At 50.0% G+C, this 57671-nt stretch carries 55 protein-coding genes, 1 tRNA gene, 1 pseudogene and 1 CRISPR repeat array (1 of these 58 running past the window's edge); of the genes and pseudogenes, 39 read left to right on the forward strand and 18 right to left on the reverse strand.

Translation table 11 applies throughout. The annotated features are described in order from the left end of the window. Positions 1-265: 265 nt before the first annotated feature. From O0S10_RS02265 to O0S10_RS02280, 4 genes are all read left to right on the forward strand, one after another. Positions 266-1303 carry a type IV pilin N-terminal domain-containing protein gene (locus tag O0S10_RS02265; protein WP_268924276.1) on the forward strand — a complete coding sequence of 346 codons (1038 nt, stop codon included), beginning with the start codon at positions 266-268 and terminating at the stop codon, positions 1301-1303. 885 nt (positions 1304-2188) lie between these two features. Continuing rightward, positions 2189-2767: a 5-formyltetrahydrofolate cyclo-ligase gene (locus tag O0S10_RS02270; protein WP_268924277.1), complete on the forward strand. Its 579-nt coding sequence runs from the start codon at positions 2189-2191 to the stop codon at positions 2765-2767. A gap of 116 nt (positions 2768-2883) precedes the next feature. Beyond that, a complete protein-coding gene (locus O0S10_RS02275) occupies positions 2884-5331 on the forward strand; it encodes a CDC48 family AAA ATPase (RefSeq protein ID WP_268924278.1) in 2448 nt (815 codons plus the stop codon). A 43-nt stretch (positions 5332-5374) separates the two neighbouring features. Further along, positions 5375-5788: a hypothetical protein gene (locus O0S10_RS02280; protein ID WP_268924279.1), complete on the forward strand. Its 414-nt coding sequence runs from the start codon at positions 5375-5377 to the stop codon at positions 5786-5788. Positions 5789-5802: 14 nt separating this feature from the next. Here the strand turns inward: O0S10_RS02280 and O0S10_RS02285 are convergent, their stop codons facing one another. After that, positions 5803-7206 (reverse strand): ATP-binding protein, encoded by a 1404-nt coding sequence (locus O0S10_RS02285; protein ID WP_268924280.1) that lies wholly within the window; start codon positions 7204-7206, stop codon positions 5803-5805. Positions 7207-7677: 471 nt separating this feature from the next. Next, positions 7678-8025, reverse strand: a complete 348-nt coding sequence (locus O0S10_RS02290; RefSeq protein WP_268924281.1) for a ribbon-helix-helix protein, CopG family — start codon at positions 8023-8025, stop codon at positions 7678-7680. Between the two features lie 115 nt (positions 8026-8140). On the opposite strand from O0S10_RS02290, the gene O0S10_RS02295 reads away from it, so the two are divergent. Beyond that, positions 8141-9196, forward strand: a complete 1056-nt coding sequence (locus O0S10_RS02295) for a hypothetical protein (RefSeq protein ID WP_268924282.1) — start codon at positions 8141-8143, stop codon at positions 9194-9196. After that, positions 9177-10631, forward strand: coding sequence for an MBOAT family O-acyltransferase (locus tag O0S10_RS02300; protein ID WP_268924283.1), 1455 nt, complete (start codon positions 9177-9179; stop codon positions 10629-10631). The genes O0S10_RS02295 and O0S10_RS02300 overlap by 20 nt, the downstream gene beginning before the upstream one ends. 30 nt (positions 10632-10661) lie before the next feature. Here the strand turns inward: O0S10_RS02300 and O0S10_RS02305 are convergent, their stop codons facing one another. Then, positions 10662-11081 carry a hypothetical protein gene (locus O0S10_RS02305; protein WP_268924284.1) on the reverse strand — a complete coding sequence of 140 codons (420 nt, stop codon included), beginning with the start codon at positions 11079-11081 and terminating at the stop codon, positions 10662-10664. Next, positions 11035-11328 (reverse strand): AAA family ATPase, encoded by a 294-nt coding sequence (locus O0S10_RS02310; RefSeq protein WP_268924285.1) that lies wholly within the window; start codon positions 11326-11328, stop codon positions 11035-11037. The genes O0S10_RS02305 and O0S10_RS02310 overlap by 47 nt, the downstream gene beginning before the upstream one ends. A gap of 453 nt (positions 11329-11781) precedes the next feature. On the opposite strand from O0S10_RS02310, the gene O0S10_RS02315 reads away from it, so the two are divergent. Beyond that, on the forward strand, positions 11782-12876 hold the full coding sequence (locus O0S10_RS02315) for a glycosyltransferase (RefSeq protein WP_268924286.1): 1095 nt from the start codon (positions 11782-11784) through the stop codon (positions 12874-12876). A 223-nt stretch (positions 12877-13099) separates the two neighbouring features. Here the strand turns inward: O0S10_RS02315 and O0S10_RS02320 are convergent, their stop codons facing one another. Beyond that, a complete protein-coding gene (locus tag O0S10_RS02320) occupies positions 13100-14488 on the reverse strand; it encodes a chloride channel protein (protein ID WP_268924287.1) in 1389 nt (462 codons plus the stop codon). A gap of 70 nt (positions 14489-14558) precedes the next feature. Continuing rightward, the gene (locus tag O0S10_RS02325) at positions 14559-16175 is read right to left on the reverse strand and encodes a dicarboxylate/amino acid:cation symporter (protein ID WP_268924288.1); all 1617 of its coding nucleotides are present in this window, start codon (positions 16173-16175) and stop codon (positions 14559-14561) included. A gap of 193 nt (positions 16176-16368) precedes the next feature. On the opposite strand from O0S10_RS02325, the gene O0S10_RS02330 reads away from it, so the two are divergent. From O0S10_RS02330 to O0S10_RS02340, 3 genes are all read left to right on the forward strand, one after another. Beyond that, complete coding sequence (locus O0S10_RS02330) at positions 16369-16806, forward strand: HsdM family class I SAM-dependent methyltransferase (protein WP_268924403.1); 438 nt, start codon at positions 16369-16371, stop codon at positions 16804-16806. 327 nt (positions 16807-17133) lie between these two features. Continuing rightward, positions 17134-18351 carry an ImmA/IrrE family metallo-endopeptidase gene (locus O0S10_RS02335; RefSeq protein WP_268924289.1) on the forward strand — a complete coding sequence of 406 codons (1218 nt, stop codon included), beginning with the start codon at positions 17134-17136 and terminating at the stop codon, positions 18349-18351. Then, positions 18348-18923 carry a DUF4411 family protein gene (locus O0S10_RS02340; RefSeq protein WP_268924290.1) on the forward strand — a complete coding sequence of 192 codons (576 nt, stop codon included), beginning with the start codon at positions 18348-18350 and terminating at the stop codon, positions 18921-18923. Before O0S10_RS02335 ends, O0S10_RS02340 begins: the two co-directional genes overlap by 4 nt. A 66-nt stretch (positions 18924-18989) precedes the next feature. On the opposite strand, the gene O0S10_RS02345 is transcribed toward O0S10_RS02340, so the two are convergent. Then, positions 18990-19397, reverse strand: a complete 408-nt coding sequence (locus O0S10_RS02345; RefSeq protein ID WP_268924291.1) for a hypothetical protein — start codon at positions 19395-19397, stop codon at positions 18990-18992. On the opposite strand from O0S10_RS02345, the gene O0S10_RS10550 reads away from it, so the two are divergent. The 10 genes and pseudogenes from O0S10_RS10550 to O0S10_RS02385 all read left to right on the forward strand — a co-directional run bounded on the left by O0S10_RS10550 (position 19353) and on the right by O0S10_RS02385 (position 27022). Continuing rightward, positions 19353-19454, forward strand: coding sequence for a hypothetical protein (locus O0S10_RS10550; RefSeq protein WP_425438305.1), 102 nt, complete (start codon positions 19353-19355; stop codon positions 19452-19454). The genes O0S10_RS02345 and O0S10_RS10550 overlap by 45 nt on opposite strands. Next, positions 19442-19639: pseudogene (locus tag O0S10_RS10555) on the forward strand (DEAD/DEAH box helicase family protein); the annotation flags it as partial. The gene O0S10_RS10550 and the pseudogene O0S10_RS10555, both read left to right, overlap by 13 nt. Next, entirely contained in the window at positions 19636-20457 is an 822-nt protein-coding gene (locus O0S10_RS02350; protein ID WP_268924292.1) for a DEAD/DEAH box helicase family protein, read from the forward strand. The pseudogene O0S10_RS10555 and the gene O0S10_RS02350, both read left to right, overlap by 4 nt. A gap of 46 nt (positions 20458-20503) precedes the next feature. Further along, positions 20504-21271 (forward strand): nickel pincer cofactor biosynthesis protein LarB, encoded by a 768-nt coding sequence (larB, locus tag O0S10_RS02355; RefSeq protein WP_268924293.1) that lies wholly within the window; start codon positions 20504-20506, stop codon positions 21269-21271. Further along, entirely contained in the window at positions 21268-21774 is a 507-nt protein-coding gene (locus tag O0S10_RS02360) for a nicotinamide-nucleotide adenylyltransferase (RefSeq protein WP_268924294.1), read from the forward strand. Before larB ends, O0S10_RS02360 begins: the two co-directional genes overlap by 4 nt. A gap of 83 nt (positions 21775-21857) precedes the next feature. Continuing rightward, positions 21858-23273, forward strand: a complete 1416-nt coding sequence (locus O0S10_RS02365) for an MFS transporter (protein ID WP_268924295.1) — start codon at positions 21858-21860, stop codon at positions 23271-23273. Beyond that, positions 23270-24415, forward strand: a complete 1146-nt coding sequence (locus O0S10_RS02370; RefSeq protein ID WP_268924296.1) for a DUF362 domain-containing protein — start codon at positions 23270-23272, stop codon at positions 24413-24415. Before O0S10_RS02365 ends, O0S10_RS02370 begins: the two co-directional genes overlap by 4 nt. A 368-nt stretch (positions 24416-24783) precedes the next feature. Then, positions 24784-26202 carry an MFS transporter gene (locus O0S10_RS02375; RefSeq protein WP_268924298.1) on the forward strand — a complete coding sequence of 473 codons (1419 nt, stop codon included), beginning with the start codon at positions 24784-24786 and terminating at the stop codon, positions 26200-26202. Next, positions 26199-26321, forward strand: a complete 123-nt coding sequence (locus O0S10_RS02380; RefSeq protein WP_268924299.1) for a hypothetical protein — start codon at positions 26199-26201, stop codon at positions 26319-26321. The genes O0S10_RS02375 and O0S10_RS02380 overlap by 4 nt, the downstream gene beginning before the upstream one ends. Positions 26322-26365: 44 nt before the next feature. Continuing rightward, complete coding sequence (locus O0S10_RS02385) at positions 26366-27022, forward strand: YczE/YyaS/YitT family protein (protein ID WP_268924300.1); 657 nt, start codon at positions 26366-26368, stop codon at positions 27020-27022. A gap of 8 nt (positions 27023-27030) precedes the next feature. Here O0S10_RS02385 and O0S10_RS02390 read toward each other — a convergent pair whose 3' ends face one another. From O0S10_RS02390 to O0S10_RS02400, 3 genes are read right to left on the reverse strand one after another with little or no spacing between them, the layout of a single operon-like run. Then, positions 27031-27738, reverse strand: a complete 708-nt coding sequence (locus O0S10_RS02390; RefSeq protein ID WP_268924301.1) for a glycosyltransferase family 2 protein — start codon at positions 27736-27738, stop codon at positions 27031-27033. Then, a complete protein-coding gene (locus O0S10_RS02395; RefSeq protein WP_268924302.1) occupies positions 27735-29057 on the reverse strand; it encodes a protoporphyrinogen/coproporphyrinogen oxidase in 1323 nt (440 codons plus the stop codon). Before O0S10_RS02395 ends, O0S10_RS02390 begins: the two co-directional genes overlap by 4 nt. 37 nt (positions 29058-29094) lie before the next feature. Beyond that, the gene (locus O0S10_RS02400; protein ID WP_268924303.1) at positions 29095-29499 is read right to left on the reverse strand and encodes an arsenate reductase/protein-tyrosine-phosphatase family protein; all 405 of its coding nucleotides are present in this window, start codon (positions 29497-29499) and stop codon (positions 29095-29097) included. A 118-nt stretch (positions 29500-29617) separates the two neighbouring features. Between O0S10_RS02400 and O0S10_RS02405 the strand changes: the two genes are divergently transcribed. After that, on the forward strand, positions 29618-30025 hold the full coding sequence (locus tag O0S10_RS02405) for a nuclear transport factor 2 family protein (protein ID WP_268924304.1): 408 nt from the start codon (positions 29618-29620) through the stop codon (positions 30023-30025). Between the two features lie 58 nt (positions 30026-30083). Here the strand turns inward: O0S10_RS02405 and O0S10_RS02410 are convergent, their stop codons facing one another. After that, positions 30084-30482, reverse strand: a complete 399-nt coding sequence (locus O0S10_RS02410) for a winged helix-turn-helix domain-containing protein (RefSeq protein ID WP_268924305.1) — start codon at positions 30480-30482, stop codon at positions 30084-30086. A 333-nt stretch (positions 30483-30815) separates the two neighbouring features. On the opposite strand from O0S10_RS02410, the gene O0S10_RS02415 reads away from it, so the two are divergent. From O0S10_RS02415 to O0S10_RS02440, 6 genes are all read left to right on the forward strand, one after another. Beyond that, positions 30816-31433 carry a nitroreductase family protein gene (locus O0S10_RS02415; protein WP_268924306.1) on the forward strand — a complete coding sequence of 206 codons (618 nt, stop codon included), beginning with the start codon at positions 30816-30818 and terminating at the stop codon, positions 31431-31433. Positions 31434-31449: 16 nt separating this feature from the next. Continuing rightward, positions 31450-32376: a DUF1848 domain-containing protein gene (locus tag O0S10_RS02420; RefSeq protein ID WP_268924307.1), complete on the forward strand. Its 927-nt coding sequence runs from the start codon at positions 31450-31452 to the stop codon at positions 32374-32376. Continuing rightward, positions 32369-33283: a radical SAM mobile pair protein B gene (locus O0S10_RS02425; protein ID WP_268924308.1), complete on the forward strand. Its 915-nt coding sequence runs from the start codon at positions 32369-32371 to the stop codon at positions 33281-33283. Before O0S10_RS02420 ends, O0S10_RS02425 begins: the two co-directional genes overlap by 8 nt. Further along, on the forward strand, positions 33261-34091 hold the full coding sequence (gene mutM, locus O0S10_RS02430; protein WP_268924309.1) for a bifunctional DNA-formamidopyrimidine glycosylase/DNA-(apurinic or apyrimidinic site) lyase: 831 nt from the start codon (positions 33261-33263) through the stop codon (positions 34089-34091). Before O0S10_RS02425 ends, mutM begins: the two co-directional genes overlap by 23 nt. A 21-nt stretch (positions 34092-34112) precedes the next feature. Next, positions 34113-34655, forward strand: coding sequence for an AMP-binding protein (locus O0S10_RS02435; RefSeq protein WP_268924310.1), 543 nt, complete (start codon positions 34113-34115; stop codon positions 34653-34655). A gap of 174 nt (positions 34656-34829) precedes the next feature. After that, positions 34830-35234, forward strand: coding sequence for a hypothetical protein (locus tag O0S10_RS02440; RefSeq protein WP_268924311.1), 405 nt, complete (start codon positions 34830-34832; stop codon positions 35232-35234). A gap of 380 nt (positions 35235-35614) precedes the next feature. Here O0S10_RS02440 and O0S10_RS02445 read toward each other — a convergent pair whose 3' ends face one another. The 4 genes from O0S10_RS02445 to O0S10_RS02460 are packed head-to-tail and all read right to left on the reverse strand — an operon-like array spanning position 35615 to position 37899. Beyond that, on the reverse strand, positions 35615-36151 hold the full coding sequence (locus O0S10_RS02445; RefSeq protein ID WP_268924312.1) for a flavodoxin family protein: 537 nt from the start codon (positions 36149-36151) through the stop codon (positions 35615-35617). A gap of 10 nt (positions 36152-36161) precedes the next feature. After that, positions 36162-36665: a cyclophilin-like fold protein gene (locus O0S10_RS02450; protein ID WP_268924313.1), complete on the reverse strand. Its 504-nt coding sequence runs from the start codon at positions 36663-36665 to the stop codon at positions 36162-36164. A gap of 11 nt (positions 36666-36676) precedes the next feature. After that, the gene (locus tag O0S10_RS02455; RefSeq protein WP_268924314.1) at positions 36677-37213 is read right to left on the reverse strand and encodes a flavodoxin family protein; all 537 of its coding nucleotides are present in this window, start codon (positions 37211-37213) and stop codon (positions 36677-36679) included. Positions 37214-37233: 20 nt separating this feature from the next. Then, positions 37234-37899: a flavodoxin gene (locus O0S10_RS02460; RefSeq protein ID WP_268924315.1), complete on the reverse strand. Its 666-nt coding sequence runs from the start codon at positions 37897-37899 to the stop codon at positions 37234-37236. Positions 37900-38169: 270 nt separating this feature from the next. Between O0S10_RS02460 and O0S10_RS02465 the strand changes: the two genes are divergently transcribed. Next, the gene (locus tag O0S10_RS02465; RefSeq protein ID WP_268924316.1) at positions 38170-38514 is read left to right on the forward strand and encodes a winged helix-turn-helix transcriptional regulator; all 345 of its coding nucleotides are present in this window, start codon (positions 38170-38172) and stop codon (positions 38512-38514) included. A gap of 2 nt (positions 38515-38516) precedes the next feature. Here the strand turns inward: O0S10_RS02465 and O0S10_RS02470 are convergent, their stop codons facing one another. Next, positions 38517-39668, reverse strand: coding sequence for an aldo/keto reductase (locus O0S10_RS02470; RefSeq protein ID WP_268924317.1), 1152 nt, complete (start codon positions 39666-39668; stop codon positions 38517-38519). Between the two features lie 318 nt (positions 39669-39986). Here O0S10_RS02470 and O0S10_RS02475 point away from each other — a divergent pair. The 9 genes from O0S10_RS02475 (at position 39987) to cas2 (ending at position 51137) form a co-directional block, all read left to right on the forward strand. Next, positions 39987-40058, forward strand: a tRNA-Gly gene (locus tag O0S10_RS02475). 18 nt (positions 40059-40076) lie between these two features. Further along, positions 40077-40526 carry a hydrogenase maturation protease gene (locus tag O0S10_RS02480; protein WP_268924318.1) on the forward strand — a complete coding sequence of 150 codons (450 nt, stop codon included), beginning with the start codon at positions 40077-40079 and terminating at the stop codon, positions 40524-40526. A 172-nt stretch (positions 40527-40698) separates the two neighbouring features. Then, a CRISPR array of direct repeats spans positions 40699-43194; the repeat unit is 32 nt; unit sequence ATTTCAATCCACGTACCTCTGCGAGGTACGAC. A 342-nt stretch (positions 43195-43536) separates the two neighbouring features. Further along, positions 43537-45777: a CRISPR-associated helicase Cas3' gene (gene cas3, locus O0S10_RS02485; RefSeq protein ID WP_268924319.1), complete on the forward strand. Its 2241-nt coding sequence runs from the start codon at positions 43537-43539 to the stop codon at positions 45775-45777. 116 nt (positions 45778-45893) lie between these two features. Continuing rightward, positions 45894-46562: a type I-C CRISPR-associated protein Cas5c gene (gene cas5c, locus O0S10_RS02490; protein ID WP_268924320.1), complete on the forward strand. Its 669-nt coding sequence runs from the start codon at positions 45894-45896 to the stop codon at positions 46560-46562. Then, on the forward strand, positions 46559-48289 hold the full coding sequence (gene cas8c / locus O0S10_RS02495; RefSeq protein WP_268924321.1) for a type I-C CRISPR-associated protein Cas8c/Csd1: 1731 nt from the start codon (positions 46559-46561) through the stop codon (positions 48287-48289). The genes cas5c and cas8c overlap by 4 nt, the downstream gene beginning before the upstream one ends. Positions 48290-48296: 7 nt before the next feature. Beyond that, on the forward strand, positions 48297-49160 hold the full coding sequence (cas7c, locus tag O0S10_RS02500; protein ID WP_268924322.1) for a type I-C CRISPR-associated protein Cas7/Csd2: 864 nt from the start codon (positions 48297-48299) through the stop codon (positions 49158-49160). A 1-nt stretch (position 49161) separates the two neighbouring features. Next, positions 49162-49815, forward strand: a complete 654-nt coding sequence (cas4, locus tag O0S10_RS02505) for a CRISPR-associated protein Cas4 (RefSeq protein ID WP_268924323.1) — start codon at positions 49162-49164, stop codon at positions 49813-49815. Continuing rightward, positions 49812-50843, forward strand: a complete 1032-nt coding sequence (gene cas1c, locus O0S10_RS02510) for a type I-C CRISPR-associated endonuclease Cas1c (RefSeq protein WP_268924324.1) — start codon at positions 49812-49814, stop codon at positions 50841-50843. The genes cas4 and cas1c overlap by 4 nt, the downstream gene beginning before the upstream one ends. A gap of 3 nt (positions 50844-50846) precedes the next feature. Further along, positions 50847-51137, forward strand: coding sequence for a CRISPR-associated endonuclease Cas2 (gene cas2, locus O0S10_RS02515; RefSeq protein WP_268924325.1), 291 nt, complete (start codon positions 50847-50849; stop codon positions 51135-51137). A 404-nt stretch (positions 51138-51541) separates the two neighbouring features. Here cas2 and uvrC read toward each other — a convergent pair whose 3' ends face one another. Next, positions 51542-53119, reverse strand: a complete 1578-nt coding sequence (gene uvrC, locus O0S10_RS02520) for an excinuclease ABC subunit UvrC (RefSeq protein WP_268924326.1) — start codon at positions 53117-53119, stop codon at positions 51542-51544. A 345-nt stretch (positions 53120-53464) separates the two neighbouring features. Here uvrC and O0S10_RS02525 point away from each other — a divergent pair, with 345 nt between their 5' ends. Together O0S10_RS02525 and O0S10_RS02530 are read left to right on the forward strand one after the other, a co-directional pair. Beyond that, a complete protein-coding gene (locus O0S10_RS02525) occupies positions 53465-55732 on the forward strand; it encodes an Orn/Lys/Arg family decarboxylase (protein WP_268924327.1) in 2268 nt (755 codons plus the stop codon). A gap of 6 nt (positions 55733-55738) precedes the next feature. Continuing rightward, positions 55739-57244, forward strand: a complete 1506-nt coding sequence (locus O0S10_RS02530; RefSeq protein ID WP_268924328.1) for an amino acid permease — start codon at positions 55739-55741, stop codon at positions 57242-57244. A gap of 98 nt (positions 57245-57342) precedes the next feature. On the opposite strand, the gene pyrH is transcribed toward O0S10_RS02530, so the two are convergent. Next, positions 57343-57671, reverse strand: partial view of a UMP kinase gene (gene pyrH, locus O0S10_RS02535; protein ID WP_268924329.1) — the end only. 376 nt of this gene lie beyond the right edge of the window; 329 of the gene's 705 nt are visible here — the last part of the coding sequence; its start codon lies off the right edge, out of view; its stop codon occupies positions 57343-57345.

The raw sequence follows: 57671 nt of genomic DNA on the forward strand, positions 1-57671 counted from the left end.
ACAAAACCATGCGCCGAAGACCTCCGAAAACATCGCCGCAGGTGGGTAGCCTGCATAAAACCACACGTCGAAGATACCAGAAAATAAAGACAGGGCACACTTGATCAGATTTCACAGGCAAGTCTGGAATCTTGTGTCAAATCTGTTACAGCCATATGTATTTATGTCATGAAATGAATCCTACTTAAAGAGGATTCAATCGTCAGTTTTTCTTCACTGCTTTTGCGGTAAAGTGTTCGATTGGATTTTTGGAGGATATGTTCTGATGGAGTATTGTCTGTGGCTGCGTGGTACGTCCGGCACGAAGAATGGATTGAGGATACAGAACGCGGCGATCAAAAGCCGGAAGACGGCAGTGCCCGCGGGTGATGACGGGGTTGCGCCGGTCATTGCCGTTGCGGTGCTGATTGGTATGGTTGTGGTGGCGGGGGCCATCATCGGCTTTGCCATGTTTGCGGCGATGGAGGATGCGGCGGGGACGCTGCCGGATGTGCGGTTTCAGGCGTCGGCAGACGGGGTGAGCCTGTATCATGCGGGCGGGGATGCGCTGCCGCTGAAGAGTCTGGTGTTTTATAATACAGAGACGAAAGAGAATGTATCTGTACAGCTGACAAAGTGCGGTAGTGCTGATTCGGCAACTCCTAAAGAGTGGGATGTGTGGGAGACAGGGGATAAGATTCGGTTTGGTGAGGAGGGGGTGCTCGGCGTTCTGTCGATTGTCTGTATGGACAGCCGGAACCGCCCGGCCCTGCTGTGGATGGGATCACGTGCGATGGCGCTGCCGGTCGGGGATATGGTGCCGGATGTGTGGGGGGAGACGAGCGACGGGGGAGAGACAGAGACAATACCCCTTCCTAAATTTCCGGGAGAGGATACAGGAGATATTATCAAATACATTCATACTAATAGCGAGCAACAAGGAGTTCACTTGGGTGACTTACAACTTATCGAAAATGATAAATTCATCGTGAAGCCCGTATATACGATTCCGTCAAGTGATAGCGCTCAGATTAAAGCATCCATTAAACCTCAGAAAACTAATCAGGGTCATGGTAATGATGAGGGACATCCATATACGACCATCAACGTAACCATTTACGCGCTTAAGGATGGAAAATATATCAGGATAGCGTCTTTTATAGCGACGGATTCTCAGGGTTCAGATGCTGTAGTCGTAAACGTACCGCTTGAAAAAATGAGACAAGGAACTATCTGCTATGTAACAATCGAACGAGGAAAGAATGCTACATATATTGATAATCGCCAAACGATTGTAGTGGAAATAAAAAGAAATGATGGATAAGTGGTGCATGGGTTTTTTCGGACAAAAAAACATCACACAAATTTATTTAATGAAGAGCAGGAAAACATCACGACCGAATCCAGAACAATAACGCTCGATAAAAATACGCTGCAAAAACTGATATTCGTGAAGGACGCGGATACACTGTACGTGAAGTTCGCCGGATTATTGACGCAATGGATGAGTGAATCTGCATTTGTATGCAATTTTTTCTCCCCTGAGTCTGGGTATTTTCCTCATAAAATCTAAACGTGTTCATAAAGTGTGACTGGCTTCATCTTTTGGAATAGATTTCTCTGGGCTCTTCGGTATGTGGCTTTACTTGGAATAACCACGGAAAACACTGAACAGACGGAATTCCACTGAAAAAAACACGGAATACCGCTGCGTCGCGGCTTACGGAATACACGGAAAGAATCTGTGTATTAATTGAGTGGAGATACCCGCACCTTTACTTTTTCCGTGATATTTTCTTCATTTTTCCTCATAAAATCTAAACGTGTTCATAATGTGTGACTGGCTTCATCTTTTGGAATAGATTTCTCTGGGCTTCGGTATGTGGCTTTACTTGGAATAACCACTGAATACACGGAAGGAAGAAAATATCACGGAATACCGCCGCTCGCAGCTTACGGAATCTCACGGAAAGAATCTGTACATTGGGATATGATCAGAGATACAGACTTCCTTAATCTTTCAGTGTTTTCCGTAAGCGAAGCGGTATTCCGTGTTTTTTTCAGTGGAATTCCGTCTGTTCAGTGTTTTCCGTGGTTCCCTCAAACAAAACCAAAGTCAAAATCACTCTGCACCCTCTCAAACCGAGACCTCCCCCCTTTTTTCATCCCCACCCGAATCTTTATCCCTCTCCACGTAAACTATTCATCTATGCCCGACAAAGCCGAGATACGGAACCGGCTCAAATCCGTTCGCGACGCTTTGACCCTCGAAGAGCGCCGCGAAAAAAGCTACCATATCACCATACACCTCAAAAAATTTCTCCAGCCCTACCAGACGGTCTTCGCCTACGTTGCCAAAGACCCCGAAGTCGAATCGCTCGTCATCATTAACTGCCTCCTGGAAGAAGGAAAAACCGTCATCGTTCCCATCATCCAGACCGACACAAAAACACTCCGGCTCTCCTACCTGAAAAATATCGCCGATCTCGAACCCGGAACCTTCCATGTCCCTGAACCGCTCACCACAGAAATTCCTGCAGACGCCAAAGAGATCGAAATAGCATTAATGCCCCTCGTCGGATTCGATCGGAGCGGCAACCGGCTCGGATACGGCGCAGGATACTACGACCGGTTCTTCGAAACCTATCCGGACATTCCCCGCATCGGTCTTGCCTACGCATGCCAGGAAGCTCCCGCGATTCCTGCCGATCCCTTCGACCGGAAAATGGACTGGGTTGTCACCGAAAACGGATGTATCACCTGCAATCCTGCGCGCCCCATACTTTGACGTATTGTGGTTCTATAAATCTCTTTTTAGTCGCCGCAATTTTTTGCCCGCACAAATATTTTAAATACTACATAATGCTTACGTAGAGTAAACAAGAAATTACAGGTGATATATTCATGACAGATCCAATAACTCTTCCATTAATTGTACAGGAGGCAGACAGCAGCGATGTCGGGCGCGGATACGCAAGAATCAACAACGACGTCATGGCAAAACTCGGCGTTGACTCCGGCGACTTCGTCAAGATCACCGGAAAACGTACCGGCGTTGCAAAAGTCATGCGTTCCTCCGTCTCCGGCTCGGGCGGCATCGCCATAGACGGTGACACCCGCCGTGCGGCGGGTGCCGGTATCGGCGACACCGTCATGGTTGAAAAAACCGAACCGCAGACCGCATCCAAAATCACCATCCAGCCCGCAGCCCAGAGCATCAAACTCGACAGCCGCCAGCTGGAACAGTTCATCGTACAGCAGTACGCCGGAAAACCGATCGCCAAAGGCCAGATCATCCAGATTCCGCTCGCAACCCAGACGAGAAACGAAGACCCCTTCTTCTCCGGATGGGGAGGCTTCTCCAGCTACAGCACCGAATACTACGCATTCGTCATCTCCGACGTAACCCCGGGCGACATTGCCATTATCGGATCGCAGACCTCCGTCCACTACAAAGACGCCGTCTATAAAGGCGAGGATGCACCGAAAGGAAAATCCGCCGGAAACATCCACTACGAAGATATCGGCGGTCTCGGCCGGGAACTCTCACAGGTTCGTGAGATGATTGAATACCCGCTCCGTCACCCCGAAGTATTTGAAAAGCTCGGCATCGAACCGCCAAAAGGTGTCCTGCTCTACGGCCCGCCGGGAACCGGCAAAACCCTGATTGCCCGTGCGGTTGCAAACGAAGCGGGCGCATACTTCGACACAATTTCGGGACCCGAAATTGTGTCGAAGTACTACGGTGACTCCGAGGAAAAACTCCGGGAGATCTTCCAGAAAGCAGAAGAAAATGCCCCGGCAATCATCTTCATCGACGAGATCGATTCCATAGCCCCGAAACGTGAGGAGTCCAAGGGCGAGATGGAACGCCGTGTTGTGGCCCAGCTGCTTTCCCTAATGGACGGCCTGAAGAGTCGCGGCAAGGTCATCGTGATCGCCGCAACCAACCTGCCGGACGCAATCGACCCCGCTCTGCGCAGAGGAGGACGGTTCGACCGTGAGATCGAGATCGGTGTACCGGACAAAGAAGGAAGAAAGGAAATCCTCCAGATTCACTCCCGTAACGTCCCGCTTGCCGAAAATGTTGACCTCAACAAGTACGCAAACACCACGCACGGATTTGTCGGTGCTGACCTTGCCCTCGTGGTCAAAGAAGCCGCAATGCACGCACTACGCCGCGAGTTCCCGGGCATGAATCCGGATGAGACCATCTCAAAGGAAAAACTCGAAGGTCTGAAGGTCACCGCCGAGGACTTTGAAGCGGCACTGAAGATGGTGCAGCCCTCCGCGATGCGTGAGGTACTTGTCGAGGTGCCAGACATCCACTGGTCGGATGTCGGCGGACTTGACGGCGTCAAAGAGGAACTCCAGCAGGCGGTTGAGTGGCCGCTCAAGTATGCGGATGTGTACAAGCAGTTTGCCACCAAGTCACCGAAAGGATTCCTGATGTTCGGCCCGCCCGGAACCGGTAAAACCCTGCTTGCAAAAGCGGTTGCCAACGAGTCGGAGTGCAACTTCATCGCGGTCAAGGGTCCGGAACTGATGTCGAAGTGGGTCGGCGAGTCCGAGAAAGGTGTGCGGGAAATTTTCCGCAAGGCACGGCTTGCGTCGCCGTCGATCATCTTCTTCGATGAGATCGACTCGATCGTTCCGCGGAGAGGAAGTTACGAAGGCTCGTCTCACGTAACCGAGAGCGTAGTCAGCCAGTTCCTGACCGAACTTGACGGCCTGGAGGAGCTGAAGAATGTGGTTGTGATTGGTGCGACCAACCGTCCTGATATGATCGACCCGGCACTGCTCCGCCCCGGACGGCTGGAACAGCACATCTTTGTGCCGCCGCCGGATGAAGAGGGCAGAAAACAGATTCTTGCGGTGTACCTCAAGGGTGTTGCGGATATGCTGGCCGAAGATCTGAACGTGGACGATCTGGTCGCCGAAACCGATGGTTTCGTGGGCGCAGACATTGAGGCCCTGGTCCGTGAGGCGAAGATGGTTGCCATCCGCGAGTTTGTGAAAGCAATGGCAGGCCGCGAGGCGGAGGAGATCAAACTTGCCGTAGGGTCCGTGAAGATCTACAAGCGCCACTTTGAGGAGGCGTTAAAGCGTGTCCGCCCGTCACTGGACAAAGAAGGCCGCAGGACCGCGGAACGCGACTCCTGGCCGTACCGGTTTAACGAGGAGGAGCGGCAGGTGCTGGACAAAGCACTGACTGCGCTGAAGATGGCCGAGTACAAGGCCGATGAAGACACAGAGAAGAAGGAGCAGATCGAAAAACTCGAAAAACTCCTGATGCGTCATCAGAAAGACTTTAGCACAATCAAAGAGATAACTAAGAGTATAGAGAACTGAGAGCGGGACACTGTCCCCTCCGGTTTTTGGAAGTGATAGAAATATGCCGGAGTCATCGGATGATGCCTACAAGGATCTGATGGATATTATCCACCAGATCATTACTGCTCATGTTTCCGGCGATGGCGAGGAGAAACTCCCGCCGATCATGGGAGTGAAGTTTGTCTTAAACGGGGGTACGATTCATCTGGCCCCCGTCAATCCTCAGCCGAAGACGATTCCCCTGGAGGTTTTTGAGGATGCGGGAACAATTATTATTCAGACGGAACTTCCGCCGGAGTGTCCGGATGATTTCTTTATCGCATATCAGGACGGGAAACTGCAGTTGAATGCCGGTGCCCGCCGTGAGTACTCGGCGGTAATTCCGGTGGCGGAGATCGATCCGTCCTTAACGGAGACGCATCTGCACAACGGGGTGCTTGAGGTCATCTGCTTTAAGAAAAATATGGATGAGTAATTGTTTGTGGAGGTTTACTCCGCAATATCTTTTCTTTCAATGAGATACAGTTCCGGACTTTGTTTTGCCAGCTCTCTGAGACGCACGTCAAAGCCGGTCGCAGAGAAAAGTCCATACACAATTTCATAGCCGGCAAGTTCGGGCGCCTGACATTTTCTCTGTAAATCAGCATACACACTCATGTCCACGACCCTGTCTCCGGAATAAAATTTGCATTCTCCGGCAAACAATTTTTTTCCGGAGTGATCGATTGCAACAACATCGATCTCCACGTCGCCGCGTCCCCAGAAGGAGCCGACCCGCGACGGCTCGAAGGGAATTTTTCCGCTGCTGCATCCATTCCAGAAAAGTTCGCGGCAGATGTCTTCATAGACGAAGCTGACAAACCGGTCGATGTAGTGCGGTCTGATACGTTCAAGAACTGCATCGCTCTTCCCGATTTCCAGTTCACTTTTGTTGGGGGAGACGAACAAAAACCAGAATCGGAGGAAGCTGTCCTGAATGTGATATCTTCCTTTTTTGCTGTGTTCGGGCGCGGGTTCCGTTACCGGAACACGGCGTTCGATGAGATGGAGGTCTATTAAGGTGGTGAGGTAAGGAACAAGTGTGGTGGTTTTCATCTCAAGAGCTGCGGCAAGTTCGGAGAGTCGTGTCTTTCCGGCGGCGATGGCTTTGAGGATGGAGAAATAGGTGGTTGGTCCGTTCACTTCTTTTTCGAGGAGGAAGATCGGTTCTTCGTAGAGGTAGCCGTTTTTGTTGAGAATGTGTTGTTTGATGTTGGTGAAGATGTCCGCGTCGTTGTCGAAGAACTCCAGATATTTGGGAACGCCTCCGGTGATGGCATAGAGGCTGACGAGTTCTGCGAAAGATCTGTCGGTATAGTATGCGGACAGTTCTGTGAAGGTGAGTGGTTGCAGGCGTATCTGGGCGGTTCTTCTTCCATAGAGCGGGCTAACGTACGAGAGAGCATGAGTTTTCATCATGCTGATGTATGATCCGCAGAGGATGACCATGATGTTGTGTTTGGAGAGTGTTTCATCCCAGGCTTTCTGAAGGAGGGAGGGAAATGCCGGATTGATCTCAGCGAGGTACTGGAATTCATCGATGATGAGAATTTTTTTCTGATCCGAATTGTGTTCGGCAAAGAGAGTGAAGAGTGTTATCCAGTCGTTGATTGCGCCACTTTGCAGGTACTCTTTGCGGGTGAATGCGGCAAGCTGCTGCTGGAAGTTCTGCATGTTCTGCGTTTCCCGTTCTTCGGTTGCGAGGTAGTAAAGTGCCGGTTTGTTTTTGATGAACTCGGTGATGAGGGTTGTTTTGCCGACGCGACGACGACCGTAGATGACGACGAAACCTGCGTTTCTCCGGTAATTTTCCTCAAGTGTTGCGAGTTCCTGTGTTCTGCCAATAAAGTTCATATTTTTGAAAATGATTATTGAAATAATCATTATTTAAATTATCATTATTGAAATAATAATATTTGGGTGGGGACAGAGGTACGTGATGGGAACCTCAGCGGTTTTAGCAAGGCATGGGGAAGGGGTATTGAAACGATACAGGAGCCTGCTATTCATGGAAGAAGTACAGTCTGAAACAGGACCATAATCTCATATCTCAAAACATACGAGACGATTACTACTGCTTCCGCTGCTAAGTTATTGGATGTACAGGACAAAACAGCACAGCGGCTCCTCACCAAGGCAGAAAAACTTCGGCTTTTATCGGGTGAAGGAAAAACGAAGGATAAAATTTATCGAAAAGCGGCAATGCCACCGCGAAAATAATTTTTTCTGTTCATGAGATCTGTCAGACCCGAGTTTGTTATACTATTAAATTTCTATCTTTCTGTGATCGATCAATCCTGATATTTTCTAAAATAGGAGAGGATATTATTCGTCCTTCGGCAGCATCCGCAGAAGAGTGTTGATGGTTTTCTGGAGTTCGGAGATGATTTCCCGTTTTGCCGCAGCTTCTTCTTCGTACTGGGCGGTTATTTTTGCGAGTGAGTCACGAACTTCGGCGAGTTCTGTTTCCATTCGGGTCAGGCGGTTGAGATATTCTGCATCGGTGGTGATGTTGCCTTCGACGCTTATCCAGTACTTCAGCGCCCGAACGATCACTGCGGTGCGATCGGTTCCCTCTTTTTCTTTGAGCTGATCGAGTTCTTTGATCATGGCTGCCGGGAGGCGAAGGCTGATCTGCTCCGGTTTTACCGTATTTCTGACACCCCGCGTCATGCAAATATATGGTAGATGCGAGGCAGAGATTAGCCTTGGCAAACCGATATCTATTTAGTGAATCCCATGACATTTCTATTTGAAAACCATATGATATCTTATTGTGGGTGAATGGATGGATAAATGGGGTGCAGTGAATACCAAACTTACGAAGGAGGGCGACGTGCCGCGATCAACTGTTGTGGTCTGCATTCTTGCCGGAGTGCTGATTGCAGGAGGGTTGTTTGTTGCGGGAATGTATGCAGCTGAGCCGGTAATCGATGAATATTTGAATGAAACCAAAGGTATCATTCATCTCTACGACTTTTATGATCTGAATATCGGAGAAGATCAGACCGCGGTGTACTTTATTGGAAGCAGTATTATCGGCGCTTCCATCTATCCGCCGTATATCAATCAGAATCTGTCGAACAACGATTACAATATTACAACCTATAATCTCTATATTAGTAGTGATACACCGCGGAGAAGATCTATTGAGTTACAAAATATCATTGCCTCAGCACCATCTCTGATAATATATGGTGTGACGTATAGAAGTGTAACTGATAGAGCCGAATGGCCGGATGAACAGATAGTACTGGTACACAGCAGACTGAAAATTCTAAATGACTCATTGCAACTGTATTCCCAAAAAGAGCGAAATGATCTCAAAATAAAACCAACTATATACTATAAAAAGAAATTTATTCCAAATGCTGTTTCATACACCCCCGTAGTTCATGACCCCACATTTGATTATCTGAATGATCCTAATGGACTCATATCAAGACGCTACTATGATACTACAAAAAAACCAGAACAAATCCTCAAAGAAGCAAATAATCCCAAGGATCCCTGGCGCCCTATCGTCACCAATGAATCAACACGCTATAAACAGGCATTGATCTACAACGTTCAGACGTTGCAGAATGCAGGCATTCCGGTTGTCCTGATCAACATGCCGCTTCACCCGTTAACTTCTGAAAAGATCACTGATGAATCCCGTCAAAACTTCTATGATCTGCTGAACGAAACAGGAGCAAAATGGTATGACATGGAGTTTGGATGTGGTGATGAATGTTTCATTGACAGTCATCACATGACATTTTACGGTGCCACACAGTTTGCCCCCCGTATGGCCGAACTCATAATCTCGGAGGTGAAATCCGGTGCTGTTCACTACGCCTGAGTACCTCATCTTCTTTGCCATCGTCCTCATCGCAACCGAACTGCTCCGCCGAAAACTTTGGCAGCACTGTCTGCTCCTCGCAGCAAGCTACTACTTCTACTGGTGTTCCGGTTCCATCCACATTCTGCTGCTGGTCTTCGTCACGCTCGCCTCCTTCTTCTGCGGCGCAAAAATCTTTGCAGCAGATACCAAGCGACGAAAAAAATTCTGGCTTGCCCTTGGCACACTCATTCCGATTCTCATCCTCGGCTGGTTCAAGTACATCGACTTCGGCATTGCATCGATCAACTCCCTGTTGGGTGCAGCCGGCATTGCCGTCTCCCTTCCTCTCTTACAGGTACTCCTGCCGGTCGGAATCTCCTTCTTCACCTTCCAGGCACTCAGCTACATCTTTGACATCTACTTAGGCAAACTCGAACCCGAACCGCATCTCCACAAATACGCACTCTTCATCGCCTTCTTCCCGGCCCTCGTTGCGGGTCCCATCGTCCGGGCAAGCGAATTTCTCCCGCAGCTGCGGGAAAAAATTCACATCAGCGGTGACAACCTGAAAGTCGGCGTAACCCTCATCATCTGGGGACTGTTCAAAAAGATGGTCATCGCCGACAACCTCGGAAGCCGGGTTGACTTTGTCTTCTCCTCGCCGGAGACCGCAACCTCAGTATGGATCATTCTCGGCACCATCCTTTTCGGCATCCAGATTTACTGCGACTTCTCCGGTTACGCCCACATCGCTATCGGCTGCGCCCGTTGTCTCGGATTCAGAATCCCGGAAAACTTCAACCTCCCCTACCTCGCCGCAAACATCCAGATATTCTGGAGAAAATGGCACATGACCCTCTCGCGTTTCATCCGCGACTACGTCTACATTCCGCTCGGCGGCAACCGCAAAGGCCACGTCCGGACCTACGCAAACCTCCTCGCCTCCATGGTAATCTGCGGTCTCTGGCACGGAGCCGCATGGACCTTTGTCCTCTGGGGAGGCTATCACGGCGTACTCCTCCTTCTCCACCGCTACTTCATCGGTGAAAAAAAGATCGGAGCAGCAAGCATCCTCCTCGCATCCAACACCGGACTCCTGCTGAAAATTCTCATCACCCAGGCGCTCGTCTTCTTCGGCTGGATGATCTTCCGGGCGAACAGCTTCGACGATCTCCTCAGCTGCATCCAGAAGATCATCTTCTTCGACTTCCAGTTCTCCACCTTCACCAGACTTGCCGTTCTTGGCGGTGCAGGACTGATCCTTCTCGCGTTTGTTGTCATGAGCAGCAAACGCCTTGCGGCATTTGCCAAAGCCGCAGCAGTCTATGACTACCTCGCGTTCTGTGCACGGCTGCGGCCGTTCTACTGGACACTTTACCTCGCCGTCCTCGGCTTTGCCATCCTGCTCCTCTCTCCTCCGGAAACCCCGGAGTTCATCTACTTCGCATTCTAAATGCAGGAACCAAAACACAGCTCACCGAAATTATTCTACGCCAGCCTCAGGGAACGTGATCAAAACATCCCGGTCCAAAAGAGGCCGGACAACATATCTGAAAACCCATTGATACACTTCCTCATCCATCAGCTCCCGATTCACCATCACACACTCCGGTTTTGGAACAGTCTCTCCTCCCTTCTGAAACACCAGCAAAGGCTCACATCCATCATACGAATTATCATAAACCAGTGCCTCATCAGCGGAAAGAATCATCTCCGGAAGAAAACCTACCGAACGTTCATACCTGCTTCTGATCTTCTCCTCCGGCACGGCATGTCCTCCTGCCTCAACACGATTTTGTACCCTGGCAACATTAATCTCAGGACTCTTCGTCATCACATAAACCAAACGGATACGATTATCCAGCAGCTTTCGCCCGATCCATAAACACCAGTCTGCTTTCATGGGAAAAAACAGTCTCCCAGGCAAAACAAACATCAGATGACAACATTTCCTCAAGCTGGCGTTCCGTCTCTTCCCATGCCAGACGTGACCGTGTCACCCCGTCCGGCATCATCGCGATCTCCGGATTGGACTTCGCACAGTAGTCCGCATTAATATACACACAATCCGGGTATGCCGCAAGAACCTGGGAAATTACAGTAGATTTTCCCGAACCATTCGGGCCTGCAAAAAGAAAAAGAGTAGTCATCGGTGTTGTTTGCAGAACTCATACGTCCTTTTGGATGCTTTCAGCAGAACAGCATCCGTATTCTGAAACGAGGGGACAAAACCTGTCTCACTCCATTTCATGGAAGCATGAATTCTCCGGCTTTCCGGTGACAGCCTGAATATGATATCCTGCTCAGAAGATAGACAGTTGTCAGCGTGCGATACACACCGCACGCACTCTTTGCGTGAGCAAATTTTTTGGAAAGAAGTTTCCGAGGATGTACTGCTCATAAGCCATCATCTCCTGATAATGATCTAATATCTTGTTTCAGATCCATATAAACACGAGCCTTCAAACACTTCTCTTGCGTATGGGGTATCCTTTGATCTCAAGCTTTTGTACCCGAAAAACTATCTTGTTGCAAACGAAACGAACTTCTGACAACACGGAGGACAACCCCATACTCATCCATACAAACCGCCGGGGGATTCGATGAACATCCTGTTTGCCGTCTGCGGTGAAGGACTCGGCCACGCATCACGCTCGACAAAACTTGCTGCATATCTTGCACAGCACGGCCACACCTGCACGTTTGCCTCCTACGGCAAAGCCTACGACTTCATTCAGAAACAGGGATTCCCCGTTCATGAAATCAGCCGTGAGGTCACACTCGGGGGAGACGACGGCCTCTTCAGCCTCGCAAAAACCCTCTGGCTCTCCAAAACCGTCCCGGTATCCCTCCTGCACTCCTACCGCGACGCCCGCCGACTGCTCAAAGACCAGCACACCGATCTCCTTGTCGCCGACACCATGTATGCCGCAGGATACGCCGCAAAATCTCTTGGCATCCGAAACGCATTCATCACCAACCAGAACACCTTTGCTGCCGCCGCATCTCCGGACGCGGCATACTGGAACTATCTCAGCAGGATTGTGCAGAAGTATCTCCAGAAGGTTCCCGACATCGTCATCGTCCCTGACTTTCCCCCTCCTGACACCATAAGCGGCCACAACTTCCTCATTCCCGAAACAGAGATCAGTCATTACCGGTTTGTCGGCCCGATCCTTGACCGGGATCCTGCCGCAATACCCTGCTCCCGGGAAACCATCTTCGCAAGTTTCGGCGGTGAACCCTTCAAACTCCCGCTCTATACCATGCTCCGTGAAATTGCGGATGAACTGCCGGACCACACCTTCGAAGTCTTCTCCACCACCCCGGGTCTTCCGGAAAACACCGGAAACTTCCAGACATTCGGCTACGTCCCCGACCTCCAGCCGTACCTTGCCAAATCCCGCGTGGCGATTCTGCACGGCGGCCTCACCTCCCTGATGGAAGCGCTCTCTCTTGGAAAACCCGTTGTCATGATCATTGACCCCTATCATCCGGAACAGTGGAACAATGCGAAAAAAATCGAGGAGATGGGGGCAGGCATTATGGTCCTCGGCAATACCGTCACCAAAGAAAAACTGGACGATGCAATCTCGCGGGCACTTACGATGACTCCCCCTGACCTGCGGCAGCTGTTCACCGCCCCGGATAGCCGGGAAACCATCCGCGGGATTCTGGAGAGTCTGCACACATCGTGAGTTCAGAGTTCAGAACTCATTCCAATTTGAAGAAAAAATCTGTCGGGTCTGTTTTTTCATTCAGGACAGAACGTATCTATTTATATACCCAACACTATATCTATACCACAAGAGAAAAAAAATTCGTATCTCCCCTGTCGGGAAAGAGAGAATGAAAAAAAATCTCCGTCACCTTATTTTCAAAAAAATGAAATGAACTCTGAACTCTGCATTCACGAATCACTCACTTCACGTGCCGTCCGTCCCAGTACTCCTCCGGCTCCTCGCGGCACAACCGCTGTTCATGGAAGATCGTCTGTTTGCCGATCAGCATATACGCAACAGCCACCGCACCCATTGCCGGAACAAACAGCGAAAAGTCACCGGTCATCTCCAGAACCATAATCATAATCGCAATCGGGGCATGGGCAATCCCGCCGAACAGAGCAAGCATCCCCACAATCACAAATGCCGGAACACTCGCAAGCGGCACAATCTCCGGCAGAATCAGATGCAGAAACATCCCGAACGCCCCGCCGGCAAACCCGCCGACCGCAAGCCCGGGTGCAAACACCCCGCCGCTGCCGCCCGACCCGATTGTCAAGGAGGTGGTAATGGTTTTTACAACCGGCAGAAGAATCAGAACCGACAACGGAAGCATATTGTACATCGCCATCTGCACAAACCCGTACCCGCTGCCAAGACTGGCCAGTCCCACCATCATCGTCTCCGGCGAAAGATAGGAAAGAACGATGATCAGAACACCGATCAGAAACGCACCCAGAACCGGCTTTACGTACTTCGGAATGTGATACCGGACGGCGACCCGGTCGAAGACCGCCTTTGTCCCGTAAAATGTTTTCACATAGAAGATGCCGACCGCCGCCGCGATGCCGCCAAGGAGAAGGAAAAGCGGAATCTGTGCGACCGACCAGACAAGCGAAGCAGCGCCGAAGATCGGTGCGTAGCCTTCAAAGAATCCGAAGATGGAGTAGCCGATGATGGACGCGAGAAATGACGGCATAACCACATCCGCCTCAAAGTCCCGCAGATACAAAATCTCTGCCGCAAGAATTGCGCCGCCGAGAGGAGCCTTGAAGATCGTGCCGATACCCGCACCGATACCGGTTGCAATTGCGATCTTTCGTTCGCGCGGCGAGAGATGAAAGACATCCGCAATAAACGCCCCGAACCCTGCGGCTATCTGGGCGGTCGGCCCTTCCCGTCCGGCAGACCCTCCGGTTGCAATGGTAATGATGGATGCAACCGCTTTGACGATCGGAACCCGCCAGCGGATTTTCCCGTCGCCGTGATACGCCCGGATTGCCGCGTCTGTACCGTGACCTTCGGCTTCCGGGGCGAAGAAGTACACGATGAGGCCCGAGAGGAGGGCGCCTCCGCAGATGATCGGAAGAATCAGCCAGATAAACGGCGGCGGCGTCCATCCGGCAATCTCTGCCGCCGTCTGACCCTCCAGCGGAAGGTTTGCACCGAACAACATCTCCATGACAAGTGCGGTGCCGTACTCAAGACCTTTGAAGAACAACAATGCCCCGAATCCCGAGATAACGCCTACCGTTATTCCGATCAGAATCAGTTTTCTGAAGGAACTCTCACACTTTTTTTCGTTCACACCGATACATCCCCGAATATAATCTGATACTTTCTGCTGAGGATATAAAAAAGGAGAGGACTTGAAGTGTTCAGGCAGAACTGCTTTTGAGTTTTTCCTCGTCAAGCATGTCGAGTTTTGCAGCGACCTGCACCATGTCGATGGGAACGGCCACCATGTTGAGGGCCGTACTGAGGAAGTCAAGCAGAATCTCAAGCACCACGGCAATACCCAGAGCTTCGACCGGGATGCCGAGCTGGAGGAAGAGGATGGAGTAACAGGCGATTCCTCCTCCGGGAACGGGCGGGACGGCGAGTGCCAGAAGTCCTGCGGTAAGGATTGCCATAAAAATCCAGGAGAGGGTTATTGGCACACTGTAATAGTCTGCCATAAAAAGGCAGACGCAGAAAAATATTGCCGCGTGTCCCGGGCGGGAGAATGCCGTTCCGAGCGGTACGCCGAAGTTTACGAGACGCTGGGAGATGCCGAGTTTTTTACCGCAGGTGTCCATGTTGGTGGAAAATGTTGCGGCAGAGGATGCAGTGGTGAGGGCGATGAGAAATGACGGCAGAAGTTTTTTGGCAAGGAGAACCGGCGAAATTCTTCTGCCAAGGACAACGCCTCCTCCCATGAGGAGGAGGTTTGCGATGACACAGAGGATAATGACGGCGAAGAGTTTCCAGAGGTCACCGAGGTTTTCGATGTCGGTGAGCATCAGATGCAGAATGCTGACGAAGATGATTGCAGGCAGAAGCGAGGTGATCCACTCCATGACCAGCTGGATGAGGGTGTTTGCCTGACCGACGAACTGCACAATGGTGGGGATCTTTTTGTTGAGGATCAGCATGGCAAGGCCGAAGACGACAGCGAGGAAGATGATCTGCAGGGTGTTTCCTTCGGCAAAGGGTGCGACGATGTTGGCGGGGATGATGGAGAGGAGCATGGTAAAGATTGCCTGAAACTCTCCGGCGCTCTGCGAACCGCCGGAGATGGTGACAGGGAAGAAGAAAAGACAGACGGCAGTACATACCACGAGGGTGAAGTAGATCCTTCCGAAGTATCTGCCGATTACTTTGTTGCCGATGTTGCCCAGGGTTGCGGTATCGCCGATACTGTAGATGCCCCAGAGAAGTGAGAGGAACATCATGGGAAGTGCGATTGCGATGAGGACGCCGATAAAGGTGTCAAAAAGCGGGGTGACAATTCCCGTTCCAATGGCATGGGAGATGTCTGAAGGAAGCATGCGGCAGCCGAGTCCTGCGAGGAGTCCGGCAATGATGGAGCAGACAAGGTAGATGAGGGGGTTGATCTTCTTCCGCTTCGGCATCAGGGCAATCTGGTTTTCGCCGTTGACATAGTGGTAGGACGGGACAAGGCCGATGTTGGCGAGAAGCGTCTGCACGGAGTTCCCGCCGGTCAGGACGCAGTCTTCTTCGCCGCCGAAGGGGTTGACTTTCGGGCCGGGAACGGCCATGGTAATGTACTGGCGGCCCAGACGCCTCCCGCTTCTGAAGGTACATTCAGTTCCTTCGCCGAGAACGGCAAGCCATTTGAGGAGAACTTTTTCGACGGCTGTTTCTAAGTTCCGGGCGTCGTCAGCACCGATCTGTCCTTCTTTGAGGGTTTTTGCGGTGAGCGAGCTTATCTCGCTGACGGCGGTCTGCGAGAGGCGGTAGGTGAGGGTTTTGGGGGCGATGTCGAGCTGCATGGATACCGGTTGTATGAGTAAGAATGTTCTGTACTGGTATATATGGAGTGCGGGTTTGGTGGGGGGGGGAGGTTATCTGTGATCCGGCATGCGGTACGGCAGGTTTTCTGGTTGTGGTGGGGGAATTTTGCGTGAGCGGTATCTGAATGAAATTTTTTATGATAGGGAGCAGTTGTGGCATTATCATAAGGTGATGTTTTCCGGGTATGATATGGATCGGGCGATGCTTCGGATCGGGGCTATGAATATGATGACGCACGGGGTGAAGAGTCCACATATTGAGTACCGGGACAGTTTGTCGGATCAGAATGCGGATGCGGGAAAGTTTTCGCTGATTCTGACGAATCCTCCGTTTAAGGGGAGTCTGGATTTTGATGGGGTTTTTGTGGATCTGCTGCAGGTTGCGAAGACAAAGAAGACGGAGCAGTTGTTTCTGGTGTTGTTTTTGTGGATGCTGAAGGTTGGCGGGCGTTGTGCGGCGATTGTTCCGGACGGGGTGTTGTTCGGGTCGTCTTCAGCGCACAAGGCGTTGCGGCGTGAACTGGTGGAGAACAACCGTCTGGAGGCATATAAAATCCAAGTATACGAAAGAAAAACCAAAATAAACCTGAAAATGGACGGTATAGTGTAGTCGACTCCCTCGACTACACACCAACATACATCCAAAAAACACCGCTCACCAGGACGCACAAAAACCTCATCCACCAAAAAAAACACAGCCAGCACGCAGAACCTCGTCAGAACAAAATTACTAAGTATCACAACTTAGTAATTCTCCTGCGCTCAAAAACAACTCTGATTTTATCCAGATGTATGACGAACCCTGCGAACTATTTCCGGGAACAAATTGTGTGGATGGATGCTATTGATATCGATCTTTCCACAGGATACCACATCCAGACAATAAGAATATTGATATAAATCACAATCATATTATATATTATTTATACGCATTAACATGCCTTCTGCATCGCCCACAATCTCCATTAAATATGACGTATTCCGGTGGCTCTACGATACCTCAGGGTACACAGAAGCAGAACTTACCAAAGAACTCTCCTCAATAAAATCCAAAACATGGAATGGCTGGATGGCAAACAGACGTGATCCTGAACTTACCCTGCCCCAGCTGAAAGAACTCGCATCTCTCTATAAACGTCCGGTAACAGCATTCCTTATTGACGCCCCTCCAAGAGACCCCATCATCCCCAAGGATTTTCGCCGGAATGCGGGATCCTTATACTCAAAAGATCTTCATAGAATTTTTCGCAGAGCCCATCGGAAACTGGAATTATTCCGAGAAATGGCTGAAAATCTTGAGGAAAATGTCGCCAGTGATCTTACCTGCTGTACAACCAGCGATGATCCTTTTCTCATCGCAGAAAGGGAACGGGAAATATTCTCTGCAGATCACATATTCTCTGAAAAAAACGCGGACAAAGCTTATCCACTTTGGCGGACATTTTTTGCTGAAAAAGGAGTCCCCATCTTTCAGTACAACATGAAAAATGACGGCGTTCGTGGATTTATAACGAAATCAGGAACTGCCTCCGCCATTATCGTGAATAGTGGTGATAAACCGGAAGCACGCATCTTTACGATCTTTCACGAGTATGCCCACCTCCTTCTAGGAACAGGAGCAATATGTACTGATGACGGCGAAAAAAGTACAGATCCAAAGATACAGGAAATAGAGCGCTGGTGTAATAATTTCGCGGGTGCTTTCCTTATGCCCTCCTCACTTATTGAGAACAACACCAACATCCTCACAAAGATTGAGAGTGAAGACTATGGGGGAGCGGCATCTGAACTGGCAAAAGAAACAGCCACCAGCAAAACAGCTGCATTAGTCCGACTGGTTGTAGTCGGAAAAATAACTCAGAAAAATGCAGATCCACTGCTATCTGCCCTCATCAATGTCCCCAAAAAACAGATAGAAGATCCGGACAGTGTTGATGAAGAGGAGACAGGAGATCTTGCGACAGTGGGAACGAAAAAATCTTCAGGTGGACCTGACAGAGCATTACTTACCGTCAGAGGGCTTGGAGAGGCGTACGTAAATCTTGCCCAGAAAAATTATGAAAGAGGCCACATCAGTTACGCTTCTTTTCTTGAAAACGTAGGAATTTCCAAAAAAAGTCATGAACGGTTAAAGAAACGAGGTGTACTTCTGTGAACTGTTATGTCATCGACACCAGTTCATTCATAGACATCTTCCATCGGCATCCTCCTGATCTCTATCCAGTATTCTGGGAGCAATTTAACAAATACATCGATGAACTACTCATAAAAGGGGAGTTAATCATTCTTAATTATGTGTCTGATGAAATTCTTCACGATGCTGGAACAAAACTAGGAGATACAGAAGATCCCATTGCTATCTGGCTTCGTGATCGCAAAAAATACATCAAAGACATCTCAACCGATATCTCGATCCTGAAACAGGTAAAAGACATCCTACAAAAATTTCCACACTCAGTAGATACCGAAAAAACTCCCGAGGCAGCAGATCCATACCTGATTGCATTTGTCTTGGATCACCAAAAACAGCAGGATATTATGTGTTTAAAAAAAACATTTGTTATTGTCACCCAGGAGTCTCGAAATAAAAATATTGATATAGAGGAAATCAGAGAACGAAACAGCCCTATTCCTGAAGTAACAAAAATTCGTTCTATTTGTGATTATTATGATATTCCCTCTATGGACTACTTGGGTCTTTTCCGTACAGAAGGATGGACATTCTAAGGGAGAGATCTTAGTGGCATTGAATTACTAATTGTCATAAATTAGTAATTCTTAGTAATACCCAACTCACGAAAAACACACGACCCATCCACCCAAAGCCTTTAACCTCTCTCGCAACAAATACCAAAAACATTCAAAACACAATACCTCCCGCATCCGACAATCAACCCCCGCAGTACCAAGATTTCCTCCAGACAGCCGAAGCAGCCGAAAAATCCCGTTTAATTCGGTGTCAGACCAGTCATCTTCCTCACCAACGGTTTTGATACCCGCATCTGGGACGATAAGTACTACCCCGAACGTCCGGTCTCCGGCATCTACGCAAAATCCGATCTCCGGAAAGAACACAACAAACACACGCAAAAAACCACTCTCGAACACATCACCATCAACGAAACCATTGCCGGACGATACTATCAAAAAGAAGCAATCACCGCAGTAGCCGAAGCATTCGGAAAACAAAACCGCAGACATGCTCTCCTTGTCATGGCAACCGGCAGCGGAAAAAAACCAGGACCGTCATCGCCTTAACTGACCTCCTCCTCCGAAACGGATGGATCAAAAACATCCTCTTCTTAGTAGACAGGACCCAGCTCGTCAGACAGGCAAAAAGTACCTTCACCAACCACCTCCCCGACCTTGTCACCGTTAACCTCTGTGAGGACAAAAATGTCACAATCGCACGGGCAATATTTTCCACCTATCAGACCAGATGAACGCTATCGACGCTGTCCGCGACGAAGACGGTGGCAAACTTTTCACCTGCGGTCACTTTGACCTCATCATCATCGACGAAGCACACCGCAGCATCTACAACAAATACAAAGACATCTTCACCTACTTCGACGCCCACCTTATCGGCCTCACCGTAACCCTCAAAGATGAAATCGACAAAAACACCTATGAAACATTCCGCCTCGAATCAGGAATTCCCACCTACGGCTATGACCTTGCCCAAGCGGTTTCCGATGGCTACCTCGTTGACTTCGTCTCTATCGAAACAAAACTCAAATTCCTCACCGAAGGAATCATCTACGACGAACTCACCGCCGAAGAAAAAGAGGAGTACGAAAAACTCTTTCTCGACGAAAACGGTGAACTTCCCGAAGCAATTGAAAGCTCAGCCCTCAATGACTGGATCTTCAACGCTGACACCATCAAAGAAATCCTTGCCACTCTCTTAACCCACGGCATAAAAGTCGGTTACGGGAGTACAATCGAAAAAACCATCATCTTCGCCAAAAACCATGCCCACGTCGAAAAGATCTATGAAATCTTCGTCAAAGAATCCGCAAAAGAAGCAATCTCCCTTTATCTGCAGGACTCGCGGCTTACACAGCAGCAGATATACTTCCTCAACCGGATCGTCGGGTACATTGTCAGATGTGGTATGATAACCGATCTCTCCGTTCTGCAAGGAGCACCATTCACCGATCAGGGGACTGTGAACGAATTATTTTCTGAAAACACGGATCTTTGGTATGGTATTTTCCATACCATCGAAAAGATCAACGCGAATGCCAGAACCGCGTAGTCCATCACCCTAATATCTCCCGCCGCCCTACTATACCAGTACAACAATGCCGGATCACCACACCCTCCCGGAAATCCTTGAGCAGGTCAGATGCGGCACGCTCGACCCTGCCGCAGCCGAACAGCTTATCAGCAGTCTTCCCGTGGATGAAGTTGCCAACCTCGATCTGAACCGGGCAGAACGGTGCGGCATCCCGGAGGTCGTCTTAGCCGAAGGAAAAGACACCGACTCGCTGGTCAAAATCATGTACAGTTACGTCCGGGCCGCAGGCCGGGTTCTCGCAAGCCGCATCAGCCCCGAACAGGTACAGGCCGTCCTCGCGCATCTCCCGGACGGCATCACCGCCGACTACCGAGAGATCTGCCGCATCCTCATCCTCTCGGACGGTACCGTTCCTGCCCCTTCGGGCGGAACGGTTGCAGTCGTAACTGCCGGAACCTCCGACATCCGTGTCGCCGAAGAAGCCCGTGCCATCGCCGAAGAAATGGGGGCATCTGTTCTGACGACATACGACGTGGGTGTTGCAGGAATCCACCGCCTCTTTCCGGCACTGGAAAAGCTCCGGGACGCAGACATCTACGTTGTTTGTGCAGGCCGCGAAGGAACCCTTCCCTCTGTCGTTGCGGGCCTCGTCAACAAACCGGTCATCGGCGTCCCCGTCAGTACCGGCTACGGCTATATGGGTCACGGCGAAGCGGCGCTTGCCTCCATGCTCCAGTCCTGCGCCGCAATAACGGTCGTCAACATTGACGCAGGATTCACCGCGGGAGCGGTCGCTGCCCGCACCGCAGCACTCATCGGAGGAAAAAAATGAAACGCGGCCTGTACGTCGGAAGATTCCAGCCGTATCACAACGGGCACAAATCCGTCATCGAACGCATCGCGGATGAAGTCGATGAACTCATCATCGGTATCGGCAGTGCCGAGATCAGCCACGACCTTCGTCACCCGTTCACCGCAGGTGAACGGGTGCTCATGATCAGCCGTGCCCTCAAAGACATCAAAATCCCGGTCTATATAATTCCGTTAGAGGATGTCAAGCGAAACGCACTCTGGGTTGCCCACGTCAAATCCATGACTCCGCCGTTTGACATCGTCTATACCGGAAATCCCCTCGTCATCGAGCTCTTCCGCGAAGCAGGCATCCGTGTCACCTCGCCTCCCATGTACCGGCGGGAAACCCTTTCCGGCACCGCCATCCGTGCCCGCATGGTTGCAGGCGAAGCATGGGAAGAGTGCGTCCCCCCTGAGGTTGCAGACGTCATTCGTGAGATTCACGGCATCGAACGCATGCAGCAGATTGCAAAGACCGACTAACTTTTTTTGGATTTTGTGACGGAAAGCTATATGAGGATACAGACAGCACAGATCTGAATCGAAAATTGCGGTGGTCACCTCCTATGAATGTCATTGAAAATCCCCTTTATCAGAAACTTCTCCTCGCCGCCGTTGCCATCGGCGTTGTCATGGACGGCCTTGACGGCTCCATCGTCAACGTTGTTCTGCCGGTCATCGCCGCAGACTTCGGCACCGATACCGGAACCATCGCCTGGGTTGTCATCACCTATCTGCTGATGATGGCAGGATTCCTTCTTGTCTTTGGCAAACTCTCCGACCGCGGTCACATCCGCAAAATATTCGTCGGAGGATTTGTCATCTTCACCGCGGGCTCGGCGGTCTGCGGTCTCTCGCCGGATCTTTTCTGGCTTCTTGCCGCCCGCATGTTTCAGGGTGTCGGCGCTGCGATGATCGCAGCTGCCGCTCCCATGCTCTGCGTCAAATGTCTTCCGGCAAAGATGCTCGGCCTTGCCCTTGGTGTTCTCACGATGGCAAGCTCGATCGGATTCGCCGCGGGTCCGGCACTCGGCGGAATTCTCACGCATTACCTCTCCTGGCATTGGATCTTCTTAATCAACATCCCGATCGGCATCGCCGCAGTTCCGTTTGCCCTGCGGGTGATCCCCAAAGACGGTCCGGCCGAGAAGAAACCCTTCGACCTCATGGGAGCAATCCTGCTGTTCTCCATGATGGCGTTCGGTATCTACGCACTGGAACGGCTGCCGCATCTGGGAACAACCAACCCGCAGATTCTGGTCTGTGCAGTTCTCTGCGTACTGTTTGCCGTGCTGTTTGCATTCCGGGAACTGCGGTGTGAAACTCCGCTGATCAATGTCAGGGTGTTTGCTGCATGGCGGTTCTCGGCGGTTGTGGTTGCGTTTCTGATCATCAACGTGGTGTATATGGGAGTTTTGTATCTCCTGCCGTTCTATCTCAGCACCGGAATGCAGTTTGACACAGCGGTAAGCGGGATGTATCTGCTGATTCCTCCTGCGTTAACCGCGATTCTCGGAATTCCTATCGGCAAATGGTCAGACCGGACAGGCCGCCGGAGTTTTTCGATTGGGGCCTGCATCGTTCTGGTGCTGTTCAATCTGATCTACGCGGTGATTTTCCCGGAGATGGGGATTTTGCCTCTGCTCTGCGCTCTGGTGCTGATGGGTATTCTCTGGGGTCTCGCAGGCGGTCCTGCGGCGAGCCGGATTGTGGAGAATGCGCCGGAAGGCGAGCGGGGAACAGGTTCATCTCTGATGGCGGTCTGCATCTACCTTGGCAGTGTTGTCGGAACAGCTCTCTATGCGACGATCTTTACCTTCGCGACGTCGCCGGACGGAACGGTTATCGCGTTTGCTGATCTTCCGCTGGCAACGTTTATGGCGGGCTTCCACTTCACGATTCTTGCGGGAATCGGTCTTGCGGTACTGGCAGTGATTCTGTCGGCCCTGGTTCGTGAACCAAAAAGCCGGGAACTGACATGACGGTTGTCGGTGCGGCACGCTGTGGTTCGTATGACCGCGATGCAGTCACCGCGGCTGTCGCGAAAGCGACAGCCGCTGCCGGCGGTCTGCCGCCGGTTGCGGGAAAACGTGTTCTGATCAAACCGAATCTGTTGTCGGATACCGGTCCGGATTCGGCAGCGACAACGCATCCGGAGATGGTGTATGCGGTCTGCCGGATGGTGCGGAATGCCGGCGGCATTCCGATTATTGCGGATAGTCCGGGTGCGGGACATCTGTACACACCCAGAACCCTGCGGCGCATCTATGAACGTTCCGGAATGGTGCGGGTTGCGGAGGAGACGGGCGCGGAACTTTCGTTTGATACGGGATCAACGGAAGTTTCCTGTCCGGACGGGGTGGTAATGAAACGGTTTTCCGTTATCAATCCTGTTCGCGATGCGGATGTAATCATCTCGGTCTGCAAACTCAAGACGCATATGTTTACGAAGTTCTCCGGCGGCGTGAAGAATACCTTCGGGGTGGTACCGGGTCTGGACAAACCGGTATTTCATTCGCGGTTTCCCGCACAGGAGGATTTTTCGGAGATGTTGGTGGACTTAAACGAGCTGGTGTGTGTGGATTTTGTGGTAATGGATGCGGTCTTCGGGATGGAGGGAAACGGGCCTATGGGGGGTGATCCGAAGTTCTGCGGATATGTGTTGGCTTCCCGTTCGGTGTATGCACTGGATGTCTCGGCGCAGCGGCTGATCGGCATGGATCCGGATCAGATTGGAACAACCGTGTCTGCGAAGCGGCGCGGCCTGCTGGATTCTGTGAAAGAGGAGGGCGATGTAGTTGTGCCGGTCACGGGTTTTTCACTGCCGCCAACCTATGCCGGGCCGCAGAAAAATACTGCGTTTCGCCGCAGGGTACTTTCCCGCATACAGAAGACCGGACGCATCTATGCACCCGCACCGTATGCGGTCCCTGCACGGTGCACAGGATGCGGACAGTGCGTCCGCATCTGCCCGAAAGATGCCGTTCGACTTGCGGACGGAAAGGCGGTGTTTGATCGTTCACGGTGTATTCGCTGTTACTGCTGTCATGAAATGTGTCAGATGCGGGCGATTGATCTGAAGCGGGGTGTGGCCGGAAGACTGCTTCATTCTTTTTTGCACTAAATGAAATATAGCAGAACAAATTGCCTCGTCCTGAGAGAAAAATACGGTTTTCCCCAGATAATCTCCCAACGTATGGTATCTGATCTGTTCCCGTGCAGTAGTATTCTGCACAACGTGGACTTTCCGGAAATGTGCTGTATATGGGCGGTTTGCTGAAATGCGGTGTCAGTCTGTGTTCAACATCATTATGTTATGGCCAGAGAAACCGATTGGTAATGTTCTGTCAATCTGCCGGCACCGTGTCTATACAGGTGATCTCTGAGACAGTATTTTCCTGTATGCCGCAAATTTTAGAGATTTTATCTATTTTCTCAGTTGCCGGGCACCAAAAAGCACCCTCTCTCCGGAATATGGGCTGAGCACTTTTCATGAACGTTATTGAGTCTCCGGTTCGTCAAAAGCTCCTCCTTGTGGCGATCGCAATCAGTGTTGTCATGGACAGTTTTGATGGATCAATCGTCAATGTTGCCCTGCCGGTTATGGCTGCTGATTTCGGTACAGATGCGGAGACTATAGCCTGGGTCAGCATTACATATTTTTTAATGATGGCCGGACTCCTGATGATGTTTGGAAAACTTGCCGAACGCGGTTACATCCGTAAAGTGTTCATCGGTGGTTTTACCATCTTTATTGTTGGTTCTGCTATCTGCGGATGTTCTCCGGATTTATTTGTGCTGTTGGGAGCAAGGCTTTTTCAGGGAATCGGGGCTGCGATGATTGCCGCAACTGCCCCGATGCTTTGCGTCCTGTGTCTTCCGGGAAAGATACTTGGTCTGGGTCTGGGTGTTATAACCATGGCAAGTTCGGTTGGTTGTGCTGCGGGTCCCGCCATTGGCGGCATTCTCACGCACTATCTTTCCTGGCACTGGATTTTTCTTATCAATATTCCAATAGGTATCATTGCAATTCCGTTTTCCCTGATGGTGATACCAAAAAAAGACTGCCTTGTTCTGAAGAGGTCGTTTGATTTTGCCGGGGCAGTGTTTCTGTTTGCCATGATGATATTTGGTATTTATGCACTGGAATGCCTGCCGCATCTTGGGATTTACCATCCGCAGATTCTGATCAGTTTTGTGCTGGCAGGACTGTTTGCCCTGCTGTTTGTGGTACGGGAACTTTCGTGCAAAACGCCGATCGTCAATGTCCGCGTGTTTTCCCTCTGGCGGTTTGATGCAGTTCTTGCGGCATATTTTATCATGAATGCAGTGTATACCGGTGCGTTGTACCTTCTGCCGTTTTATCTGCTTGCAAATATGCAGTTTGATATCATGACAATCGGTCTGTTTCTGTTTATACCTCCGGTTTTAACTGCAATCCTTGGAATTCCCATCGGAAAATGGTCGGACAGAGTTGGGCGGAGACGGTTTGCAATTGGGGCATGTCTTGCATTAGTGGCATTTAATGTGATATTTGCAGTGATATTACCAGAGATGGGACTTATACCGCTTATTTCTGCTCTGGGACTGATGGGAGTTGTCTGGGGTCTTGCCGGAGGAACGGCTGCGGGCAGGATTGTGGAAAATGTTCCCAAAGGGGAGCAGGGAACAGGGTCATCTCTGATGGTGACCAGTATCTATCTTGGCAGTGTTGTCGGAACTGCACTGTATGCAATGTTGTTTACCCTTGCAACATCGCAGTCCGGCGGGGTCGGAGCGTTTCAGGATCTGGATCCCGCACAGGTTCTGTCAGGATTTCACTTTGCCATTCTTATCGGACTGATCCCTGCGGTCCTTTCCGTGATTTTGTCGGCAGTTGTCCGTGAACAAAAAATGAGAGGAGAGAAATGACGGTTGTCGGTGCAGCACCTGCGGTTCGTATGATCGTGATGCTGACACGGGCAGCCGTTGCCGGAGATCTGCCGCCGAAACCAATAATTCGTCTCTCCCCAATGATAAACAACACGTAAATCCCCAAAACTCCAAACCTATCCCAACACACCAGAGCGAACGCATGACAGAACCACTCTCCGGAAAACCACTCCTCAAACGATCTCTTCTTCTCTGTTTCGGTCTTGCCGTCATGGCGCTCGGCGTTGCCCTTTCCATCAAAGCAGATCTGGGGACGTCTCCCATCTCCAGTACCCCCTACGTCGTAAGCCTCATCTCCGCAATAAGTGTGGGCACCGCAACTATTCTCATCAATGCCTTTCTGCTTCTGGGAGAAGTTCTCATCATGCGGCGGCAGTTCCATGCCGTCCAGTTCTTACAGCTTGCCGTTGTCATCCTCTTCGGCTGGCTCATTGACCTCTTTCTCTGGGCGCTCGGCGGCCTTACCTATGCAGACTACGGGCAGCAGTGGCTTATCTGCATTGCCGGTATCCTTATCCTCGGTATCGGCGTCAGCTTCGAGGTCACCGCAAACCTCATCCCGCTGCCGGGCGAAGGACTCATCCTCTCCCTCTGCACGGTTCTGCCGATCAAATTCGGCAGCATGAAAGTCATCATTGATGTATCACTGGTGATTGTTGCGGTTCTGCTCTCCTTTCTATTCCTTGGCGGACTGTTCGGTGTCCGGGAAGGAACGGTAGCCGCCGCAATCTGCGTAGGACTTGTGGCAAAATCAGTCAACAGAGTGATCAGACCACTTGAACGCCGACTGACCGAATGAAAAAAAGATTATTTTTTGCCGTACTCTTTTCCGGCGTACTGGTACTTCTCCGACGACCCGCCGTGCGCCACGATGTACAGCCACTGGTAAATCGATTTCATTGCGCCGAACTCAATGTACCGCCGCATCGAAAATCCTACCTTCAGATTTGTGTCCAGCCGAACCCGCCCGTACTTTTTCATCCGGCGGGCGATTTCAAAGTCGTCGCCTGCGTCCGCGGTGATGTACATCCCGGCTTTGATGAACAGATCCTTTCGGAACGCTGTGTTGCAGCCGAGCGTCATGTAGATCGTCCCCGTCCAGTAGCCGAGCCGGGACACGATGTTGTAGCCGAGCAGTGAGAGTTTGTGTTTGATTCCCGGTTCAAGCGGGTACACGATGCCGTAGATGGTGGATGCATCAGGATATTTTGCAAAATCTGCCAGAACTTTTTCCAGCCAGTCGCGGGGGAGGAAACAGTCTGCATCGGTGGTTGCAAGAATGTCGTACTTCGCGGCCATCGCTCCGTCATTGCGGGCGCCGCCGACTTTTTTGCTTGTCTGGATGAACACTTTGTCCGCGTATTTTTCTGCAATCTCGCGGGTTTTGTCCTTGGAGTTGCCGTCAACCACGATGATTTCGTACTGGTCGCGGGGCAGGGTCTGGTCGCAGAGACTTTTGAGGCAGGCTTCAACTCCCTCCTCCTCATTGAATGTGGGAACGATTACGGATATCATGCATTTTCCCGGTTTCGGACGTAGTCAAGAACGCTGCGGATACATCCGTCCATGTTCAGATACTCAAACTGGGAGAATCTTCCGACGAGATCGATTTCCGCAGTTTCTTCGAGGTACTCGCGGACGGTTTTGATGTTTGTGAGATAGTCGAGGTCATAGACAACGTAGGCGAATTTGAAGTGATCAACTGCGGTGTGAATGACTGCGTCTGCGGACGGAATGATTCCCATGCGGACGAGCCCGTCAACGGTATGTGCCGCAAGTTCCCCGTCGGTCATCTTCGCGACGTCGTCGCCTTCGTTGTAGGTGATCTCGGCAAGGACTGCGGCGCAGCCTTCCGGTGCCACATGGTGCGAGAAGTTGGAAGGGAAGGAGAGGCGGTTGAACATTCCCCATTCATTTTCGGGAACATACATCCAGGAGATATCGGGGAGCGTCCCTTTAAATCCGATACTGACGCAGGCGATGGAGTTGTAGCGGAGTGCGTCGCAGGCGTCCCGGACGTTTTCCGGAACGTCTGCGAGCATGGGCAGGAGAACCTGTAAGGGAATAGTTGAGATGATGCGGTCTGCGGTGATGGTTTCGCTGCCGTTTCCGATCTCCCATCCGTCTGCGGTTTTCCGGACGGTGGTTACAGTGAAGTTTGTTCTGATATGATCGGTGACGGGAGCGGCAATCGCCCGGACGAGTGCTTCAATGCCGCCGTCAATGGGGTAGGAAAATACTGCCTGATGGGTGTATCCTTCGGTTTCAATACCGATGGCGGATTTGATGATGTCTTCGACCGGCGGGCGGGGAACTCTGCCGTCCATCCAGTGTTTGGACATCTGAACGGTCGGGTAGTTCCAGATCTTTTCATTGTAGGGCACGAGGTAACACTCGGCGATTCCTTTGCCGAAGGTTGCGTAGATCCAGTCGCGGAAGTTCCGGGGTTCGGGAACTTCTCCCTTTTCCACGGCGATGAGGTTTTTGATGTATTCATTGATGCAGAAGAAGAGGTCGTCTTTGGGGAGTTCTGCGAGGCCGTTTTCAAAGGGGTATTTGATGTATTTTTGTTTGTAGTAGATTTTGGTATTACGGTTCCGGATGTCGCGGTTTTCTGCAAGCACGCGGTGCATGAACTCAAGAACTTCGGTGTCCCGGGAGAAGATGATGTGTGATCCGCCAGTGTCAAAGGTAAATCCGTTGCGTGTTTCCGATTGGCAGAGACCTCCGATCTTTGATTCTTTTTCCAGAACCGTTACGTCGTCTCCGTAATCACTGAGGAGACGGGCAAGCGTAACACCGGTTAAGCCTCCGCCGAGAATAGCCCACTTCACGCTAATATAGTGTGTTTTGGAAGAATATAATATGTGGTTAGGTGTTGGATGCGAGTGCTTTTTTCATCCACTCTTTGAGTTCTTCCCGCAGCTGCCGGTAGCCGGCAAGTTCGTCACCGCCGATCCCCGGTTCGGGTGATCGAACCGGATGGTAGATCAGATGTTCTGTTTTCGGGAACTGTTCCCGTGCTCCCCAGGCGTTGTCACAGAGGACAATGATCGCGTCATACTGCCGGCCGGGTAGTTCAGTGAGGTGTTTTGCGTACATGCCGGAACAGTCACAGCCGGTTTCTTTGAGGATGTGCAGGACGCGGGGGGAGATGGTTCCCCGTGCGATTCCTGCGGAGTAAATGTCCCAGCCGGGATGGAGCATCCGGCAGACGCCTTCGGCTATCTGGGAGCGGACGGAGTTGTAGGTGCAGAGGAAGAGGATTGCAGGCATACGGGATATCTGTTTTGTGTTGTTGGGTGATGAAGATGGTGTACTCCGTAGATTTGTGAACAGAGGGTTGTTTTCAGAAAAACCCATCACGTCATCCCGCCAACTATTATAGTACATCATGCCTGTCTCCGCACAAACCAAAGCACAGATAACCGATCTCCTCAACCGGTATCAGACCGCGTACAATGATCATAACGCCGAAGCGCTTTCCGAACTTCTCGCCGCAGATGTCGTTATGTACGGCTGCCGGACGGAGGAGTTTCTCTCAGGTCGTGAGAGTTTTCTTCATGCGATGCGGAAAAACTTTGATCGCTATAAAACCGGGGGCATCCGGTTTGCGGATGCGGAGATCAAAAGTGAGGGTGTTATTGCCTGGCTCTCAGTTTCCTGTATGCTGCTGAGTACAGCCGGAAGCGGTGCTGTGCATGAGACGCCCTGCCGGTTTACGGCGGTTCTTCGCGGCACGGGGCATGCGTGGGAGTTTGCGCAGATTCATATGTCGCTTGGTTATCCCTATCATGCGTGAGACACTGCTATCCTGAGATAAGTCAGCAGGGATTTGTGTTCACCGGATATTTCGGCATCTATTGTCCGGATGCGGGGTTGTCGGAACCTGCGGTAGTTGTCCGGTTGGGGATGATCTTTTTGCATGCGGTTTCTGCTTCATTGGTCAGCCGGTACTTGTTGTGCACACCGTCAAATACGATCATGATCATTCCATCATCAAGGAATCGCCGGAGATGCCAGTTGCAGGCGGTAAGGCTGATCCGGAGTTTTCCGGCGAGTTCCTGTTTGGTGACGCCGGGGTGGTTCAGGATGATCGTTATCGCCTGTTTTTCCTTTTCCTGAGAGATGATGATGTACATCAGCCGTTCGGTCTTGACAAAGTTTTCTCCTCCGGCAAAGTAGTGGGTATGCCCGCGGTATGTCGGGAGTTCCGGGAAGACATACATGGTCTCAAATGGCTGCTGATTCAAACTCATTTGATATTTATTATAATGGGGATCGGAAGTCTCGAATATACAATTTTATTCATGAAATTGGACACATATTCTTGGCAACTCATGAGTTGTCATATGAGTGGTGGGATTTAGTACCGCCACTTAGGCATATGACAGTAATGAGTGGTATGTATTTAGGAGACACAACTCAGTGGGATTTTTCATCCTCCGTTCCAGCATACAATGGAGATGCAACACATGATAATGCATTGGCAATTCGTGGTTATATGCATAATGTTGCAGATTATGCATAAAACATTATTTTGTAATAAATCTTACCTAACTTGTAAATCAGGAAATGGGGGAAACATAAAAATGAAATTTTATCAAGTAATTAGCCAACGTCGAACAATTCGGGATTTGAAAGAAACTGCGGTTTCTAACGAAGTGTTGGAGCGTATCATTGCCGCCGGATTGCAAGCCCCTACCCACAACCATAAAAGAGAATGGGAGTTTGTCATTTTACAGGAGCGGGAAGAAAAGGAAAATGCTTTGCAATTTGTCAAAGATTTTGCGGACGCACAGGGCGAAAACCGTTATGTAAATGCTTCTGCTTCTTTACAACAGAAAATGTATGCCGACGCAATGCCTAAACAATATTCCATGTTGTCAAAAAGCGGTTGTGTGATACTTCCTTTTTTCAAGGGAGGAAACAGCCTGTTTCATAGCACTTCTGTCAGTGCCTTAAAATCCTTTGCTTCAGTGTGGTGTTGCATTGAAAATATATTTCTTGCGGCAACTGCGGAGGGGTTAGCTTGCTCTATGCGTATTCCCGTGGGAAATGAGGGCTTACAAGTAGCAGAAACCGTTAATGCGCCAAAAGGCTATATACTACCCTGCTATATCGGTCTTGGCTATCCTATGGAGGACGTTGCTATTTTGGAGCAGGTGGAACGCAAAACAAGTGATACTTTACATTTTGGTAAATGGTAAAACGGAGGTAGACAAAATGATTATCAATACTGGTGGACGGACAGATACCGTCCAATATTACACGGAATGGCTCTTAAACCGTTTTTCGGAGGGATATGCACTTTCACGAAACCCACTATTTCCTAGCAAAGTGACACGCTATGAGTTGACCCCGGACACGGTAGACTGCGTTGTTTTCTGCTCTAAGAATTATAAGCCCATACTGCCACGCCTGCATGAAATTACAGACCGTTTCAATACCTATTTCCATTACACGATTACCGCCTATGGAAAGGATATTGAACCGGGTGTTCCGGGCATAGAGGAAAGTATGGAAACTTTGATAAAACTGTCTGAACTGGTGGGAAAACAACGCATTGCATGGAGATATGACCCCGTTCTGCTGACAAAAGAATACACCGTACAACAACATTTAGAAACCTTTGAACGCATGGCGAAAGTGCTTTCTCCTTATATTGACCGCTGCATTTTCAGCTTTGTTGAAATGTATAAGAAGTTGGAAAGCAATATGCCAGAACTTATCCTGCTGTCCGAAGAAGATAAGGATGCATTGGCGCAAGGGTTGGGCGCAATCGCAAATCAATATGGAATTTCCATTCAGACTTGCGGAACAAATGGCGATTTTACGAAGTACGGTATTCATGCGTCCGGCTGCATGACACTTGATATTTTAGGCACAGCAAACGGGGTTGCATTTAAGAACTTGAAGCACAAAGGTATGCGGCAGGGTTGTCATTGTATTGAAAGCCGGGATATAGGGGCTTATGATACTTGTCTGAATGGCTGCAAGTATTGCTATGCAAATACAAAACCACAAAAAGCGCGGGAGAATTACAGGCTCCATGACCCCGCTTCACCGTTGCTGTTAGGTTCTGTAAAGCCGGAGGACATTCTCATACAGGGAGCGCAGAAGTCTTTCCAAAAGGAGAAACGCAATGACTGAACCGATTATCAATGAAATTGAAACGGGCAATATTTTGTCAAAATCTAATCTGCCCGTTTGTGAATACTCCGTAAATCCGTATGTAGGGTGTACCCACGCTTGCAAATATTGTTATGCGTCCTTTATGAAACGGTTTACGGGACATACGGAAAAATGGGGGACTTTCTTAGATGTAAAGCACTGGAAAGAAATTAAAAACCCCGGAAAATATAAAGGGAAAGAGTTGTTTATCGGTTCTGTCACCGATCCCTACAATCCACAGGAAGAAATATATGGGCGTACAAGGGCTTTGCTTGAACAATTAAAAGGCAGCGGCGCAAAATTAAGCATTGCTACGAAATCCGATTTGATATTGCGTGATTTGGACTTGATAAAGACTTTTCCAAATGCTCGTGTTTCATGGTCTGTTAACACACTGGACGAAAACTTCCGAGCAGATATGGATAATGCCGTTTCGATAAAACGGCGGCTTGCTGCCATGAAAGCGTTTTACCATGCAGGTGTGCGTACTACCTGCTTCATTTCCCCGATATTTCCTGGAATTACAGATATAAAAGCGATTATCCGGCAGGCAATATCACAATGCAATCTAATCTGGTTGGAGAACCTCAATCTGCGGGGCAGCTATAAAACTGTCATTATGGACTACATAAAAGAAAAATATCCACAGCTTTGCCCTTTATACCATACGATATACGACTGCAAAGATCGCAGCTATTGGATAACGCTTGACAAAGAACTGAAAGCCTTTGCCGCAGAAATCGGGCTTGACTATGTAACAAATGACGACAGTATGACACGGGACTTTAACGCCCCGCCCGTGATTGTCAATTACTTTTACCATGAACAGATTAAAAGGTCTGCAAGAAAGGACAGTGATAACCATGCCGGAATTGCCGGAAGTTGAGACGATAAAAAGAGTAATTGAACCACAGATACAAGGGCTAGTCATTGATAAAGTGACCGTAAAACGCCCGGAAGTTGTGGCTTACCCTGCGGCAGACGAATTTTGCGGGTTGCTGACGGGACAGACCATATCTCACATGACACGCAGAGGAAAATTTTTGATAATTTGGCTGAATAGCAATGACCGTATTATACTACACCTACGAATGACAGGCTGCCTTTTGCTTACCCCGGCAGACTACCCGGAAGAAAAGCATACACATATTATTTTCAGCCTAAGCAACTCTATGGAATTGCGCTTCTCTGACACACGCCGTTTCGGGCGGTTCTGGCTTTTTAGAAAGGACGAAGCCGACACATACAGCGGAGTTGAAAAATTAGGCATAGAGCCGTTTTATGCGGAACTTACCGCCGAATATTTGAATACCCATTTAGGGAAACGAAAAAAAGCCGTGAAAGAATGTCTGTTAGATCAGAGTGCCATTGCAGGCATTGGCAATATTTATTCTGACGAAATTTTGTTTACTGCGGGGATTTACCCGGCACGTCCTGCAAACAACTTAAAAATTGAAGATTGGGAACGCCTTGCTGCTGTTATCCCGGAGCGTCTTTCTTATTTTATCGAAGTGAACAGAATAACACCAGAGGACTACTTGGAAACTAAAGGGCAGGACTATCGCAACACACCATTTTTACAAGTTTATGGACAAGAAAGCAAGCCCTGTCCGAAATGCGGTGAAACGCTTTGCCGTATTGTGGTTGGTGGCAGAGGTAGTGTATACTGCCCTGTCTGCCAAAGGGATTTGTAAGTATAGAAAACGGAGGATTTTATGAATACAGTTTATTCACTTTTTCAAAATGTAGTTACAGAAAATAGCAATAAAACAGCAATTATTGAAAAGGACAGGACAATGACTTTTGGGGAGCTTTCTAATCTTGTAGATTTGATAGCGGGGAGCTTTCCAGAGAAAACAACCAGTGTTGGAATTGTTATGAGCCATCGTGTGGAAATGATTGCCGCAATACTGGCGGTACTAAAATGTGGTGCAAGATATGTTCCGGCAGAGCCGGATTTTCCCACGGGCAGAATACGTTATATGATGGAGGAAGCAAAGGTAGATTTTATCCTTACCGAAACGTCTTTTATGGATAAACTGGACGGCTTTGATGTGCGGCTGACAGATTGTGAAATCTGCGGACGGGATTTCCCTGCTTTAGAGATAACGGACACGGGTAAATCCGAACTTCCCGCCTATGTACTTTACACTTCCGGCACAACAGGACGACCAAAGGGAATTTGCGTCACAAACCGTAATGTTTGCCATTATGTTAGAGCATTTGCAAATGAATTTAAGCCAACCACTATGATATAATGCTGAAACATTCCGTGTGTTCTTTTGATATTTTTGTGGAGGAAGTTTTTGCAAGCCTGCTCAATGGTGCGGCTCTTGCCATTCCGTCCCCAGAAGATAAGGAAGATATAAAGTCTTTAATTACATCATTATGTATTACAAAGGAATCTATTTATTTGTAAATGGGGAGTCAAAATGTACCTGAACAAGAAAAAAACAATACTCATAGTTGCCCTGCTTGTAGTTGCCCTCCTCCTTCTCACCATCTGCATCCTGTTTATTCCGGTGGAAGGGGGAATCAATGTACAGCCTCTCAGTTCTCCTCCCGGAGAAAACGCGGTTATCGTAACCGTGACCTCAGATGATCTTGCCCGCCATCCTTCCCTGAAGCGGGCACTGGAAACATCAGAATCCATCATCATTACCAAAAATCCCGTCCACCTTCTCCAGTACGGCGATCGCTGTATCAGCGAAGCGGAAGCAATGACCATCACCGACACCTTTGGTTTCCTGTATCGGGAAAACAACGCATCCCCGGTAACATCACGGTACATCAAATGGAACGACACGTATTATCAGGTACAGGGATACAGAATCTGAGATACGCTCCATGTCCCGCAGTACACTTCCCGCAATTGCTATCAGCCCGACCACCCCGGGGAATTCTCCTCCTGCACCATCGTGGATCAACCGGGAAAACCACCCGGCGTGGTGAGGCACGTGCTCTCCCCACGTCAACAGGCAGATGAACTGCGGGAACGGATCGGGCTGCCTCGGTGGAAACAAAACCATAAAAAATTCTTGCGGGACATCTCCACTTTTTTCAAATCAAAACTCTGAAAAAATTTCGCCGGCCAAAAATAAATCTCTGGAAAAAAATTTTCAAAAAAAAAATTCAAAAAATTTTTTTTCAAAAATTTTTCTCACGTACACGGATCGTACGACACCGCAGAGCAAACCCGCGGGCACCGCACAACCGATCAGCAGCATCTCCCGAGCTGATACGCCTGCTCCGGGTACCTCGTCCGTTCCAGATTCATACGGGACGAACAACCGAGAGCCGCAACAACACCCGCATCCTCCCACGAAAGATACGACAGAATCCTTTGGTAGTGGGAACGAAGCGGGACAATCGTCTCCTCCCGATCATCGGCTGCCGTCACCAGCAGAACCGCCCGTTTCCTGCTCTCCATCAGTGCATAATTCACCGAATAAAACCGGTCCACAACCGCCTTCAGCGATGCCGGCATCCCGAAATAATACAGAGGCATTGCAAACACCACCAGATCTGCCGCGACCAGACGCGGCAGAAGGACATCCATCGCATCGCGGTGCACACACCGCTCTCCCGCAATCCTGCATTTTCCGCAGCCGAGACAGGGACGCACCTCCTCAAACGCCGCATCGAACCGGAACACTTCATGCCCCGCCTCCTCCGCACCCGCAATAAACCGGTCGGCAAGAAGTGCTGAAGTTCCTTTGCGGTGCGGGCTTCCGGTAAGTACCGTAATCCTCATCGTACTCTCCTTACTCCACGACGGTAATCGTTACAGAAAACTCCCCGCCCATCGCGGCCAGATTCTCCAGCCCGGACGTAATGTGTCCGAGTGGCACAAGCCCGGAAGCGTAGGGGGAGTCGTGATAGAAGATTGCAATGTTTCCCCAGGGTGCATACAGCATAATGTCTCCTTCTGCCGGATCATATCCTGCGGGAGCATCTGTCGTATCCAACGTCCTCGGCGGATAGGCAATCTTCTCGGTTCCGTTATAGTCGCGGAACGTCAGCGTCAGCGGAAGCATCGACCGCAGATCCTCTGCGGCCGGATTCTCATACAGCTCTGCGATGACCTCATGACCATCAAAACTCATGCGTATCCGTGACGAAGAGTTCTCCTCCGGTGTGAGGGTTTCCGGCTCTGCGGAATTTGTTGTCTCTGCTGTCGGAACATCCGTCTGTTCCGGACTGACACAGCCGGCAGACGCCGGAAACAGAACTGCAACTGCCAGCAGAAGAACAAAAATGCCTTTCATCTCCTCCCCATTCAGACAGCCCGTCCCATCTCGTACGCCTGCTGCATGGCCGGAAGCGTTTTGATATCTCCCTTTGCCCATGCGCCTGTACCGTAGATGATCCCTTTCTCCTTCGCATCCGGCAGACAGTCCGCAAAACCCCGGAAACATTCAACCGTACGCTGCATGTTCGGAACTGATGTATCCGCTGCGGTCACTATATAATACATCTCTTTGCCGGAAACTTCGGTGTACCGCGGATAAACGCGATCGATCAGCGTCTTCATCTGGGCATCCACCGAGTAAAAGTACACCGGCGTCGCCAGAACAAGTACATCGCATGCGATGATCTTTTCGAGAATCTCTGCCATGTCATCATCCTGAATGCACTCCCCGCCGTTTGCCTGACAATAATCGCACGCTGTACAGTAGCCGATCTTTTTATCGGCCAGAACAATTTTTTCTGCGGTGTGTCCCGCATCAACCGCTCCGCGGATGAACGCATCACAGAGTGTATCCGAGTTGCCGCCTTTCCGCGGGCTTCCTGAAATAACTAAAACATTTTTCATCTGATTCACCCGTATTTCCGTTACACCAGGTCAAGATCTGCAATCCAGTCTGCCACCCGGTCCCGGGCATCTGCGGCACTACTGCCGCCAACCGTGAACCCGTCCGCAATTGTCGCATTTGGACAGAGTGTTCTGATGTCTGTAACACTGCGGCCAAGGCCGGTTCCGCCGGAGGTGCAGAACGGCACAATCGTTTTGCCGTCGAGATCGTACTCCTCAAGGAACGTGAACATCATCATGGGCATCGTTCCCCACCAGATAGGATAACCGACAAATACTACATCGTACTCATTCATGTTTTCCACATGGGTTGCGAGTGCCGGACGGGCGTTGTCGTTCTGCTCCTGCCGGGCGATTTCAGTACATTCTGTGTAGTCTTCGGGGTAGGAAACTTCGGGCACAATTTCAAAAAGTGTGCCGGAGGTTTCTTCTGCGATCATGTTCGCAATTGTTTCGGTGTTGCCGGTACGGCTGAAGTAGGCGATCAGAATTTTCGGAGCTGTTTCATTTCCGCCGGTGATATTTTGTGTATCCGTCACGGTTGGTTCAGTTGCCCGGAGGACGGCAGTCTGTGTCGGTACCGCAGTTTCCGGGCCGGTATCTGACGGAGTGCTGACACATCCTGCCATGAGGACTGCTGCAAGGAGCAGGACGGCAAGAGTACGGATGAATCCTATCGTTTTCATGAATGAAACCACCTGTTTTTTTCTGAAAATATTTGGTTCCCTGATAAAATATAGAGATCAGATACAGGGATGTGTATTGCACACACATATGACACTAACCGAAAACCGGGACACCATTTCTGAAAAAAGATGAGATTTTGGACTGCTGGCGGCACCCACAGTGTTCATTATCACCGTTCTGCCAGACCATGGTCGCAATATATTTCTCACGTTCCTGCAAACATTATATCCATGGATCAAACCGCGGTGACAGAAAATAAACCAAAATATATGACGGGGATCGATGCTGCGGTGAGCATCATCAGCGGGAAATGGAAAACCCTGATCCTCTACCAGCTGGAGGATGGAACACTGCGGTACAGCCAGATTCTGAATGGCATGCGGTATGGGATCACCCAGCGTATGCTTACCAAAGAACTTCGCGAACTTGAGGAAACCGGTCTCATCTCCCGGACTGTATATCCGGAAGTGCCGCCGAGAGTTGAATACTCACTCACCGCAAAAGGCCGATCCCTCATGCCTATTCTCGATCAGCTGTGCACGTGGGGGTGTCGGAATATGGCCGACCAGCTGGAACACAACTGTGATGCTGAATGCGAAGAGCAGGCTGAATAAAACTACGGTTTCCGGGCAAACAGAATTTTTGCTTTTTTCATCAGCTCCATAACCGGCACGTTAAACGGACAGCGTTCTTCACATCCTCCGCAGGAAATACAGGCATCTGCCCGGGCCGAAAGAACGGTGTAATGATCCCGGACCGATTCGGGCACATCCTCCTGCATCACCGCAAGATCATACAGTTTGTTTACCATCGCAACATCGATGCCGGACGGACACGGGGCGCAGTGACCACAATACGTGCACTGCCCGGAGTAGGCGTGGTGCGGGGCATGAGCCAGAATGGTTGCGTAATCCTTCTCCTCCCCGGTCGCCGTTTCATAGGCAGCCGCCGCCCTCACCTCGTCAGGAGTGCTGCATCCGACCAGAATGCCGGCGACCGCAGGCCGTGTTAAGGCGTAGTGAATGCACTGAACAGGTGTGAGGGCGACACCGAACGGTGATGTCTCCGGGGAAAAGAGACGTCCGCCGCCGTAGCCTTTCATCACGGTGAGAGCGACTCCCCGCTGTTCGCAGAGCCGGTACAACTCCTCGCGTTCCGGCGCAATGCCGCCGAGCGCCGTATCGTACGTTTCCGCGAAATAGGTGTTGATGTCCTCGGTTGCGGGCAGGAGGTCAAAGGCAGGATTGATGCTGAACAGAATCACCTCAATCTCACTGGAGAGTGCGGCCATTTTTGCGACGACGGGATTGTGCGTACTCATGCCGAGATGACGGATGACACCGGTTTTTTTCAGTTCGCGGGCGTACTCGATGAACTCTCCTTTCATGATGTTTTGGAAATCGGTGACCTCATCAACGTAGTGGATCATGCCGAGATCAATGTAATCGGTCTGCAGCCGGATGAGCAGATCGGAAAAGGCCTCCCGGACTTTTTCCCTGTCCCGGCTGCGGACGTACTGACCGTTCTGCCAGGTTGATCCCAGATGTCCCTGAATGATCCAGCGCTCACGCCTGCCGGCGATCGCGGCACCGATATTGGTGCGGACGGTTGGTTCGGACATCCAGCAATCCAGAAGGGTGATCCCGCAGGATTCGGCAAGATCAATAACTGTTTTCACCTCATCTTTGCTGCAGCGTTCCAGCCACTCGGCCCCGAGACCTATCTCACTGACCACAAGGCCGGTACTTCCAAGACTCCGATACTTCATATTTTCTCACGCAGGAACTGTTTGTTCGCTCTCCTATACTTTCGCGGATGCAGCTAATATAGGATACAGGAACAGAGATGATACCTGCCAACATCTCTGATACAGGGAATGAGAGTTTCGTTCTGGTTTTGGATGCGGTATTTGTGTTTCTGTGAGAGGCATGTGGGTGTTTCATGGTTGTTCTAAGTACAACCAAAACAAAACACTCTCGAGAAAACGAATCCGCAAGATTTTTGGAGCAGGTTTGGATTTTTGGATCAAAGCCTTGCAAACCGAATTATTTTAATGCGTAGACGTCATTGTAATTAGTGCAACCTTGCATCGATAGTGTAGTGGTTATCACTAGGCGTTGCCAACGCCTAAACTCGGGTTCGAGTCCCGGTCGATGCACTTCTTTTTCTGATTTGTATGATTATTGTTCTTGGTGTCGGGAATTCCCTGCATGGTGATGATGGTGCAGGGCCTGCGGTTGCTGCGGGAGTTGCGGCTCTGGGACTGCCGGGAATTGCTGCGTATGATTGCGGAACGGCGCCGGAAAATTTTACGGGGGTGGTGCGCCGGGCAGGCCCTGATCTTCTGGTGATTGTGGATGCGGCGGAGATGGGGCTTCCGACGGGTTCTGTGCGGCGGATTCCTCTGGAGAGGATTTGTGATACGGCTATCGGGACACATATGCTGGCGCTGTCTCATCTGGTGCGGTTTTTGGCGGATGCGGCGGGGGAGATTGTGGTGGTGGGTGTGCAGCCTGCCTGTATGGGTGACAGGGAGGGTTTGAGTGCGGCGGTTGAACGGGGGGTTTTGGAGGTTGTGCGGTGTGTGCGGGAGGGGGATGTGGGGAGGATTGAGGTGATGGGGTGAGTTCTCGTTCTATTCTGGGGAAAACAAAGGGTATGGTAACGTGGTTTATTGGGAGATTCTCTCTACCGGTATGCTTCCTCCTTCTGGCATGCTATCTTTTTTCGTGTCTTGTTTCATCCAGATGCCTGTATGGTGTATGAACGTTTTGCTTGGAGACATTACTGATGTGGTGATTTCAATCTACGTACCTGCGAGAGGTACGACAACCCGGCAGTAAGGAAATCAAGTGGTCGGGAGATTTCAATCCACGTACCTCTGCGAGGTACGACTTTCGTGGTTGTAGATGAGTGCTCCGTATCGGGGATTTCAATCCACGTACCTCTGCGAGGTACGACTCACAGGTCAGATGGGGTCTGTCCCGTACAGGATTTCAATCCACATACCTCTGCGAGGTACGACCGCGTCGATCCCGGCTGCAAACCATTCATCCTGTATTTCAATCCACGTACCTCTGCGAGGTACGACTCAGGTTCTCTTTTCCCCACTTCTCCCAGACGGTATTTCAATCCACGTACCTCTGCGAGGTACGACGGTTCCGAGGGCTTCGAGCGGGTCGATGATGCTATTTCAATCCACGTACCTCTGCGAGGTACGACGCGGCGGAAGTCTGGGAGTGACCATTGCAGTAGATTTCAATCCACGTACCTCTACGAGGTACGACGAATTACAGTAAAACTTTCGTATTGTGATGTGATTTCAATCCACGTACCTCTGCGAGGTACGACGTTCTCTGACTCTGTCCCCAAATCTCGGGGAGATTTCAATCCACGTACCTCTGCGAGGTACGACCGGTTAAGAGTATGCCGTTGGGGGTGTAATGGGATTTCAATCCACGTACCTCTGCGAGGTACGACTCAGGGGAAAAACCCGACATCTCCGGAAAGAAATTTCAATCCACGTACCTCTGCGAGGTACGACCCGACAATTGCCAACCGATACTCTATATATCTATTTCAATCCACGTACCTCTGCGAGGTACGACTTACGTTTTTAATCCAGTTTTGATAGTGCAACTGAATTTCAATCCACGTACCTCTGCGAGGTACGACCGGAGAAGTACATCGAAGCGATCCATGCGGCAATTTCAATCCACGTACCTCTGCGAGGTACGACCTGATTTCAATTCCCGTTCTTTCAGTTTTAGACTATTTCAATCCACGTACCTCTGCGAGGTACGACCAGCCGCTTGCATGTTCCCGCGTCCACGTCGTGAAATTTCAATCCACGTACCTCTGCGAGGTACGACCCTTTGTGTTCGGTTGGGCTTGCAAGCATGGTATTTCAATCCACGTACCTCTGCGAGGTACGACTCGGTCAGGTTGCCGAAGAGAACGACGTGCATATATTTCAATCCACGTACCTCTGCGAGGTACGACTTCGGTCTTACCTTCGTGGTCCTCACGAATGAATTTCAATCCACGTACCTCTGCGAGGTACGACTGGTTTCTGGGGTTTTGTTGTCATGGGGGGTGTGATTTCAATCCACGTACCTCTGCGAGGTACGACTGTGTGCCTTCCAGGCAATGCAACCGGCCCGTATTTCAATCCACGTACCTCTGCGAGGTACGACTGCAGTTGTGCCGATGCTGATCTTCCCGAACTATTTCAATCCACGTACCTCTGCGAGGTACGACCACAGGTGGGCGGTGTATCCCCCTTCGATTTCGATTTCAATCCACGTACCTCTGCGAGGTACGACTTGTTCACGTTTGCGGTGTAATACAGCTGTTCATTTCAATCCACGTACCTCTGCGAGGTACGACCCCCTGATATCTCTAGTTCGTACCTGTGATAATATTTCAATCCACGTACCTCTGCGAGGTACGACTCCCACCAATTTGTCCAGGGGCTCGTAGAAGCTATTTCAATCCACGTACCTCTGCGAGGTACGACATGGAGATGCGGTGGCGGCAGATACGGCAGGAATTTCAATCCACGTACCTCTGCGAGGTACGACGCTGCGGGTGTGCAGTATCGCTTCCGGGTAGTTATTTCAATCCACGTACCTCTGCGAGGTACGACTTACGCCCCCGATAGTCACAACGACCTGATTCAATTTCAATCCACGTACCTCTGCGAGGTACGACCACGCCCGGTACTACCCTTTTTCAGTATTACGTATTTCAATCCACGTACCTCTGCGAGGTACGACCTACCTGATGCAGGACATTAGTATAGTCATTAATTTCAATCCACGTACCTCTGCGAGGTACGACCATCTATTAGGGTTGTGCGGCTGTTGGTGGCGTATTTCAATCCACGTACCTCTGCGAGGTACGACGTCCTTCCAAATGCTCTATGAGGTCTAATAAATTTCAATCCACGTACCTCTGCGAGGTACGACTACGTAAGGTTTAGATTCATCGTAAGCCGGATTATTTCAATCCACGTACCTCTGCGAGGTACGACATAATTATATAAATGTTTTTATTCAATCTCCTATTTCAATCCACGTACCTCTGCGAGGTACGACTGCTCCGTGTAATCCTCCCCAACCGAATGAATATTTCAATCCACGTACCTCTGCGAGGTACGACTTTTTTCTCCGAAATATTTGTATAAATGAATTTATTTCAATCCACGTACCTCTGCGAGGTACGACTAAGTAACTGAATATTTAGTTTCTTCATCCCATTATTTCAATCCACGTACCTCTGCGAGGTACGACTCTAAAATATATATAGAACTTCAGCTATTTAGCAGTATTCGCCATTTTTCAAAGATGACATAACACATACAAAAACGGGAAATGGCAATCCACGTACATAAGTTTCAGAAAAGGATAGCAAATCTGCCAAACGCGAACCACCCGGAAACAATCATGGGTACTTCACCTTCGCAGATTAGGATCCACAGGTATCTCCCATAAGAAATAGTTTTCAATCCACATGCCAATCGAATGGCATGACATTTCTTTATCATTTCTCAGACCATACATAAAAATACCATCCAAAAAACCCACATAGAAGAAAAGATCAAATTACCTGAAAATACAAGCAGTGAAACAACCATGGCCACGCAATATTATGCACGAAAAAAAGAAGATGAGGGAACAATCCAATATCAAACCCTTCTCGATCATCTTACGAAAACTGCGGAATATGCGGCAGACTATGCCCAGACCTTTACCTCGCGTGAAATCGGATATACACTCGGCCTGCTGCATGACATTGGAAAATACTCCGATGATTTCCAGCGGAGGCTTGACGACAACACCATACGTACCGATCACGCAACTGCCGGAGCACAAGTTGCCGCAGAGATAGCTAAATCCCGTCCGCTTCCGGAAAAGATATCCTATCACCTTCTTTCCTATATCATTGCCGGGCATCATGGCTCTGGGATTCCCAACTGGATCAACACCAAAAATGACCGCAAAAATGATCTGGAAACCCGGATAAAAAACGCCGATCCCGAACTCTACAAAGCCTGGAAAACTGAACTTCCACAAACATTTCCCTCTCTTGCAGACTGCATTACCCGGGAAAAAATAGATGCAGACAGCTATAAAGAAGTTGGCCTATCCCTCTTCCTGTATACTCGTTTTCTGCATTCATGCCTGATTGATGCCGATAGAACTGACGCTGCCACAGCATTTGGCGAACAACTCCCGAGTACAGAATATCCCCCATTAACTAAAATGGAACAACTGCTTGATGACTATATCGATCGCGAATACAAAAATAAAACCGGGGAGATTAATCAGCTTCGGACTGCAATACGCCATCAGTGTACAAAAGCTGCCATACAAAAGCCCGGTATATTTACCCTTACTGTCCCCACCGGTGGCGGAAAAACCATCTCTTCCCTCGCCTTCGCCCTCAAACATGCAAACCAGCATCAGTGTGACCGAATCATCTATACCATTCCATTTACCTCTATCATTGAACAAAATGCCGGGGTCTGTAAAAACATCTTTGGCAAGAGTAATGTACTCGAACACCACTCCAACTTCATCCTTCCAAGTTCCATCCGTACCAACATCCTCGAAAACCCTGACCAGGAAAACCTCAAACTGGCAATGGCAGCCGAAACCTGGAACGTCCCGCTCATCCTGACCACCAATGTACAGTTTTTTGAATCACTCTTCTCCTCGCGTCCCTCCTCCTCCCGCAAAGTACACAACATTGCAAACAGTGTGATCATCTTAGACGAAGTGCAGGCACTCCCGCCCGCATACCTGAAGCCCTGTATGTACGTTCTTGCCGAACTGGTAAAAAATTATCATTGCAGCGTCGTTCTCTGTACTGCAACACAACCAGACTTCCGGAAAAGTAATATCCTCCCCAATATTCCGATGACCCCCATCATCACCAACTATCCGGAACTTGCTGACAAAATGCAGCGTGTTCGCTGTCACTATCTCAAAGAGCAGACCATCGATCAGATCGCCGGACAACTCAAAGATCACAAACAGGTACTCTGTATTGTAAATACCAAACAGCATGCCGCCGACCTGTACAAAAAAATAACGGAAACGGGTGACTGTTTTCATCTCAGCACTAACATGTGCCCTGCTCACCGAAAAAAAGTCCTGGATGAAATACGCCGTAGGCTGAAACCTGACGTTAACCTTCCCTGCCGGGTTGTATCCACCCAACTGATTGAAGCTGGTGTAGATATTGACTTCCCGGTCGTTTATCGCTCCCTTGCCGGTGTGGACTCGATTACGCAGGCAGCAGGACGCTGCAACCGCGAAGGCAAACTCCCGTATGGTGATCTGTATGTTTTCATTCCGGAATCTGTATATGCCGGACCTGATTACATCAAAACCACTGCAGATATCGCACGGAGTATTTCTGAAAACTATCTCACGCCCGAAGCTATTCGGCAGTACTTCAGCCAGTTGTTCGACATCAAGCAACATCGCCTTGACAAACTGCATATACTCAATTTATGTAATAAAGCTGCACAAACTCCCCACTTCCCCTTTCCATTCCGTGACATCTCGGATGAATTCCATCTGATTGCAGATGCCGGATACTCCGTGATAATCCCCTGTTCGCCATATGTTGAAGAACGCATTACCCGCATTGACAAGGGTGAGACGGGTCAGATACTGCGGGAACTCACGCCCTACACGATCAGTGTTACCCTGAAAGATCTGGACTTTCTTCACACCTGCGGTGCCGTACGGCTCGCAGGAGAGAGTTTTGCCGTACTCACCGATCTGAAGTATTATGACAAAGCTATCGGGCTGAACCAAAATGGAGTGCCTTCTAACTTTGATTATGTCCTCCCTTACATATAAGCAATGAGAAATCTCCGATAAATAATAGGAGGTGAATAATTTTATTATCTCTGAAGACAATATTTCATTAATCCCTGGTTGAGTCACTGAATTTTATCAGGGACAAGGATATTCCAATGTATGGAATCAAGCTTAAAGTCTGGGGCGATTATGCCTGCTTCACCCGTCCGGAAATGAAAGTGGAACGGGTAAGCTATGACACCATCACCCCGTCAGCTGCACGCGGCATTCTTGAAGCAATTCATTGGAAACCTGCCATACGGTGGGTCATCGATGAAATTCAGGTAACAAAACCTATTGCCTTTTCCAACATCCGAAGAAACGAAATCTCTTCGGTGATCTCAAAGGCAAATGTGAACAGCCTGATAAAAACGGTCTCGGAAACTGGAACAGGAGTTCCTTTTTACCAGGATCCAAACAAAGTACGACAGCAGCGTGCAACCCTCATGCTGAAAGATGTCGAATATGTCATCTCAGCACATTTTGAACTGACAAAGAACGCAAAACCGGACGACACGCAGGAAAAACACTACAACATCTTTCTCAGACGCGCCAGAAAAGGACAATGTTTCCATCGTCCCTATTTTGGCTGCCGCGAATTTCCCGTAAATTTTGAACTCCTTGAAGAACAGGCACCTCCTCCTATCAAAGAAGATCGGGATCTTGGCTGGATGCTCTACGACATAGACTTCAGTAATAACATGTCTCCGAGGTTTTTCCGGGCACAGATGCATCAGGGCATCATAAAAATACCTCCCGTACTGCAGCAGGAGGTAAATAAATGATACTTCAGGCACTCTGCGACTACTATCAGATGCTTGCAAACGATCCTGAAGCAAAAATTGCCCGTCCAGGTTACTCACAAGTTCCCTGTTCCTATGCCATTCTTCTTAACACTGCTGGTGATCTGCTGAGTCTCATCACTCTGGCAGAAGGAAAACACAAAGAAGTACTCACTGTTCCGGAACAAAAAGGGCGAAGCGGAAAAAAAGCCTACTTCCTTTGTGACAATGCAAAGTACCTCCTTGGCGGCGAGTTCAACAAGAAGGAAAAAACACTCGCTCCTGCCCCCGATTACCTCTCCGCTTCGTATGCATATCACGGTAAGCGGATTGGCAGTACTCCAGACCCCGGTTTGCAGGCTGTTCTCTCCTTTCTGAAAAAACGAATGAATGGGGAATCAGTTGACATTCCTGCAGACCATCCAGTATATCTTGGGGGTAACATTGTATTCCGGCTGGAAAATGATTCCGGCTACATCCATGAGCGAGAGGCAGCCACCGATCTCTGTGCCGAACAGGAACTGACGGACGCGGAGACCCCGCGAAGTCAGTGTCTCATAACCGGGGAAGAGAACGTTCCCATCGCGCGCATTCATAAACTTCTTTCCGGTGTTACCAACGCCAATACCACCGGTTGTGCCGTGGTAAGTTTCAACATGGATTCTGTGGAATCCTACGGAAAAAAACAGAGTTACAACGCCCCGGTTTCCGAATCTGCCATGTTTCAGTACACGACTGCGTTAAACTACCTGCTTGCCGGTAAAACCAACAAACTTCGGTTAGGGGAGACAACCGTTGTCTTCTGGGCAAACAAAAAAGGTATTGTCCAAAACAGCATGGCATTTTTCCTGAACAATGCTCCGGATACAACTGAATCTGGAGAAGATACGGAAATGGAGGCAAAAATTGCCAGACTTCTGATACGGGTTCGTGAGGGAAAATCCATCTCCGACATAGCAGATCCAACTACCCAGACCTACATTCTCGGATTGTCTCCGAATGCGGCACGGGCTTCCATTCGTTTCTGGTATGAAGATACGTTTGGGAACTTCATCACCAAAATGGCAGATCATCAGAATAATATGTGGGTTGGCAGTCCCCACAAACCGCAGAGCATTATCAGCATTTCCCAAATATTGAGAAAACTTGCCCCTGAATCGAAAACATGGTGGGAAAATGTTCCGGCATCATATGAAAATGCCCTTTTCAAAGCTATCGTTACAGGAGGCAGGTATCCAATGTCGGTCTATACTGCTGTTCTGGTACGAATCCGTGCTGAAGCGGGAAAAGAGTATAGTATTGATGCCGTCCGGGCAGGATATCTGAAAGCTGTTCTTCGGAGAAATTACTATCATGAGGAGTTATCTATGAGTCTTGATTTATCATCCACAAACCCCGCCTATCTCTTAGGCAACTTATTTGCAGTTCTGGAATTATTGCAGAAATCAGCAAACGGCAGTTCCAATATTCGGTCACGGTACTTTGCATCTGCTTCGGTAAACCCGAAACTGGTGTTTCCTTCCCTTCTGAATCTTGCCCAGCATCATATTGTAAAAGATGATCAGTCTGGCGGCTGGTATGATCGCCAGATTCAGAACTTGCTGGGACGTATTACCGAATTTCCCGCATACCTTTCGCTTGAAGACCAGGGGATGTTCGTCCTTGGTTACTATCATCAGCGTGAATACAACTACCTGAAAAAAGAAGACAAAGAAAAATTGGAGGCCTGATTGTATTATGGCAATTGAAAACAGATATGAGTTTGTACTGTTATTTGATGTAGAAAATGGAAACCCCAACGGCGATCCCGATGCCGGAAACATGCCGAGGATTGATCCGGAAACCAGTTACGGTCTGGTGACGGATGTCTGCCTCAAACGAAAAATCCGTGATTATGTAGCACTTGCGAAAAATGGTGTTCCTGGCTATCAGATTTATGTGAGTGATGGCGCTGTCCTCAATAATCAGCATGAACTTGCCTACAAGAAGTATAATCTGAAACCCGAAGAGAAGAAACTTCCCAAGGATGTGGAAGATGCCAAAAAAGTCACCGGGTTCATGTGTGAAAATTTCTATGATATTCGGGCATTTGGTGCGGTTATGACAACGAAGGTCAACTGCGGTCAGGTTCGCGGTCCGGTTCAGATGAACTTTGCCCGCAGTGTTGACCCTATCGTTACGCAGGAGGTAACCATTACCCGTGTTGCCGTAACCAGTGTGGAAGATGCTGCCAAAAAAGAGCATGAGATGGGCAGAAAACACATCGTGCCGTATGCTCTTTACCGTGCCGAAGGATATATCTCTGCAAACCTTGCACAGCGGGTTACCGGTTTTGATGATGAGGATCTCAATCTTCTTTGGGAGGCTCTGATTAATCTCTTTGAGCACGACCATTCGGCAGCCCGCGGCAAAATGGCGACACGAAAACTGATTGTCTTTAAACACAACTCAATCTTGGGCTGTGCGCCGTCCCATCAGCTGTTTGACTTGGTGAAGGTTACCCGAAAAGAGGAAAAACCGCCGCGTGCTTTTGAGGATTACATGGTATCCGTCATCAGAGATGATCTTCCCGAAGGCGTTGAGCTGATTGAAAAGCTCTGAGATGGAATCTGATGAGTATCTTTCCCTGAGTGGAATCCTCCACTTTGCTTTTTGCCGGCGACGCTGGGCATTGGTTCATATCGAACAGCTGTGGGAAGAAAATACATTAACGTTTTCCGGAAAACTTCTGCATAAAAATGCTGATGATCCCGCCTATGTTGAGCTGCGTGGAGACACGCTGATCACTCGTGCTGTTCCTGTGGTTTCCCATCGTTTGAAAGTGTATGGGGTTGCGGATGTAGTGGAGTATCATCGGAATTCAGATGGAATCTCTCTGGTAAACCGAGCGGGTACCTGGCAGCCAGTTCCGGTGGAATACAAATCCGGGAAGAAAAATATGTTTCATGCGGATGAGGTTCAGCTTTGTTGTCAGGCAATGTGTCTGGAAGAGATGCTACAGACAGAAATTTCAGCGGGATGCCTGTACTATGGAAAAAACCGGAGACGTGTTGAGGTTGTGTTCGATGAGGAACTCCGAGAACGGGTTGTCTGCCTTCTTGATGAGATGTATGTACTTCTCACATCCGGGATAACTCCTCCCGCAACGCCCGGTTCGTACTGTGTCAGCTGTTCCCTTGTTCATCTCTGTATGCCGGATATGTCTGTCCGAAGGAAGTCTGTTGAATCTTATCTGAATACGGCTCTTCGATCATGAGAAAACTTCGCAATGTTCTCTATGTTACCAATCCCCAGTCCTATTTGTCCAGAGATGGGGAAAATGTTGTAATTACTGTTGAAAATACCATCTTGGCCCGTGTTCCGATTCATAATCTGGAAGGAATTGTCTGTTTCGGGTTTATGGGGGCGAGTCCCGGGTTGATGGCGCTCTGTTGTGAGCGGGACGTGGGGATGTCATTTGTGTCTCTGTACGGGAAATTTCTTGCCCGTGTCGGGGGTGGTGTTTCCGGGAATGTTCTGCTCCGAAAAAAACAGTATGTTCTTTCTGATGATGAGGAGGGAGCTGCCAAAATTGCCGAGTGGATAATCTTGGGTAAACTTGCAAACTGCCGGAGTGTGTTGTTGCGGTTTTCCCGGGATCATGCAGAGATGGTGTCAGCTGATTTTCAGAAAAATCTGGTGAGAATTACCGAGGGAATTGAACAACTGAGAGAAAGTCAGCTGACATTGAATGAACTGAGGGGTATGGAAGGCATGCTTTCCCGCCATTATTTTTCAGTATTTGATGATCTGATTCTTTCCCGCGAGGGAGATTTTTCGTTTGAATGCCGAAGTCGCCGTCCTCCGTTAAACCGGGTGAATGCTCTGCTTTCGTTTGTATATATGCTGATTGCTGCGGATTGTGCGTCTGCTCTGGAGTCAGTGGGCTTGGATCCGCAGGTGGGATTTCTGCATCGGGTGCGGCCTGGAAGACCTGGTCTTGCTCTGGATCTGATGGAGGAGTTCCGTCCGTATCTGGGAGACAGGTTTGTCCTGAGTCTGATTAACAATCGTATGGTGACCGTGAAGGATTTTGTGGTTCAGGAAAATGGTGCGGTTTTTCTGACGGATGACGGACGCAGAAAGATTTTGCAGGAATGGCAGAAGAGAAAATCCGAAGAGGTAATGCATGGATATCTTGAGGAGAAGGTTGCGTTGGGATTGCTTCCCTATGCTCAGGCGATGCTGCTTGCCCGATATCTGCGGGGAGATATTGATGGATATCCGCCGTTTATCATGAGGTGACGTATGTTTGTTGTGGTTACCTATGATGTAAATACAGAAAGTCCGGAAGGACGAAGAAGACTGCGACGGGTTGCGCGTGTGTGTAAGAATTATGGGACCCGTGTTCAGAATTCGGTGTTTGAGTGTGTGGTTGATTCTGTACAGTTACTGCAGATGAAAGCAGAGATTCTGAGTGTTATAGATGTGGTAACAGATAGTGTCCGGTATTATAATATGGGGAATGAAGGCCGGAGAAGAGTAGAACATGTGGGAGCGAAACCGGCGTTGAATGTGGATGAACCGTTGATCTTTTGAATTGGGAGGAGTGTCAGGATTCTTGGATCACTATTCTTACTCATCCCGTATCACCGGGTAATGAGATAATTTACGAAAATTTATTCTGCTTTTTCCCAAAAATCTCTAAAATCCGCAAAAATGCGGTTCACTGGTCACCATTCACTCATCCACTCCCCCCAAAAAACGATACCCCCGCAAAAAAAATTCCCGCACACTCTCACAACACAATAACAGTGCTCCGCAGTACTCTCTTGTTGCATTCTTATTTAACTAATAGTATATAAAGAAACGGACTGTCCAAAAAAGAAAAGTTCCCCCTCACCCCTCCATCTCAGAATAAACAGACAATGACCAGTAACCAGTGACCGCAACATCCCGAAAAAAACACCAACAACCCCAAAAAACCAAAAAAAAAAGAAATCCTACTTCCCCACCACCCGCTTCTTTCGCAGCAGCCGGTTATACGTAATCGCAAACCTATGCGCCTCATCCCGGATCTCCTGCAAATACATATTCGCCCGCGTCTTCTTCCCGAACGGCAGCGGAAACGGAACACCCGACACAAACACCTCCTCCTCACTCTTCGCCAGCGAAATCACCGGCACCGAAACCTCCAGCTCATCCAGAACCCGCTTCGCTGACGACAACTGCCCCTTCCCCCCGTCGATCAGAATCAGATCCGGCAGCTCCTTCTCCTCCGCCACCAGCCGCGAATACCGCCGCCGCACCACCTCCGCCATCGACGCAAAATCATCGATGCCATCGACGGTCTTAATCCGGAACCGCCGGTAATTCCGCTTATCCGGCCGCCCGTTCCGGAACTGCACCATAGATGCAACCGTATCCGTCCCCGACAGATGCGAAATATCAAAACACTCCACCACCCGCGGCGCATCCGCCAGATGCAGCGCCCGCCTCAGCTCCTCCACCCGAATCTCATCTCCGAAATGCACCGTCTCAATATTCTTCCGGGCAAGCTCCAGCAGCTTTGCCTTCTCCCCCTGCTTCGGCACCGTAACAACCACCTTCCGCCCCGCAACCGACCCCAGATACCCCGCCAGACCCGCATCCACCACCTCCGGCACAATCACCTCACGGGGCGCTGCATGCTCCGAATAATACTGCAACAAAAACTCCTCGAAAAACCCCGCCGACTCCTCAAAAATAAACTCCTCCCGACCGCCGAGCGTTCCTTGATACACATGAAACACCATCAGGTACACCGTGCCCTCAGCAGCAATAAAATGAATCACATCCTCATCATAATCCTTCTGCCGCGACACACACTGCCTTCCTGCAAGATGCGTCACCGCCGTAATCACATCCCGGCACCGCATCGCCGCCTCGAACTCCATCGCCGCCGAATACCGGTTCATCTCCTCCGTAAGCGTAGCCACCAGCTCCGCAGTCCTCCCCTTCAGCACCGCCTCCGCCTGCCCGCACTGGCGGGCGTACTCCTCCGCACGCACCTTCCCCGCACACGGCCCCGTACAGTTCCCGATATGAAACCGCAGACACGGCCGCATGTTCCTCGGCATATTCTTACATGACCGGAGCCGGAACGTCTTCTTCACCACCGTCAGCACATAATCCCGCTCCTTCCCCGACACAAACGGCCCGAAAAACTGCCCCGCACCCTTCGCTTTGCGGGCAATCGTAATCCGGGGAAACTCCTCCTTCGTCAGCTCAATATACGCATAACTCTTCGCATCCCGCAGATCAATATTGTACTTCGGCTGATGGCGCTTAATGAGACTGTTCTCCAGAAGATACGCCTCCTCATCCGTCCCCGTAACAATATACTCCACATCCGCAATCGTCTGCACCAGCTTCTGTGTTTTCGGATCATGATCCCGCTTCTGAAAATACGATGAAACCCGCTTCCGCAGATCCTTCGCCTTCCCCACATAAATGATCGTCCCCGCCGCATCCTTGTACAGATAACAGCCCGGACTATGGGGGATATCCGCAAGAGAAAACGGAACGGACACAACTGCCATATATGCTATACCTATGCGGCGGCAGAAAGTAAATAGTCAATCCTTTCTGCAAAATCCTCCGGGCCATCCGGTGCGCGTCCCAATCACGATTATACATCAGGGATACATCCGGCATCATCTCCCGCATTGTCCCCTGCATACATCCCGGCATAATGACAGACCCGGACACTGGTATCTCATATATAGATATGTATACTGACATGGTAAAACGAAAAATTTTGTATTAAATGTATCTGATGTTGCCAAAATTTTGCAAAAATTTGTCACCATTGATACGGTTTTATTACGCGGGGGGCAATAGTTCTGCATACAACACACGTTGTATCAACCCACAGGTGAATATTTATGGAACCAACAGACACCCTGTCCGTCCTGATAATCGGGGCCGACACAAAATCCGGCAGTGCCTTCGCACACAATATGCAGGCACTCATCGATCATCTGAAAAGCGACGACATGCACGTCATCAGCGTTGACAGCTTTGAAGGCCTCAAAGACGGCTTCATCGCAAACGGCGCAATGGCTGACTGTGTCCTCATTGACTGGCATGCACAGAGTGCCAGAGAACTGATCAAACGCATTCGCGAACAGAACAAATACGTCAGCATCTTCCTCCTCACCGAGCCGGGAGATCTCTCCAAACTCCCGGTCGAAATATTCTCCGCCATCGATGAGTACGCCTGGATTCTCGGCGACACTCCCGAGTTCATTGCAGGAAGGATCAAATCCGCCGCCCGGAAATACCGCAAAGCAATTCTTCCGCCAATGTTTGGTGCACTCATGGACTTCTCCGAAGACTTCGAGTACTCCTGGCATACCCCCGGTCACACCGCAGGAACCGCGTTCCTCAAGTCTCCGATCGGCAAACTCTTCTACGAATTTTACGGCGAACAGACCTTCCGTTCCGACCTCTCCATCTCGGTCGGCGAACTCGGCAGTCTGCTTGACCACTCAGGGCCGATCGGTGAGGCGGAACAGTACGCCGCAAAAGTATTCGGGTCTGACATGACCTTCTTTGTCACGAACGGAACTTCCACCTCCAACCGTGTCGTGCAGGGTGCACTCGTCGCCCCGGACGAGATCGTCTTTGTGGACCGGAACTGTCACAAATCCCTGGAACAGGCGTTTACCCTTGACCACGGCATTCCTGTCTATATGGTGCCGACCAGAAACCGGTACGGTATTCTCGGTCCCATTCCGCAGCATGAAATGGAACCGGAAACGCTTGCAAAGAAACTTGCCGACCACCCGCTGGCATCCAAAGCACAGAACCAGACTCCGGCAGCCGCGGTCGTCACCAACTCAACCTACGACGGTGTCTGTTATGATGCAGTCCATTCCGAAGAACTGCTGGGACAGACCGTGAACACCATCCACTACGACGAAGCCTGGTACGGTTACGCAAAGTTCAACCCCATGTATGCAGGCCGGTTCGGCATGCACGAGGACGACCGTCCGGCGGGCGACCGCCCGACGGTGATCACCACTCAGTCCACCCACAAACTGCTTGCTGCTCTTTCCCAGGCATCGATGATCCATATCAAGAACGGCAAACACCCGCTTGATCACGCTCTCTTCAACGAAGCGTTCATGATGCATGCATCCACCTCTCCGCAGTACGGCATCATTGCATCCCTTGACGTCTCTTCCAAGATGATGGACATGGGCGGCAGTGCCCTCATGCAGGAGTCCATCGACGAGGCAATTCACTTCCGTCAGATGATGGCACGTGCCTGTGGTGAACTGGACCTCTGCAAACCCGGCGACTGGTGGTTCCATGCCTGGCAGCCCGACACGGTTACCATGCCCGATGGAAAGAAAGTTCCGTTTGCAGACGCCGACCCGGAGGTTCTTGCCCACAATCCGAGCTGCTGGATGCTCCGTCCCGGAGAAGTCTGGCACGGGTTCCCGGACATGTCCGAGAACTGGGCAATGCTGGATCCGATCAAAGTCACGGTTCTTACTCCGGGCATGAACGATGACGGAACCCACGCAGAGTTTGGTATTCCGGCAGCAGTTGTACTCGCCTATCTTGACACGAAAGGAATCATCAACGAAAAGTCAGGCGACTACAATATTTTGTTCCTGTTCTCGATGGGTGTCACGAAAGGAAAGTGGGGAACGCTCATGTCTGCACTCTTCGACTTCAAGACACTGTTCGACAAAAACACGCCGCTTGAAGAGGTTCTGCCGGATCTCGTCAAGGCATATCCGAACCGCTACAGCGGTATGACACTGCCGGAACTGGCAAAAGAGATGCACCAGTACATCAAATCCACCCGCCAGACCCAGCTTGCCAACGAGGCCTGTGCGGTAATGCCGACTCCGGTCATGAAACCGGCAGATGCCTATCGTTACATCGTCAAAGGTCAGGTTGAACACGTCCCGGTTGACAAAATGGCTAACCGTATTGTTGCAACGGGTGTCGTTCCGTACCCGCCGGGAATCCCCATGCTGATGCCGGGTGAAAATGCCGGTAAGGCTGACGGCCCGATCCTGATGTACCTGAAGACTCTGCAGGAGTTTGATCGGAAGTTCCCCGGATTCGCCCACGACACGCACGGTGTTGAGGAAATTGACGGAACCTACTATGTGTACTGTTTAAAGGAGTAAATTTTCATGACTGATTCGCCAGCTGCCGCGGGGACTTCCTCCGGAAGTGCCCCGGCAAAAAAACTGAGTTCCAACAAGAAGCTCGGAATCATCTCCCTTGCAATGATCAACGTCGCCGCAGTGTTAAGTCTGCGGAACTTCCCGACGATGGCCATGGAAGGATGGGGAATGATCTTCTGGTACGTACTGTTTACGGTATGTTTCCTGATTCCGACCGCTCTGGTTGCTGCCGAACTCGCCTCCACCTGGCCGAAAGCCGGAGGTATTTACGCATGGGTGAAGGAAGCCTTCCCCGGAGACGGAAGTTTCATTACCATCTGGTGTTCCTGGGTGAATAATCTGGTATGGTTCCCGACGGTGGTTTCGTTCTTTGCGGCGACACTTGCCTATGCGGTTCTTGCGCCGACGCTTGGCAATAACCACATCTACATGGCAATCGCTATGCTTGCCTGCTACTGGGGTGTCACACTCTTCAACTTCTACAGCTCGACGAAGAACTCGACACTGCTGTCCACGGTTGGTACCTTCCTCGGCTCGCTGATTCCGATCGCAATCATTGTGGTACTGATGATCATCTGGCTTGCGATGGGTAATCCGAATGCACTTGGAGCACCGACGGTTGATAATATGCTTCCGTCGATGAACATGAGTACTATCACGTTTGCGGCAAGTATGATCCTCGTGTTTGCCGGTATGGAAATGGCCGGATATCATGCCCGTGAAACGGAGAATCCGCGGCGGGATTATCCGATTGCAATGTTCATTGCAGCGGCGGTTATTTGTATCATGTCGATCCTCGGAACCCTTGCGGTCGGTGTGGTGATTCCGGCTGAGGAGATCAGTCTGAACGCAGGTATTGTCCAGACGTTCCTGTCGATGTTCACCCACATGCATGTGGAGTGGCTGGTTATTCCGGTTGCCATTATGCTTGCGATCGGTATTATCGCCCAGCTCTCGACCTGGGTTGTCGGTCCTGCAAAGGGTATGCTGCCTGCGGCAATGACGGGTGATCTTCCGCCAATCTTCCGCAAGACCAACAAGTACGGCATGCCGCTCGGTGTTCTGGTTGTTCAGGGTATCATCTCGTCGGCATTTGCGGTTGCGATGATTGCGATTCCGTCCATCAATGAAGGATACTGGATTCTGACGGCAATTACCTCGCTGATCAATGCAGTGATGTACATGTTCATGTTCGCCGCGTTCATCAAGCTGCGGAAGACCAAGCCGGATGTCAAACGTCCCTACAAACTGCCGGGCGGCAAGGTCGGCATGTGGATCGTGGGCGGTGTTGCCCTGATTACTTTGTTCTTCGCCTTCGGTGTGGGACTTCTGCCGGAGACGAACGGTGCAAGTTTTGGCATGACGCAGACGATCCTGTATGTGATTGGTATGCTGGTTTCCGTGCTTGTGATCATTCTCCTGCCGCCGATTATTCTGCGGAAGCTGAAGAAGCCGTCCTGGAAACCGAGCGATGAGGAGTACAAGGCATGGCTTGCAGAAGATCCTGAGTGATCTTCTCGTTCTCTTTTTTTTTGGCGTCCGGAACTTTCGGAAGTTCGGATTATTTTTATGAGTAAATGCGATACAAAAAAAATATTTGAAAAAAAGTTTCAGAGCGGGAACGTGACACTTTTGTCGCCGACAATTGTTCCGCCAAACTCACCATCAAGCAGTGCCCGGCAGATCAGCGACGGGTCGCGGCCGTCAATTACGACGAGCGGAATGCCGGAACGTTCGGTGATCTTTGCGGCGACCAGATCGATGACCATATTGCTGCCGGCACAGAGTTTTTCCTTCATGATTAAGTCGATGAGTGCCTGCGGTCCGAGTGTGTCGTATTTGACGGCTGCCGGATCTTTTTTCGGGTCGGCCGAGTAAATTCCGTCGATTGCGGTCATATTGATCATCATCGATGCGCAGGTTTCCTCCGCAAGGACTG

The sequence above is a fragment of the Methanocorpusculum petauri genome (assembly GCF_026891975.1).
Taxonomy (GTDB): Archaea; Halobacteriota; Methanomicrobia; order Methanomicrobiales; family Methanocorpusculaceae; genus Methanocorpusculum; species Methanocorpusculum petauri.

What these genes read in the sequence shown, in the direction of transcription:
- O0S10_RS02265 (WP_268924276.1), top strand. Translation starts at nt 266, where the DNA reads ATGGAGTATTGTCTGTGGCTGCGTGGTACGTCCGGCACGAAGAATGGA.
- O0S10_RS02270 (WP_268924277.1), top strand. Translation starts at nt 2,189, where the DNA reads ATGCCCGACAAAGCCGAGATACGGAACCGGCTCAAATCCGTTCGCGAC.
- O0S10_RS02275 (WP_268924278.1), top strand. Translation starts at nt 2,884, where the DNA reads ATGACAGATCCAATAACTCTTCCATTAATTGTACAGGAGGCAGACAGC.
- O0S10_RS02280 (WP_268924279.1), top strand. Translation starts at nt 5,375, where the DNA reads ATGCCGGAGTCATCGGATGATGCCTACAAGGATCTGATGGATATTATC.
- O0S10_RS02285 (WP_268924280.1), bottom strand. Translation starts at nt 7,206, where the DNA reads ATGAACTTTATTGGCAGAACACAGGAACTCGCAACACTTGAGGAAAAT.
- O0S10_RS02290 (WP_268924281.1), bottom strand. Translation starts at nt 8,025, where the DNA reads ATGACGCGGGGTGTCAGAAATACGGTAAAACCGGAGCAGATCAGCCTT.
- O0S10_RS02295 (WP_268924282.1), top strand. Translation starts at nt 8,141, where the DNA reads ATGGATAAATGGGGTGCAGTGAATACCAAACTTACGAAGGAGGGCGAC.
- O0S10_RS02305 (WP_268924284.1), bottom strand. Translation starts at nt 11,081, where the DNA reads ATGAAAGCAGACTGGTGTTTATGGATCGGGCGAAAGCTGCTGGATAAT.
- O0S10_RS02310 (WP_268924285.1), bottom strand. Translation starts at nt 11,328, where the DNA reads ATGACTACTCTTTTTCTTTTTGCAGGCCCGAATGGTTCGGGAAAATCT.
- O0S10_RS02315 (WP_268924286.1), top strand. Translation starts at nt 11,782, where the DNA reads ATGAACATCCTGTTTGCCGTCTGCGGTGAAGGACTCGGCCACGCATCA.
- O0S10_RS02325 (WP_268924288.1), bottom strand. Translation starts at nt 16,175, where the DNA reads ATGCAGCTCGACATCGCCCCCAAAACCCTCACCTACCGCCTCTCGCAG.
- O0S10_RS02330 (WP_268924403.1), top strand. Translation starts at nt 16,369, where the DNA reads ATGTTTTCCGGGTATGATATGGATCGGGCGATGCTTCGGATCGGGGCT.
- O0S10_RS02335 (WP_268924289.1), top strand. Translation starts at nt 17,134, where the DNA reads ATGCCTTCTGCATCGCCCACAATCTCCATTAAATATGACGTATTCCGG.
- O0S10_RS02345 (WP_268924291.1), bottom strand. Translation starts at nt 19,397, where the DNA reads ATGTCTGCGGTTTTGTTTTCCGAATGCTTCGGCTACTGCGGTGATTGC.
- O0S10_RS02350 (WP_268924292.1), top strand. Translation starts at nt 19,636, where the DNA reads ATGAACGCTATCGACGCTGTCCGCGACGAAGACGGTGGCAAACTTTTC.
- larB (WP_268924293.1), top strand. Translation starts at nt 20,504, where the DNA reads ATGCCGGATCACCACACCCTCCCGGAAATCCTTGAGCAGGTCAGATGC.
- O0S10_RS02360 (WP_268924294.1), top strand. Translation starts at nt 21,268, where the DNA reads ATGAAACGCGGCCTGTACGTCGGAAGATTCCAGCCGTATCACAACGGG.
- O0S10_RS02365 (WP_268924295.1), top strand. Translation starts at nt 21,858, where the DNA reads ATGAATGTCATTGAAAATCCCCTTTATCAGAAACTTCTCCTCGCCGCC.
- O0S10_RS02370 (WP_268924296.1), top strand. Translation starts at nt 23,270, where the DNA reads ATGACGGTTGTCGGTGCGGCACGCTGTGGTTCGTATGACCGCGATGCA.
- O0S10_RS02375 (WP_268924298.1), top strand. Translation starts at nt 24,784, where the DNA reads ATGAACGTTATTGAGTCTCCGGTTCGTCAAAAGCTCCTCCTTGTGGCG.
- O0S10_RS02380 (WP_268924299.1), top strand. Translation starts at nt 26,199, where the DNA reads ATGACGGTTGTCGGTGCAGCACCTGCGGTTCGTATGATCGTGATGCTG.
- O0S10_RS02385 (WP_268924300.1), top strand. Translation starts at nt 26,366, where the DNA reads ATGACAGAACCACTCTCCGGAAAACCACTCCTCAAACGATCTCTTCTT.
- O0S10_RS02390 (WP_268924301.1), bottom strand. Translation starts at nt 27,738, where the DNA reads ATGATATCCGTAATCGTTCCCACATTCAATGAGGAGGAGGGAGTTGAA.
- O0S10_RS02400 (WP_268924303.1), bottom strand. Translation starts at nt 29,499, where the DNA reads ATGCCTGCAATCCTCTTCCTCTGCACCTACAACTCCGTCCGCTCCCAG.
- O0S10_RS02405 (WP_268924304.1), top strand. Translation starts at nt 29,618, where the DNA reads ATGCCTGTCTCCGCACAAACCAAAGCACAGATAACCGATCTCCTCAAC.
- O0S10_RS02410 (WP_268924305.1), bottom strand. Translation starts at nt 30,482, where the DNA reads ATGAGTTTGAATCAGCAGCCATTTGAGACCATGTATGTCTTCCCGGAA.
- O0S10_RS02415 (WP_268924306.1), top strand. Translation starts at nt 30,816, where the DNA reads ATGAAATTTTATCAAGTAATTAGCCAACGTCGAACAATTCGGGATTTG.
- O0S10_RS02420 (WP_268924307.1), top strand. Translation starts at nt 31,450, where the DNA reads ATGATTATCAATACTGGTGGACGGACAGATACCGTCCAATATTACACG.
- O0S10_RS02425 (WP_268924308.1), top strand. Translation starts at nt 32,369, where the DNA reads ATGACTGAACCGATTATCAATGAAATTGAAACGGGCAATATTTTGTCA.
- mutM (WP_268924309.1), top strand. Translation starts at nt 33,261, where the DNA reads ATGCCGGAATTGCCGGAAGTTGAGACGATAAAAAGAGTAATTGAACCA.
- O0S10_RS02435 (WP_268924310.1), top strand. Translation starts at nt 34,113, where the DNA reads ATGAATACAGTTTATTCACTTTTTCAAAATGTAGTTACAGAAAATAGC.
- O0S10_RS02440 (WP_268924311.1), top strand. Translation starts at nt 34,830, where the DNA reads ATGTACCTGAACAAGAAAAAAACAATACTCATAGTTGCCCTGCTTGTA.
- O0S10_RS02445 (WP_268924312.1), bottom strand. Translation starts at nt 36,151, where the DNA reads ATGAGGATTACGGTACTTACCGGAAGCCCGCACCGCAAAGGAACTTCA.
- O0S10_RS02450 (WP_268924313.1), bottom strand. Translation starts at nt 36,665, where the DNA reads ATGAAAGGCATTTTTGTTCTTCTGCTGGCAGTTGCAGTTCTGTTTCCG.
- O0S10_RS02455 (WP_268924314.1), bottom strand. Translation starts at nt 37,213, where the DNA reads ATGAAAAATGTTTTAGTTATTTCAGGAAGCCCGCGGAAAGGCGGCAAC.
- O0S10_RS02460 (WP_268924315.1), bottom strand. Translation starts at nt 37,899, where the DNA reads ATGAAAACGATAGGATTCATCCGTACTCTTGCCGTCCTGCTCCTTGCA.
- O0S10_RS02465 (WP_268924316.1), top strand. Translation starts at nt 38,170, where the DNA reads ATGACGGGGATCGATGCTGCGGTGAGCATCATCAGCGGGAAATGGAAA.
- O0S10_RS02470 (WP_268924317.1), bottom strand. Translation starts at nt 39,668, where the DNA reads ATGAAGTATCGGAGTCTTGGAAGTACCGGCCTTGTGGTCAGTGAGATA.
- O0S10_RS02480 (WP_268924318.1), top strand. Translation starts at nt 40,077, where the DNA reads ATGATTATTGTTCTTGGTGTCGGGAATTCCCTGCATGGTGATGATGGT.
- cas3 (WP_268924319.1), top strand. Translation starts at nt 43,537, where the DNA reads ATGGCCACGCAATATTATGCACGAAAAAAAGAAGATGAGGGAACAATC.
- cas5c (WP_268924320.1), top strand. Translation starts at nt 45,894, where the DNA reads ATGTATGGAATCAAGCTTAAAGTCTGGGGCGATTATGCCTGCTTCACC.
- cas8c (WP_268924321.1), top strand. Translation starts at nt 46,559, where the DNA reads ATGATACTTCAGGCACTCTGCGACTACTATCAGATGCTTGCAAACGAT.
- cas7c (WP_268924322.1), top strand. Translation starts at nt 48,297, where the DNA reads ATGGCAATTGAAAACAGATATGAGTTTGTACTGTTATTTGATGTAGAA.
- cas4 (WP_268924323.1), top strand. Translation starts at nt 49,162, where the DNA reads ATGGAATCTGATGAGTATCTTTCCCTGAGTGGAATCCTCCACTTTGCT.
- cas1c (WP_268924324.1), top strand. Translation starts at nt 49,812, where the DNA reads ATGAGAAAACTTCGCAATGTTCTCTATGTTACCAATCCCCAGTCCTAT.
- cas2 (WP_268924325.1), top strand. Translation starts at nt 50,847, where the DNA reads ATGTTTGTTGTGGTTACCTATGATGTAAATACAGAAAGTCCGGAAGGA.
- uvrC (WP_268924326.1), bottom strand. Translation starts at nt 53,119, where the DNA reads ATGGCAGTTGTGTCCGTTCCGTTTTCTCTTGCGGATATCCCCCATAGT.
- O0S10_RS02525 (WP_268924327.1), top strand. Translation starts at nt 53,465, where the DNA reads ATGGAACCAACAGACACCCTGTCCGTCCTGATAATCGGGGCCGACACA.
- O0S10_RS02530 (WP_268924328.1), top strand. Translation starts at nt 55,739, where the DNA reads ATGACTGATTCGCCAGCTGCCGCGGGGACTTCCTCCGGAAGTGCCCCG.